58 protein-coding genes (2 of these 58 running past the window's edge) are annotated in these 57,671 nt (G+C 43.5%); 26 read left to right on the top strand and 32 right to left on the bottom strand.

The window, feature by feature from the left end:
• On the top strand, window positions 1-328 hold the end of the coding sequence (locus QJS82_RS13345; RefSeq protein ID WP_281490796.1) for a D-2-hydroxyacid dehydrogenase. It extends 608 nt beyond the left edge of the window; 328 of the gene's 936 nt are visible here — the last part of the coding sequence; its start codon lies off the left edge, out of view; its stop codon occupies window positions 326-328.
• A gap of 192 nt (window positions 329-520) precedes the next feature.
• Here the strand turns inward: QJS82_RS13345 and QJS82_RS13340 are convergent, their stop codons facing one another.
• Both QJS82_RS13340 and QJS82_RS13335 read right to left on the bottom strand, forming a co-directional pair.
• Complete coding sequence (locus tag QJS82_RS13340; RefSeq protein ID WP_438656736.1) at window positions 521-2,023, bottom strand: flavin-containing monooxygenase; 1,503 nt, start codon at window positions 2,021-2,023, stop codon at window positions 521-523.
• 207 nt (window positions 2,024-2,230) lie between these two features.
• On the bottom strand, window positions 2,231-2,944 hold the full coding sequence (locus QJS82_RS13335) for an RluA family pseudouridine synthase (RefSeq protein WP_281490794.1): 714 nt from the start codon (window positions 2,942-2,944) through the stop codon (window positions 2,231-2,233).
• Window positions 2,945-3,397: 453 nt separating this feature from the next.
• Between QJS82_RS13335 and trxA the strand changes: the two genes are divergently transcribed.
• The 3 genes from trxA (at window position 3,398) to QJS82_RS13320 (ending at window position 6,150) form a co-directional block, all read left to right on the top strand.
• On the top strand, window positions 3,398-3,724 hold the full coding sequence (gene trxA / locus QJS82_RS13330; RefSeq protein WP_149490841.1) for a thioredoxin: 327 nt from the start codon (window positions 3,398-3,400) through the stop codon (window positions 3,722-3,724).
• A gap of 527 nt (window positions 3,725-4,251) precedes the next feature.
• Window positions 4,252-5,520, top strand: a complete 1,269-nt coding sequence (rho, locus tag QJS82_RS13325; RefSeq protein ID WP_149490840.1) for a transcription termination factor Rho — start codon at window positions 4,252-4,254, stop codon at window positions 5,518-5,520.
• Window positions 5,521-5,913: 393 nt separating this feature from the next.
• Complete coding sequence (locus tag QJS82_RS13320) at window positions 5,914-6,150, top strand: YMGG-like glycine zipper-containing protein (protein WP_201563623.1); 237 nt, start codon at window positions 5,914-5,916, stop codon at window positions 6,148-6,150.
• Window positions 6,151-6,285: 135 nt separating this feature from the next.
• Here the strand turns inward: QJS82_RS13320 and ypfJ are convergent, their stop codons facing one another.
• Window positions 6,286-7,173, bottom strand: a complete 888-nt coding sequence (gene ypfJ / locus QJS82_RS13315; protein ID WP_281490793.1) for a KPN_02809 family neutral zinc metallopeptidase — start codon at window positions 7,171-7,173, stop codon at window positions 6,286-6,288.
• Between the two features lie 650 nt (window positions 7,174-7,823).
• Here ypfJ and QJS82_RS13310 point away from each other — a divergent pair.
• Window positions 7,824-8,180: a hypothetical protein gene (locus QJS82_RS13310; protein ID WP_201629323.1), complete on the top strand. Its 357-nt coding sequence runs from the start codon at window positions 7,824-7,826 to the stop codon at window positions 8,178-8,180.
• Between the two features lie 270 nt (window positions 8,181-8,450).
• On the opposite strand, the gene QJS82_RS13305 is transcribed toward QJS82_RS13310, so the two are convergent.
• From QJS82_RS13305 to rpmI, 5 genes are all read right to left on the bottom strand, one after another.
• Window positions 8,451-8,750, bottom strand: a complete 300-nt coding sequence (locus QJS82_RS13305; RefSeq protein ID WP_079692789.1) for an integration host factor subunit alpha — start codon at window positions 8,748-8,750, stop codon at window positions 8,451-8,453.
• 249 nt (window positions 8,751-8,999) lie between these two features.
• Window positions 9,000-11,405, bottom strand: coding sequence for a phenylalanine--tRNA ligase subunit beta (gene pheT, locus QJS82_RS13300; RefSeq protein WP_281490792.1), 2,406 nt, complete (start codon window positions 11,403-11,405; stop codon window positions 9,000-9,002).
• A gap of 104 nt (window positions 11,406-11,509) precedes the next feature.
• On the bottom strand, window positions 11,510-12,565 hold the full coding sequence (gene pheS / locus QJS82_RS13295; protein ID WP_201619623.1) for a phenylalanine--tRNA ligase subunit alpha: 1,056 nt from the start codon (window positions 12,563-12,565) through the stop codon (window positions 11,510-11,512).
• 342 nt (window positions 12,566-12,907) lie between these two features.
• Entirely contained in the window at window positions 12,908-13,264 is a 357-nt protein-coding gene (gene rplT / locus QJS82_RS13290) for a 50S ribosomal protein L20 (RefSeq protein WP_011281252.1), read from the bottom strand.
• 151 nt (window positions 13,265-13,415) lie between these two features.
• Entirely contained in the window at window positions 13,416-13,613 is a 198-nt protein-coding gene (gene rpmI / locus QJS82_RS13285; protein WP_011281253.1) for a 50S ribosomal protein L35, read from the bottom strand.
• Between the two features lie 558 nt (window positions 13,614-14,171).
• Between rpmI and hisIE the strand changes: the two genes are divergently transcribed.
• The 6 genes from hisIE to QJS82_RS13255 all read left to right on the top strand — a co-directional run bounded on the left by hisIE (window position 14,172) and on the right by QJS82_RS13255 (window position 19,969).
• Window positions 14,172-15,020 (top strand): bifunctional phosphoribosyl-AMP cyclohydrolase/phosphoribosyl-ATP diphosphatase HisIE, encoded by an 849-nt coding sequence (gene hisIE / locus QJS82_RS13280; protein WP_281490791.1) that lies wholly within the window; start codon window positions 14,172-14,174, stop codon window positions 15,018-15,020.
• 189 nt (window positions 15,021-15,209) lie between these two features.
• Window positions 15,210-15,452 (top strand): Sec-independent protein translocase subunit TatA, encoded by a 243-nt coding sequence (gene tatA, locus QJS82_RS13275; RefSeq protein WP_281490790.1) that lies wholly within the window; start codon window positions 15,210-15,212, stop codon window positions 15,450-15,452.
• 26 nt (window positions 15,453-15,478) lie between these two features.
• Entirely contained in the window at window positions 15,479-16,186 is a 708-nt protein-coding gene (gene tatB, locus QJS82_RS13270) for a Sec-independent protein translocase protein TatB (protein WP_281490789.1), read from the top strand.
• Window positions 16,186-17,145, top strand: coding sequence for a twin-arginine translocase subunit TatC (tatC, locus tag QJS82_RS13265; RefSeq protein WP_438656213.1), 960 nt, complete (start codon window positions 16,186-16,188; stop codon window positions 17,143-17,145). Before tatB ends, tatC begins: the two co-directional genes overlap by 1 nt.
• A 226-nt stretch (window positions 17,146-17,371) precedes the next feature.
• Entirely contained in the window at window positions 17,372-18,871 is a 1,500-nt protein-coding gene (locus QJS82_RS13260) for a UvrD-helicase domain-containing protein (protein WP_201619619.1), read from the top strand.
• Between the two features lie 66 nt (window positions 18,872-18,937).
• On the top strand, window positions 18,938-19,969 hold the full coding sequence (locus tag QJS82_RS13255; RefSeq protein ID WP_281490787.1) for a tRNA dihydrouridine synthase: 1,032 nt from the start codon (window positions 18,938-18,940) through the stop codon (window positions 19,967-19,969).
• 77 nt (window positions 19,970-20,046) lie between these two features.
• Here QJS82_RS13255 and QJS82_RS13250 read toward each other — a convergent pair whose 3' ends face one another.
• Together QJS82_RS13250 and QJS82_RS13245 are read right to left on the bottom strand one after the other, a co-directional pair.
• Complete coding sequence (locus QJS82_RS13250) at window positions 20,047-20,472, bottom strand: MAPEG family protein (protein WP_201619617.1); 426 nt, start codon at window positions 20,470-20,472, stop codon at window positions 20,047-20,049.
• Window positions 20,473-20,486: 14 nt separating this feature from the next.
• Entirely contained in the window at window positions 20,487-20,900 is a 414-nt protein-coding gene (locus QJS82_RS13245; RefSeq protein ID WP_055125345.1) for an OsmC family protein, read from the bottom strand.
• Window positions 20,901-21,449: 549 nt separating this feature from the next.
• On the opposite strand from QJS82_RS13245, the gene QJS82_RS13240 reads away from it, so the two are divergent.
• The gene (locus QJS82_RS13240; RefSeq protein WP_068403735.1) at window positions 21,450-21,971 is read left to right on the top strand and encodes an RNA pyrophosphohydrolase; all 522 of its coding nucleotides are present in this window, start codon (window positions 21,450-21,452) and stop codon (window positions 21,969-21,971) included.
• A gap of 85 nt (window positions 21,972-22,056) precedes the next feature.
• On the opposite strand, the gene QJS82_RS13235 is transcribed toward QJS82_RS13240, so the two are convergent.
• The 3 genes from QJS82_RS13235 to QJS82_RS13225 form a co-directional block, all read right to left on the bottom strand.
• A complete protein-coding gene (locus QJS82_RS13235; protein ID WP_281490786.1) occupies window positions 22,057-23,151 on the bottom strand; it encodes an NAD(P)-dependent alcohol dehydrogenase in 1,095 nt (364 codons plus the stop codon).
• 214 nt (window positions 23,152-23,365) lie between these two features.
• Window positions 23,366-24,178 carry an NRDE family protein gene (locus QJS82_RS13230; RefSeq protein WP_281490785.1) on the bottom strand — a complete coding sequence of 271 codons (813 nt, stop codon included), beginning with the start codon at window positions 24,176-24,178 and terminating at the stop codon, window positions 23,366-23,368.
• 198 nt (window positions 24,179-24,376) lie between these two features.
• On the bottom strand, window positions 24,377-25,981 hold the full coding sequence (locus QJS82_RS13225) for a DUF4139 domain-containing protein (RefSeq protein WP_281490784.1): 1,605 nt from the start codon (window positions 25,979-25,981) through the stop codon (window positions 24,377-24,379).
• A 155-nt stretch (window positions 25,982-26,136) separates the two neighbouring features.
• On the opposite strand from QJS82_RS13225, the gene lgt reads away from it, so the two are divergent.
• The 4 genes from lgt (at window position 26,137) to QJS82_RS13205 (ending at window position 29,031) form a co-directional block, all read left to right on the top strand.
• On the top strand, window positions 26,137-27,021 hold the full coding sequence (gene lgt, locus QJS82_RS13220) for a prolipoprotein diacylglyceryl transferase (RefSeq protein WP_201563655.1): 885 nt from the start codon (window positions 26,137-26,139) through the stop codon (window positions 27,019-27,021).
• A gap of 112 nt (window positions 27,022-27,133) precedes the next feature.
• A complete protein-coding gene (locus tag QJS82_RS13215; protein ID WP_281490783.1) occupies window positions 27,134-28,006 on the top strand; it encodes a thymidylate synthase in 873 nt (290 codons plus the stop codon).
• Window positions 28,007-28,050: 44 nt separating this feature from the next.
• The gene (locus QJS82_RS13210) at window positions 28,051-28,620 is read left to right on the top strand and encodes a dihydrofolate reductase (RefSeq protein WP_281490782.1); all 570 of its coding nucleotides are present in this window, start codon (window positions 28,051-28,053) and stop codon (window positions 28,618-28,620) included.
• 276 nt (window positions 28,621-28,896) lie between these two features.
• A complete protein-coding gene (locus tag QJS82_RS13205; RefSeq protein WP_281490781.1) occupies window positions 28,897-29,031 on the top strand; it encodes a hypothetical protein in 135 nt (44 codons plus the stop codon).
• Between the two features lie 86 nt (window positions 29,032-29,117).
• Here the strand turns inward: QJS82_RS13205 and uvrC are convergent, their stop codons facing one another.
• On the bottom strand, window positions 29,118-30,962 hold the full coding sequence (gene uvrC / locus QJS82_RS13200) for an excinuclease ABC subunit UvrC (protein WP_281490780.1): 1,845 nt from the start codon (window positions 30,960-30,962) through the stop codon (window positions 29,118-29,120).
• 149 nt (window positions 30,963-31,111) lie between these two features.
• Window positions 31,112-32,632, bottom strand: a complete 1,521-nt coding sequence (locus QJS82_RS13195) for a DUF3360 family protein (RefSeq protein WP_281490779.1) — start codon at window positions 32,630-32,632, stop codon at window positions 31,112-31,114.
• A gap of 444 nt (window positions 32,633-33,076) precedes the next feature.
• Between QJS82_RS13195 and QJS82_RS13190 the strand changes: the two genes are divergently transcribed.
• Window positions 33,077-33,634 (top strand): DUF4442 domain-containing protein, encoded by a 558-nt coding sequence (locus tag QJS82_RS13190; RefSeq protein WP_201619607.1) that lies wholly within the window; start codon window positions 33,077-33,079, stop codon window positions 33,632-33,634.
• A gap of 230 nt (window positions 33,635-33,864) precedes the next feature.
• Here the strand turns inward: QJS82_RS13190 and rplS are convergent, their stop codons facing one another.
• The 4 genes from rplS to rpsP all read right to left on the bottom strand — a co-directional run bounded on the left by rplS (window position 33,865) and on the right by rpsP (window position 36,358).
• Window positions 33,865-34,257: a 50S ribosomal protein L19 gene (gene rplS / locus QJS82_RS13185; RefSeq protein ID WP_191690714.1), complete on the bottom strand. Its 393-nt coding sequence runs from the start codon at window positions 34,255-34,257 to the stop codon at window positions 33,865-33,867.
• 199 nt (window positions 34,258-34,456) lie between these two features.
• Window positions 34,457-35,227, bottom strand: a complete 771-nt coding sequence (gene trmD / locus QJS82_RS13180; protein WP_201619606.1) for a tRNA (guanosine(37)-N1)-methyltransferase TrmD — start codon at window positions 35,225-35,227, stop codon at window positions 34,457-34,459.
• Between the two features lie 147 nt (window positions 35,228-35,374).
• On the bottom strand, window positions 35,375-35,908 hold the full coding sequence (rimM, locus tag QJS82_RS13175) for a ribosome maturation factor RimM (RefSeq protein ID WP_201563669.1): 534 nt from the start codon (window positions 35,906-35,908) through the stop codon (window positions 35,375-35,377).
• A gap of 180 nt (window positions 35,909-36,088) precedes the next feature.
• Window positions 36,089-36,358: a 30S ribosomal protein S16 gene (gene rpsP, locus QJS82_RS13170; protein WP_010197931.1), complete on the bottom strand. Its 270-nt coding sequence runs from the start codon at window positions 36,356-36,358 to the stop codon at window positions 36,089-36,091.
• A gap of 286 nt (window positions 36,359-36,644) precedes the next feature.
• On the opposite strand from rpsP, the gene QJS82_RS13165 reads away from it, so the two are divergent.
• Window positions 36,645-38,117 carry an ATP-binding protein gene (locus tag QJS82_RS13165; RefSeq protein WP_201619605.1) on the top strand — a complete coding sequence of 491 codons (1,473 nt, stop codon included), beginning with the start codon at window positions 36,645-36,647 and terminating at the stop codon, window positions 38,115-38,117.
• A gap of 97 nt (window positions 38,118-38,214) precedes the next feature.
• Here the strand turns inward: QJS82_RS13165 and QJS82_RS13160 are convergent, their stop codons facing one another.
• The 3 genes from QJS82_RS13160 to QJS82_RS13150 all read right to left on the bottom strand — a co-directional run bounded on the left by QJS82_RS13160 (window position 38,215) and on the right by QJS82_RS13150 (window position 41,202).
• Window positions 38,215-38,394, bottom strand: a complete 180-nt coding sequence (locus QJS82_RS13160) for a hypothetical protein (RefSeq protein WP_201619604.1) — start codon at window positions 38,392-38,394, stop codon at window positions 38,215-38,217.
• Between the two features lie 178 nt (window positions 38,395-38,572).
• Entirely contained in the window at window positions 38,573-40,258 is a 1,686-nt protein-coding gene (locus QJS82_RS13155; protein WP_201619603.1) for an ATP-binding protein, read from the bottom strand.
• A 227-nt stretch (window positions 40,259-40,485) separates the two neighbouring features.
• Window positions 40,486-41,202 (bottom strand): response regulator, encoded by a 717-nt coding sequence (locus tag QJS82_RS13150; protein ID WP_021812806.1) that lies wholly within the window; start codon window positions 41,200-41,202, stop codon window positions 40,486-40,488.
• Window positions 41,203-41,765: 563 nt separating this feature from the next.
• Between QJS82_RS13150 and QJS82_RS13145 the strand changes: the two genes are divergently transcribed.
• The gene (locus QJS82_RS13145; RefSeq protein WP_025651424.1) at window positions 41,766-42,086 is read left to right on the top strand and encodes an IS630 transposase-related protein; all 321 of its coding nucleotides are present in this window, start codon (window positions 41,766-41,768) and stop codon (window positions 42,084-42,086) included.
• A 13-nt stretch (window positions 42,087-42,099) separates the two neighbouring features.
• Window positions 42,100-42,603 carry an IS630 family transposase gene (locus tag QJS82_RS13140; RefSeq protein ID WP_068407314.1) on the top strand — a complete coding sequence of 168 codons (504 nt, stop codon included), beginning with the start codon at window positions 42,100-42,102 and terminating at the stop codon, window positions 42,601-42,603.
• Window positions 42,604-42,781: 178 nt separating this feature from the next.
• Here the strand turns inward: QJS82_RS13140 and QJS82_RS13135 are convergent, their stop codons facing one another.
• The 10 genes from QJS82_RS13135 to QJS82_RS13090 form a co-directional block, all read right to left on the bottom strand.
• Window positions 42,782-43,198, bottom strand: coding sequence for a F0F1 ATP synthase subunit epsilon (locus QJS82_RS13135; protein ID WP_201619602.1), 417 nt, complete (start codon window positions 43,196-43,198; stop codon window positions 42,782-42,784).
• A gap of 115 nt (window positions 43,199-43,313) precedes the next feature.
• Window positions 43,314-44,747 (bottom strand): F0F1 ATP synthase subunit beta, encoded by a 1,434-nt coding sequence (atpD, locus tag QJS82_RS13130; protein ID WP_201563677.1) that lies wholly within the window; start codon window positions 44,745-44,747, stop codon window positions 43,314-43,316.
• 50 nt (window positions 44,748-44,797) lie between these two features.
• Complete coding sequence (atpG, locus tag QJS82_RS13125) at window positions 44,798-45,679, bottom strand: F0F1 ATP synthase subunit gamma (protein ID WP_201563679.1); 882 nt, start codon at window positions 45,677-45,679, stop codon at window positions 44,798-44,800.
• A 243-nt stretch (window positions 45,680-45,922) separates the two neighbouring features.
• Window positions 45,923-47,467 carry a F0F1 ATP synthase subunit alpha gene (atpA, locus tag QJS82_RS13120; RefSeq protein WP_149490809.1) on the bottom strand — a complete coding sequence of 515 codons (1,545 nt, stop codon included), beginning with the start codon at window positions 47,465-47,467 and terminating at the stop codon, window positions 45,923-45,925.
• Window positions 47,468-47,558: 91 nt separating this feature from the next.
• A complete protein-coding gene (locus QJS82_RS13115) occupies window positions 47,559-48,182 on the bottom strand; it encodes a F0F1 ATP synthase subunit delta (protein WP_201619599.1) in 624 nt (207 codons plus the stop codon).
• Window positions 48,183-48,195: 13 nt separating this feature from the next.
• Window positions 48,196-48,666, bottom strand: coding sequence for a F0F1 ATP synthase subunit B (locus QJS82_RS13110; RefSeq protein WP_149490807.1), 471 nt, complete (start codon window positions 48,664-48,666; stop codon window positions 48,196-48,198).
• Between the two features lie 117 nt (window positions 48,667-48,783).
• On the bottom strand, window positions 48,784-49,032 hold the full coding sequence (gene atpE, locus QJS82_RS13105; protein ID WP_025651437.1) for a F0F1 ATP synthase subunit C: 249 nt from the start codon (window positions 49,030-49,032) through the stop codon (window positions 48,784-48,786).
• A 33-nt stretch (window positions 49,033-49,065) separates the two neighbouring features.
• Window positions 49,066-49,932: a F0F1 ATP synthase subunit A gene (gene atpB / locus QJS82_RS13100; RefSeq protein WP_149490806.1), complete on the bottom strand. Its 867-nt coding sequence runs from the start codon at window positions 49,930-49,932 to the stop codon at window positions 49,066-49,068.
• 734 nt (window positions 49,933-50,666) lie between these two features.
• Entirely contained in the window at window positions 50,667-51,074 is a 408-nt protein-coding gene (locus QJS82_RS13095) for an ATP synthase subunit I (protein ID WP_281490778.1), read from the bottom strand.
• A 378-nt stretch (window positions 51,075-51,452) separates the two neighbouring features.
• Window positions 51,453-52,301 carry a metal ABC transporter solute-binding protein, Zn/Mn family gene (locus QJS82_RS13090; protein WP_348651571.1) on the bottom strand — a complete coding sequence of 283 codons (849 nt, stop codon included), beginning with the start codon at window positions 52,299-52,301 and terminating at the stop codon, window positions 51,453-51,455.
• Window positions 52,302-52,574: 273 nt separating this feature from the next.
• On the opposite strand from QJS82_RS13090, the gene QJS82_RS13085 reads away from it, so the two are divergent.
• The 6 genes from QJS82_RS13085 to gluQRS form a co-directional block, all read left to right on the top strand.
• Complete coding sequence (locus QJS82_RS13085; RefSeq protein ID WP_201619596.1) at window positions 52,575-53,123, top strand: transcriptional repressor; 549 nt, start codon at window positions 52,575-52,577, stop codon at window positions 53,121-53,123.
• A 155-nt stretch (window positions 53,124-53,278) separates the two neighbouring features.
• On the top strand, window positions 53,279-54,031 hold the full coding sequence (locus QJS82_RS13080) for a metal ABC transporter ATP-binding protein (protein WP_438656734.1): 753 nt from the start codon (window positions 53,279-53,281) through the stop codon (window positions 54,029-54,031).
• A 69-nt stretch (window positions 54,032-54,100) separates the two neighbouring features.
• On the top strand, window positions 54,101-54,946 hold the full coding sequence (locus QJS82_RS13075) for a metal ABC transporter permease (RefSeq protein WP_201619595.1): 846 nt from the start codon (window positions 54,101-54,103) through the stop codon (window positions 54,944-54,946).
• A 275-nt stretch (window positions 54,947-55,221) separates the two neighbouring features.
• Window positions 55,222-56,061, top strand: coding sequence for a metallophosphoesterase (locus QJS82_RS13070; protein WP_281490776.1), 840 nt, complete (start codon window positions 55,222-55,224; stop codon window positions 56,059-56,061).
• Between the two features lie 409 nt (window positions 56,062-56,470).
• The gene (dksA, locus tag QJS82_RS13065; protein ID WP_201563693.1) at window positions 56,471-56,908 is read left to right on the top strand and encodes an RNA polymerase-binding protein DksA; all 438 of its coding nucleotides are present in this window, start codon (window positions 56,471-56,473) and stop codon (window positions 56,906-56,908) included.
• Between the two features lie 268 nt (window positions 56,909-57,176).
• Window positions 57,177-57,671: the 5' portion of a tRNA glutamyl-Q(34) synthetase GluQRS gene (gene gluQRS, locus QJS82_RS13060; protein ID WP_281490775.1), read on the top strand. Its footprint extends 480 nt past the window's final position; the window shows 495 of its 975 coding nt (coding positions 1-495); its start codon is at window positions 57,177-57,179; the stop codon falls past the right edge of the window.

Raw genomic sequence — 57,671 nt, 5'->3', positions numbered from 1 at the left:
TTGCCCATTAAACGAGCAAACCAAGCATCTTATTAATGCAGATACTTTAGCAAAAATGGCTAAACAGCCGCTGATTGTGAATGTCGCCCGTGGTGGTATTGTCGATAGCCAAGCGCTAACTAATGCGATTAACAACGAGCAAATTATCGGTTATGCCACCGATGTATTTGAGCAAGAGCCGATTGTCAAAGACGACCCTTTATTGACCCTTGCTGACCATCCGCGGGTGATATTTAGTCCACATAATGCGTGGGGCAGTAAAAGCGCGCAAGAAACCTTGTGGCAAATCTTAAGCAAGCAAGTGTCAGAATTTATCGATAAGCATTAAAAGACAATCACTAGGGCGCGTCCTCATTTTAAAAATGGTGATAAAAATGAGATAAATTGTAGCCAAACAAGGAAAATAGTGCAGTTAATATCGGGATATTACCAAGCTATTTGACGAAGTTTGGCAAAATTTAGCCATTTTTAGACCATTTAGATGTCCATCGATTGAATTGAGGACACCCCCTAATAAAGCTTAACGGCTAAAGCGCAACCAATCGTCTTTTATGTTACGGTATTTGAGCATCACACGGTCACTAAGATAATTGTTAGTGACCCGCCAAGGATAAATATCGCCTTGTTTTGGTAGCTCGTGTTGCGCGCGCTGGACATAGCCTGCCGATAGCGCACCCATGACCGTATCTGGCTGAGCATGTGCCTCGCTATGCGCAGTTTTTGCTTGCGGCACTGCCACTTGATAACGATGCTTATGCATATGGTTGAGCAGCCGCAGCACATATTGACAAGCCAAGTCGATTTTTAGTGTCCACGACGCATTGGTATAGCCAAATAGCGCCACCATATTTGGCACGCCTTCAATCATAACCGCCTTATAAGTCATGCGCGAGCCGATATCGATTGCTTGCCCATCGACATAGACTTTAGCGCCGCCAAGCATTTGTAGTTTTAGCCCCGTTGCGGTGACGATGATATCAGCCTCAAGGTGTTTGCCAGAGTCAAGCATGATGCCAGTCTTGGTAAAGTGGCTGATTTGATCGGTCACTACGGCAGCTCGTTTGCCATGTAGCGCCATAAATAAATCACTGTCTGGCACGGCACAAAGCCGCTCATCCCAAGGATTATAAGCGGGCATAAAATGCGCAATATCAACCCCGCTGCCTTTTAATTCGGTTTTAACGCCACGTTTTAATAATGCTTTCATCACCTTGGGCGCAAACACAGCCGCTCGATAAGTCCCTTGTTGCATCAACACATTGCGCGTGCGCAGTAGCTTATAAGCTTGCGTTTTCGAGAGTGGCGAAAACTTACCTGCCAGCCAATCAAGCGCATAATCATCACCCGGTACACTTGCCACATAGGTCGGCGACCGTTGTAGCATGGTAACGTGCTGCGCGCACTGCTCGCTTTCTTCATCGACCATAGCGGGCAGTAGCGTCATCGCTGTCGCACCACTACCAATTATGACCACTTTTTTGTCGTCATAATTCACATTTTGCCAATGCTGCGGATGAACAATAGCACCCTGAAAGTCCTCTTCTTTATCAAAATGAGGCCTGTAACCTTGCTCATAATCATAATAGCCTGTTGCACCGACGACAAACTTTGCCGTCAAGGCAAATACCTCACCGCTTGCATGATTTTTTACCGTTGCCGTCCACTGCTGACTATGGCTTGACCAAGACAGCTGCTGCACCTCATGCTGATAGCGGATATGTTCAGTGATACCAAACTCGCGCGCCGTATCAGCAATATAGTTTTTAATATCACCGCCTTTTGCCAATACCCGATGGTCCAACCACGGACGAAAGCTATAGCCAAAGGTCAAAGCATCAGAGTCGGAACGCACCCCAGGATAAGTAAATAAATCCCACGTACCGCCCAAATCTGCGCGTTTTTCTAATACCACAAAGCGCTGGGTAGTTTTTTGCGGCTTCCTTTTTGTTAGCTGTTTTAAGCGACTTCGGCTTCTATGACCAAACAGCCCTTTGTGCTTTTGCTGCTGCAATCGACTGGCCATGCCGATACCGGCAATCCCAGCGCCGATGATAAGCACCTCACAATCGACGGGCGTATTCAAGGCTGCTGGCGATGATTTAGATCTAAAGCGCTTTTTAATTGCCTGTTTGCCGGCAGTCATATCAAGCATAATACAATCCTTGTTTTTGCATGATGGCTTTTAATTTACATGGTGTATTTAAAATCAATCTATTTCAAAGAGACCTATTTAAAAAGGGCTTGGACTTTCCCAATCCATCCAAGCGCCAAGTGTGGGATGTTTTAGGCGTAACTGCTGGGCATGTAAATTCAGTCTTGGCGCAATCGTTAATGCCGTACCTTCTGCATAAATCGGGTCGCCAATCATCACATGCCCGACGTGCACCATATGTACACGCAGCTGATGACTGCGACCGGTAACAGGCTTTAATAGCACGCGCGTGACGGTTTGACCGTTGCACTCTTCATGGGCTAGCACCTCATACAGCGTTAATGCATGCTTTGGCCAATTGGGATCGACGATATGCCGCGGTTTGGTTGCAGGCTCATAACGTACTGGCACTGATATCTCACCTTTGGCACCGACGCTTTGCCATTGGCCAAAGACACGCGCTTGATAACTTTTTTGTGGCAGCCGCTCAATAAACTGCTTACTAATATGGGTTTGCGCGGCGGCATTTTTGGCAAAAATCAGCAGCCCTGAGGTATCCATATCTAAGCGATGAATCAACTTAACCGCTGGATTGGCGCGCTCAAGTCGTGCCAACAAACTCACCTTGAGCGTTTTACCATCGACGCTTAACAATCCTGCAGGCTTATCGACGACCCAAATATCATCATCTTCATAGACGGTAACGGCTTGCGCAAATTCTCGAAAAAACTCCGGTGGATACGCATTTTCTTCAGCATTCAGGGCGTCTATCTTTTCATCAGTGAAAGGCATAAAATTTAGCTACTTATAGTAATGGGTTCTATATTGATAAGGTTTCGATATTCATAAGCTTCGATGTCAAAGCCGTTGTTAATAAAACTATCCTTAATTTTGGATAAAGTTAACTTTGAGCAAAATGGGTGGTAAGTGCGCAGTTAAAAATAATAATAAATCGGTATTCGCCCAGTATTCAAAGCGACGACTGGATTTGCGTTAAAATGACGATAGCGATGGCAAGTGACAGATAAAACATAACCTGTGTCGTTATGTTTCGATTTATTGTGCTAATAGTAATTGTTAAACAATTTAACCGGCCTGCATCTGTCAACTTTGAGCAAACATGTTAATATAATGGCAGAATTTCACCCCTTCTTAACCATTCTTTAGCCATTCATCTGTTTAATATGACCCTCATATTTATATAGACGGCTGGTAATAGAAATAATAAAACAAGAGAGAAAAATTATGTCAGACCTTATTGTTAACACCACCGATGCAAACTTTGACCAAGATGTTCTACAATCAGACGTGCCAGTTCTAGTAGACTTTTGGGCAACTTGGTGTGGTCCTTGTAAAGCCATTGCACCTATTTTAGAAGATTTAGCGACTGAGTACCAAGGTAAAGTTAAAATCGTTAAAGTCGACGTCGATAGTAACCCACAAGCGGCGAGCCGTTTTGGTATTCGTAACATTCCTACCCTGTTTGTCTTTAAAGACGGCGAAAAAGTTGATTCAGTGATGGGTCTACAGCCAAAAGCCGCATTAGCAGCCGTACTAGATAAGCATCTATAATCGTTTTTAGTAATTGTTTACTAAAAGGTTTTTATATAAAAATCGACACCGAAAAAGCTATTGTCTACAGCAGATAATGGCTTTTTTGCTGCTTTTCTGAGCAAAAAACGAGATTATGCGAATTTTTTGGCAAAAATTATTGACAATGCCAGCTTGAAGCCCGTATAGTCTGCTGACAAGAGAAAACTAACCATTTTCCTAAGTGTCTTGTCGCTATTCTCCTCGTGTTTATCAACAAAAACACAATCGTCATTATAAAACACCACTACTGAACGCAATGACTAAACACAATTACTGATATTGAGTTTTTGACGCAGACTCTTATGTAGACTTCTTTATCTTTACCTCTTATGAGCGTGCCTGACTTTCTGGCAACGCATCCATAAGCTGGCACGTAAAATCCAACCTACATAAACCCCAATGCTGTGCATATACCCGCTATCGCCCTATACCCGTTGTTTTAATCAATGTCTTGATTTGTGCTGATAATGGCATCTCTCATCTGATCAACTGCTAATGACCTATCTATGAATCTTACTGAATTAAAGAAAAAAACAATCGCTGAGCTATTGGCCATCGCTAAAGAAATGGGTCTTGATAATATGGCGCGTAGCCGTAAACAAGACATTATCTTTGCGATTTTAAAAACCCATGCCCGTAACGGTGAAGCCATTTATGGTGACGGCGTGCTTGAGGTTCTTCCTGATGGCTTTGGCTTTTTGCGCTCATCTGAAGGCTCTTATTTAGCAGGTCCTGACGATATTTATGTCAGCCCCAGTCAAATCCGTCGCTTTAGCTTAAAGACTGGCGACAGTATCGCGGGCACCATTCGTCCGCCAAAAGACTCTGAGCGTTATTTTGCGCTATTAAAAGTCGGTGAGATTAACTTTGATACGCCAGATCGCTCGCGTCATAAGCTGATTTTTGAGAACTTAACGCCGTTATTCCCAACTGAGCAATTAAAGCTCGAGCTTGGTAATGGCACGACCGAAGATTTGACCGGTCGTATTATTGACCTGATTGCCCCAATTGGTAAAGGTCAGCGCTCGATTATCGTTGCACCGCCAAAAGCCGGTAAAACCATGCTGCTACAAACCATTGCGCAGTCGATTACTCGTAATAACCCTGAATGTTATTTAATCGTACTCTTGATTGATGAGCGTCCAGAAGAAGTCACCGAGATGGTGCGTACGGTACGCGGTGAAGTGGTTGCATCTACCTTTGATGAGCCGCCACAGCGTCACGTCCAAGTGGCTGAAATGGTCATCGAAAAAGCCAAGCGTTTGGTTGAGCATAAACAAGACGTGGTCATTTTACTGGACTCTATTACCCGTCTTGCTCGCGCCTATAACACCGTGATTCCATCATCAGGTAAAGTATTGACCGGTGGTCTAGACGCCAATGCTCTTGAGCGTCCAAAACGCTTCTTTGGTGCGGCGCGTAACGTTGAAGAAGGCGGCAGCTTGACCATTATTGCCAGTGCGCTTATTGATACCGGTAGTAAAATGGACAGCGTTATCTTTGAAGAGTTCAAAGGAACCGGTAACCAAGAGATTACCCTTGAGCGTGATTTAGCAGAAAAACGCGTCTTCCCAGCCATTAATATCAAAAAATCGGGCACACGTCGCGAAGAGCGCCTACTTGATGAAGATAAATTGCGTAAGGTTTGGATTTTACGTAAGCTGCTTCAACCAATGGATGGCGTCCAAGCCACTGAGTTCTTGCTAGACCGTCTAAAAGAAGCCAAGACCAACGACGAGTTCTTTGAACAAATGAAACGTAAATCACAAAACTAATTGATAGTTATTGTTTATCAAATTGATTAGATAGTGAACTATCCAAACATAAAGACTGCCTTAGGGTGGTCTTTTTTTGCTTTTTAAATACTCGTTTAAAGACTTTTTCGCTATATAGTCGATTCCACTTAAAAAGAATACAGGGCTGTGGGGATAATCCTTAGAAACAGTTAGCGGACTTTCATTATAAATACAATAACTCCAAGCAAAAGCCCTACCAACGATACAGTGAAGCAACATACTTTACAGGTTATTTGCAAAGCTTAGCGTTTCTACTACGCCGCGATAGACATAAACGGGCTACTATGCAAAGTAGTACTAACATCACTAGATACATATTGTATTTTAAACTGTATATTGTATTTTAAATTTGACTACTTAATAGGTGATAATATGAAATTTGCTAAAACTTTTGCAATGACAGCCATTACTAGCTCAGCATTAATCATGACTGGTTGTAATACAGGCCCATACGGTAACGCAAACAACACCGTAAGAGGTGCTACTGCAGGCGCTGCTGCTGGTGCTCTAATCAGAAGTAAAGGCGATAGTAAAGACATCGCACGTGGTGCATTAGCGGGTGCTGCTCTTGGTGGCGCTGGTGGTTATATCTACGACCAAACCAAATAATATATTTTAGATAGCTATCAACAGACGGTTATCAAAATAAAAGCCTGCAATTAAATTGCAGGCTTTTTTATGTTTATTTATTAAGCAATGAAGCAATACTTTTATAATGCCTCACTATTTATCATGCTCTCCTACTTATAGTGCCCCACTAAAAGTATCGCAAGATTGAATATTGCCACTCTCTAAACCACGGGTAAACCACTGAACGCGCTGTTGACTGGTACCATGAGTGAAATTATCAGGTACGACTGCCCCACCACTGGCACGCGCCAAGCGATCATCACCGATTTGACTGGCGGCATTGATGGCTTCATCGATATCACCGGCTTCTAAAAACTGCACGCGCTCTTGATTACGCTGTGCCCAAACGCCCGCAAAACAATCCGCCTGTAGTTCTTGTAATACCGACAGCTTATTGGCCTGTGCGCGCGTAACTTGACGACCCGCTTCGTTTACTTGTTGGGTAATACCGAGCAAGGTCTGTACATGATGACCAACCTCATGAGAGATCACATACGCTTGCGCAAAATCTCCGGCCTTCCCTTGGTTTTCGCTATCACCTGAGCCTTGCTCATCGCCTGTAATGCCTAAGTTTTGGCGCATCTCTACAAAAAACGACGTATCCAAATAAACCGTTTGATCACCCGGGCAATAAAAAGGTCCTGTTGCTGCACTGGCGCTGCCACAAGCGGAGCTGACTTGCCCATTAAATAAAATCAGGGACGGCTCTTTATAGATACTGCCGGCCTCATTGAATATCTGATGCCAAACTTCTTCCGTATCCGCCAAGACTACTTTGACAAACCTTGTATCACGGTCGTCACTGGTCGCAGGCTCAGTAGAGGTATTGCTGCCACCACCTGCCACCACCTGACCGGTCTGTAGTGCAGTCATTGGGTTGACCCCAAACACCAACCATAAGATACCGGCGATGATAATCCCGCCGATACCGCCACCGATCATCTTGCCGCCACCACTACTTGTGCGCACATTAGAGCTGCCGCGTCTGCCTTGCCATTTCATAAAATCTCTCCTAAAAAACACCATAGTCATCGCTATGCGTATCGTCGTTAGTCCTGCTATATAGTTATGGATATTTAATAATTTTAAGCGCAGTCCCTTAATTGCCTATTTTATTTAGCTATTTTTCATTTTTCATTCAGCCATTAACCGTAAAAAACGAGGTCAAACAACGCTTCTTATGCTGCTATTGTTTTGTTGCTAAGACTTCGTTTCTTACTACTTTTATAGACGGTTTTTATTGATAGCTTTTACGAATACTACCGCTATTTATACCCTGCTAATATTCATCATTCAATGGCTATATTTGATGATAATTGTACTGACAATAGGCCATAAATGGGTATAAACTAGCACCTTAGTCATGAGAGAAAACCTTTTATAGGGAAACCCTTAAATCGTACTGATGTCATTGATTATACGTCGATTAATTTGGCTTGTTGTATTAAAAGTTATATTAAGTAGACCATGTAAACCCCTATTTACAATTTTATTGTTACTTAATTGTACAAGCTCTTTCCATGCAGAAAGAAATCATATAGAATGCGTGGAAGCTGAGTAGCTGCGATTAATACTAGTTGAATTCTGAGACATCTCGGATATTCAACCTTTTTTGCTGCTACTGATCATTTCATTTTCCCGGAGAAAACCTTATGAACTTAAAATTACTTGCTCTAGCTGGTATCATGACTGCAACTATGGGCCTTACTGCCTGTGACAGCAACAAAGAAAACGCTGCTGAAGATTTATCTGACGCACAAGAAGAAGTGCAAGATGCTTCTGAACAGTTAGACGAAGCTGCTGCTGAAGGCGAAGCTGTTCCTGCTGATGCAGAAGCTGCTGTTGCTGACGCTGAAGCTGACATCGCTGATGCACAAGCTGCTACTGCTACTGACGAAATCGATGCTGAAGTACCTGTAGACGGTACTACTACTAGCGTTGACGTAGCTAGCGAAACTCCTGCAGTAGACGCAGCTGACGAAGTTGTAGTTGAAGAACCAGCTCAGTAATTTTTATTTTTCATAATAAAAATACTGTAGTAAAAAAAAGAGAGCTTATGCTCTCTTTTTTTATGTCTGTTATTTAGGATTTTATTAGCGCTTCAAAGGTTAGGCAGAAAATGCATTAGGCTATGGTGCTATATAACATTGACTACCCTATCTTGTAAATCATTTGCTTGATAAATCTAAAAAGCCAATAGAATGACTTTCATCATCGCTATTGGCTCAACAGAAATAACCTATTAAAAAAAACTTATAACAAAACCTATTAATAATAGTTTACTCATCAAATAAACGTTCATCGACCTGCTGACGAAATTTTTGACCAGTTTTAAAGGTAACCACACGGCGCGCAGACACTGCAACAGGCTCACCTGTCTTTGGGTTACGACCGGGACGGCTGTTTTTATCTTTCAGCTCGAAGTTGCCAAAGCCTGAAAGCTTGACCTCTTTGCCATCAATCAAACTTTCTGACAATTCATCGAAAAAGTTCTCCACCAAACAGCGGCCTTCTTGGCGTGTCAGGTTAAGATGACTCATCAAATGCTCAATCATGTCAGATTTGGTTAAGGTGCTCACAGTACGACTCCTATGCTATGTCGTGATGTCAAATATCATGGTTTAGCGGTATGAGGATTAATGTTAGCTATTATAAAGGTTTTTTGCCGTCATTTTAATAAAGTCTGCAATAAAATCCTTTATTAATAACCACTTAACTTACTTTATGTCTATAACTTTCTATCAGCTAATCTTTTTCATCAATAGCAAAGCGCCATAGCCTCGCTTATGAGGAGGCTATGGAGGATTTTATATTTTTAGGATTAGATATTAGCTGTCACGCAACTGAGCAGCGTGCTGTTCGGTTAGGGCTTGCACTACCTTATCGGTCGCTGTCTTTACCGCTTCATCAGAGAGTGTCTGTGTTCTGTCTTGCCATATCAGCGCAAAAGCTAATGAGCGTTGACCTGCTGGCACTTTATCACCTTGATACACATCAAATAGCCACATATCAGTCAATAACTCACCGGCTGCCGCGCGTATCGTCGCCTCTAACGTCTGCAAGCTAATATCGCTATTGACTAAGATAGCAATATCACGACGTACCTGCGGGAATTTGCTTGGAGTGGTGATGACATGCTGTTCACGTACAAGGGTTAATAATGGCGCAAGTGATAATTGGGCCACCCATGTAGCTGGCAAATCCAATTGTTTAGCGGTATTAGGATGCAATTGACCCAACCAACCGACATACTGATCATCGATATAGAGCTTGGCACTTTGACCCGGATGTAAGAAAGCTAGCTTACTACGCTCATAGCGGATACGCGCACTATCTACTTGCGCAGGTAATAACTGCTCAATATCATGCTTGAGATCATAGAAGTCTAATGCCCGGTTTTGATACGCTTGCTCGTCCCAAACATCGCCGACTGCTACTAATGCGATACTTGGTGTTTGCACCAACTCGCTAATACTTTGACCGACAAAACTCAGACCAGTTTCAAAGAAGCGCACGCGCGGCTGCTGACGATTGAGGTTATATTGTACACAAGGCAACAAGCTTGACAGCAAAGTACGGCGCATTACCGCTAAGTCGCTAGAGATAGGATTGGCCAGTGCCAACACTTCACCTAGCGCTTTATCATCAAGCAAGGCTTCTATTTTTGCATCACTAAAGCTAAAGCTAATCGCTTCCATATAGCTATTATCGACCAGTGCCAGCTTCATCTCATGCGTCAAGTCTGCGGTATCGTCATAATCCATACTGACTTGCAAATGTGGCAAGACGCTTGGAATATTGTCATAGCCATAGATACGCGCAATCTCTTCGATGAGGTCTTCTTTGATACTCATATCAAAGCGATACGATGGTGGCGTGCAAATCAGGCTATCTGCTTGCTGCTCTACCTCAAAGCCCAATTGGGTTAAGATACGTACCATCACTGCTGGTTCAATCTCAATACCAATGACCTCACGAACTTTAGTGATTGGCAACATAATAGGCGCACGTGCCGGTAGATGCTCACTGTTTTCTACCTTTACAATTTGCCCTGCTTGACCGCCAGTGACACTGGTAATTAAATCAGTAGCACGCGCCAACGCTAACTCTGGTAATTCAAAATCGACACCACGCTCAAAGCGTTGTGAGGCATCAGTATGCAGACCAAAACGGCGTGCACGTGCAGCAATAGCAAGCTGGTTAAAGAAGGCGCTCTCTAAGACGATATTGGTGGTGCCATCAGTAACGCTACTGCGTTGACCGCCCATGATACCCGCGAGCGCAAGTGCGCCTTTATCATCAGCAATGACCAATTCATCACCCGTTAGAGTAATGGTTTGCTCATTTAATAAGGTAATGGTCTCGCTAGGCTCTGCCAAACGAACCACGATATCACCAACAATGGTATCGGCATCAAACGCATGTAGCGGCTGACCCAATTCCATCAACACATAGTTTGTCACATCGACCAAAAAGTTATGCGAGCGTAATCCCGATTGGACTAGCGCATCTTGCACCCACTTTGGGGTGTCGATGCTACGATCAATATTACTGATTGATTGTAAAAGATAGCGTGGGCACGCCTCAACCGCACTTACTGTCACCGCTGGCGTTGCGCTGTTATCAGTAGCTGCTACATTGGCAGGAATCTCAGGCTGCTGCATCGGCAAATCGTTAATGACTGATATCTCGCGCGCAATACCACGTACGCTAAAGCAATCACCACGGTTTGGGGTGATAGAGATATCTAGTATCTGATTGTCTAAACCTAAATACTCACGGATATCCATACCAATCAGTGCATCAGCTGGCAATTCAAGCAGACCATCGATGCTATCGGTTAAATCAATTTCAGACGCGCCGCAAAGCATACCGTTAGAGTCGACACCGCGTAGGTTACCGTTTTTAATTTCAAAACCTGCACCATTATCAGAAGGCAAAATGGCACCAACGGTCGCAACTGGTGCTTTCATACCGACCGTTACATTGGGTGCACCGCAAACGATTTGTAACGGTTCAGATGCACCAATATTCACCTGCGTAACGCGTAGTTTATCGGCATCTGGATGCTGTTCAACGCTGATGACTTCACCGACAACCACACCACTAAAGGCACGGGCAACCGCAAAGCGATCATCAATCTCAAGCCCTGCCATGGTGAGTTGTTCGGCCAATTGCTCACTGCTATTGTTGGGATTTACCCATTGACGTAGCCACTGTTCGCTAATTTTCATAAATATCTCGGATCAGAATTTTATAATAAAGATTTTGAATTAAAGGTTGGACTATTAACCTGTCATATTAACAAGGAGCACTTTTTATATAAACAAAGAGCACTCTAGCCAAACTGTTTTAAGAAGCGTACGTCGTTTTGGAAAAACAGGCGCAAATCATCGATACCGTAATACAACATCGCAAAGCGCTCAATACCCATCCCAAAAGCAAAGCCGGTGTATTTATCGCTATCAATACCGCAGTTAGTTAGCACCTGTGGATGCACCATACCGCAGCCCATGACCTCAAGCCATTTACCATTATCATCGAGGATATCAACTTCAGCAGAAGGCTCCGTAAACGGGAAAAATGACGGACGGAAACGCACGGTCAATTCTTTGGCAAAAAACGCTTCTAAGAACTCACTAATCAAGCCTTTTAGCTCAGCAAAGGTACTCGACTCGGTAACCATTAAGCCTTCTAACTGATGGAACATCGGCGAATGGGTTTGATCCGAGTCATTACGATAGACGCGACCTGGGCAAATAATACGAATCGGCGGCTCATTTTTTTCCATGGTGCGAATTTGCACCGGACTGGTATGCGTACGTAGCAGATAATGCGCATCAAAATAAAAAGTATCGTGCATCGCGCGTGCTGGATGATGCGAGGGAATATTAAGGGCTTCAAAGTTATAGTAATCACTCTCAACTTCAGGGCCAGTAGCGACATTAAAACCCGCTTGAATGAAATACTGCTGCATACGCTGGGTAATCATCGTCACTGGATGCAAATGACCTTTTTGACCACCGCGCGCAGGCAAGGTGATATCAATGCTTTCGCTTGCAAGCTTAGCATTTAATGCCGCCACTTCTAGCTGCTGTTGCTGCGCCGTCAATGCATCTTGAATACGGCTACGGACTTGATGTAACCAGCCACCGTAAGTTTTTTTATCATCGCTGCTCAGTTTGCCCATCTGCTTTGACCAGCCAGTTAAGGGGCTCTTTTTACCCGTCAATTGCACGCGCAAATCTTGTAATAAGCGGACATCATTGACTTGTAGGATTAAGGCTTCAGCGGCACTGGTAAACTCAGTCAGCTGGGCTTCAGTTAGCTCGCTCAGTTCTGAGGATAAGGTCGGTAGCGCCGACAAATCGGTGGTAGCAGCAGGGGTAGTCATAAGACGCATTCTTCCTGATTTAAACGGACTATTAATTATAGTGATAGGTAATTGTAGGGATTTGACCAAATATTGCAAACCATTTACCCATTCATTTTAATATAAGGGCGTGTGATATGAATGGCTTGAATATTTAGACAATAAGAAATGCAAGTTCAGATAAAGCAGGTTACCGCTTAACGGTGATAAAACTTTAGCGGTGATAAACTGACCATAAAATAATTTAATATAAAAAAAGCCACCGACCAGCGGTAGCTTTTATTAATATCGTACTATTAATCAATATTAGTCCTATCCATTCAAGTAATCAAAAAAGCTGAATACCTAAAGGACGGTTAATATTTAGGCCAATTCCGCTTTTGCTTTTTCAACCAAGGCGGTGAAAGTCGCTGCATCATGCATAGCGATGTCAGCAAGTACGCGACGATCGATTGCAATGTTAGCTTTTTTCATACCATTGATAAAGCGGCTATAGCTTAAGCCGTTTAAGCGTGCACCAGCATTGATACGTGCAATCCAAAGACGACGGAAAGTACGTTTTTTGTTGCGACGGTCACGATAAGCATATTGACCAGCTTTGGTCACTGCCTGTACCGCTACGCGGTAAACACGTGAACGGGCACCGTAGTAGCCTTTTGCGCGCTTTAAGATTTTTTTGTGACGGCGATTTGCCTGTACACCACGTTTTACACGGGCCATAAATTACTCCAAGATATTTTTAATCATTATTAAACGAATCACGATGTCATTAATTAATAGACATCGTTATCAGATTGCAAAGTCAGATGTTTTTAATTCAGTCGCTATTTATTAAACAGCGCTTAATCAAAGATAAATGACGATAGCCTTATTAGATGTATGGGCACATACGACGAACTGCTGCTTCGTCAGACTTGTCCACCATCTTAAGACCGCGCAACTGGCGAATACGCTTAGCTGATTTCTTGGTCAAGATATGGCTTTTGAATGCTTGCTTACGCTTAAAGCCGTTCGCTGTTTTTTTGAAGCGTTTAGCTGCACCGCTTCTGGTTTTCATCTTAACTTTCATGATGATTTGCCTCTTTGTCTTTTATAGAACCTGGTCGTCAAATAGTCAATAACGAATAGTGGCTGTAAAAACAAGCACTAAACCTCTATTTGCCTCGAGGTGGGAGGCGTCATTTTAACAGATCATGCGCAGTTTTGCCAAGGAAAGTTTCAGCTCGGTTTAGCGTATGTTGTTCTTTCTAATCACAAATACTATGGGGCTTATTTTAAGCGGCTAAACATTGGTCATTAGCCACTTAAAATTCAAGCTTCGAAATAGAAACTAAGCTATATAAACTTAATAAAACTAAGGTTAGCTGAGCCTAATTTACAATTATTATTTTATCAAAATCCCGCTCAGGTATAATTGTGCTTTATTTAGTGCTTTAACATATTGAATGTCAGCCTAAGCTGTGTTTAAGTAGAGTGTGAACATTGATAAAGCGCTCTCATAAACGGTAGATAGGCTAAATGACTTCATAAGCTTCCTTTTATTGATGAGTGCTTTTTATTAAAACCTATTTTTTATTATTAATTAGTTTGTATGACTAATTACTTTCTACTTATAAGACGATAGACGATGACTTTACCTGCTTGGCTTGCTGCCGTAAATTTTAATGCTGATGGTTTGATTCCTGCAATTGCACAAGATTATGTGTCAGGGCGTATTTTGATGATGGCGTGGATGAACGCCGAATCTCTACAATTAACCGCGCAAACGCAGACGGCGGTGTACTTTTCGCGTTCGCGTGGCAAGTTATGGCATAAGGGCGAATCTTCTGGGCATACCCAGCGTGTGCATGATATTCGTCTAGATTGCGACGCCGATGTGATTGTCCTTAGCGTCACTCAGGCCGGTGGTATCGCTTGTCATACCGGCCGCGAGTCTTGTTTTTATCAGCGTTTGGATTTGTCAGGGCAAACACCTGAATGGCAAACAGTCGATAAAGTATTAAAAGATCCTGCAGAGATTTATCAGACAAACGCCGCTGCAAAAGCCACGCCTGAAATTAATGAAGCGGCGGCGGAAGATTTAGTGCATTCGAACACCAATCAAAATAACAGCCTTGCTACCACTCATTCTATTTTGCAGCAGCTTGATAAAGTATTGGCCGAGCGCAAACAAGCGGATGCTGATAGCTCATATGTAGCCAGCTTATACGCCAAAGGTCTCAATAAAATATTAGAAAAAGTCGGTGAAGAAAGTACCGAGAGCATCATCGCTGCTAAAGACTTTGCCAATTGCGATGAAAGCACTGATAAAACCCAATATGACGAAGCGCGTCATGAGCTTATCTATGAAGTCGCTGATGTCTGGTTCCATACCTTAGTCGGCTTGGCTTGGTTCGATATCGAGTCAGAGGCGGTATTAAATGAATTAGGTCGACGCTTTGGTCTCTCAGGTATTGATGAAAAAGCGGCGCGCTAGCGTTTTTTAAGCTTAGCCATTACCCTGTTTGATTATTGTTGCTTTCACCTTTTTGTCATAACGGCAGGTTATAATAGTGTGACGTGTTACTTCGCATAAGCTGTCGATAGATTTTGTGTACGACAGCAATATTCTATACACTCAACGTATTCCTATAAAGACTGAAAACCAAGACATAAGGATAGCATTATGGGCAGTTTTTCCATTACGCATTGGCTGATTTTATTGGTGGTAGTGGTTGTCGTATTTGGCACCTCCAAACTAAGAAATGCCGGTAAAGATTTGGGCGGCGCGGTCAAAGGTTTTAAAGAAGCCGTCAAAGACGAAAATACTGAACATGTCAAAAAGCAAGTGGTGCTCGACCATGATGGCAAAGCACACCCTGAAGAGCGCCCAACAACCACTAAGGTTGATGACAAGCATAATGTATAGCATTTAGACAGTGACATCGGAACATTATGTTTGATATTGGGTTTTCTGAATTATTGCTTTTTGGCGTTATTGCCTTAATCGTCTTGGGGCCAGAAAAGCTGCCCCAAGCGGCTCGTACCGCTGGACAATGGTATGCCAAAATTCGCCGCACGGTTTCTACCTTGCAGTCTGAAATCGAAGCGGAACTTGACTTAGCTGAGACGCGCCAGCAAATGCAAAAAGAGCTGGCCAAAATTCGCCAAACGGAAGCAGAAATGCGCCGTGAAATGGCAGAGATGCGCGGCAGTATGCAAGAGTTTGAATCCTCGCAGAATCAGCATTTAAAAGCAGCACATCAGCCTACAACCGATAAAGTGGATAATACCAATAATAAAAACGATTGTGAAAAAGGCGATAATTCATCCGCGGCGCCAAAAGAGTTTGACTATGCCTATGACAGTGATGGGTCAGATAAAAAGTTAAAAGAGCCTGAACTTTCAGAGAGTCAAGGTAATGATGATAGCGACACTCAACACATCACTACACAAACAACGCAAAGCAACATTCAAAACATCAGCACCAAACCGTGGGAAAATATGTGGTTCCGTCTGGGCGCTTATGATAAAGCAAGGCGTCTGCCGCAAGCGCCCTATTTACCCAATTATAAAGCCGACATTTTATTAAACAGCCCTGTCATCCATTTGGACAGTCCTTTACCCAAACAGGCTTCTGTTAATAAGCAGGAGAATGATTAGTGGGGTTATTTAAACGTAAAAAAAGCCGCCAAGAAAAAATAATGGATGCAGATATTAAGGCTGCAACAGAAACCCTTGATAGTAATACTGATAGTGAGAACGGCGATAACAGTAAGGTCGATAGTAGTACTGTCGATAACATTAATGTCGATAGTAATACTGTCGATAATAGCAATGAGGACTCTGGCGATATCTTAAGCTCACTGGGCGATATGCCGATTACCGAGCATTTGATTGAGTTACGTCGGCATCTGATTAAGATATGCGTCGCGGTATTAATCATATTTTTAGCCTTGGTCGGATTTTCACGCGAGCTGTATGATTTTTTATCTGACCCATTGGTTGCTCAGTTGCCCGCCAACTCGACGATGATTGCGACCGATATCACCTCTAACTTTATGGCACCGATACGCTTGACCATATTTGTCGCGGCATTTTTTGCGATGCCGTATATTTTGTATCAAATCTGGTCGTTTGTCGCACCCGGTTTATATAAAAAAGAGAAAAAAGTCGCCATTCCTGTACTGATGTCCTCGATATTTTTATTTTATGCGGGCGTGGCTTTCTCTTATTTTATTGTACTCAAAGGCGTACTTAAGTTTTTTATCATGTTTGCGCCGCAGAACGTTTTGCCGATGACAGATATCGACAGTTATTTAAGTTTTGCGCTCAAATTATTCATGGTATTTGGGCTGACGTTTGAGATTCCAGTGGTCACCTTACTATTGATATTGGCGGGTGTCGTCTCCATTCAGAGCTTAGAAGATAAACGCCGTTATATTATCGTCGGCTGTTTTGCCGTTGCGGCGGTCGTTACACCGCCTGATGGCGTATCGATGTTGATGCTCGCGATTCCGATGTGGTTATTGTTTGAGCTGGGATTATTTTTAGCGAAAATATTAATCAAAGAAGAGCGTAGCCTTGATGCAGCAGACGATATAGAATTGAAGAAAGAATAGCTCTACTTATCAGACACTTATTGCAAAACAGCCAACGCGCTAATCTGTTAATACAACCTGCTTATTTCCACCTTTATTTTCTACTAACTTTTTTATTTTGTCCTGTGCGCTTGCAAATATTTTGCAATCAATATCGTCATCATGACCAGTCGGCCATTGTCTATGCAGTGGCTTTTTTTACCCCCGTTATTTTTGCCCCCATTCTAGTTTTTTAGGTAGCTTTATTATGTCCGCATCTATGCCAGCTTATATGAGCGATCCCACTGATGAGCAGCTGAACGCGCTAAATATGGCGATGGATCACAAGTCATTTAAAGTGGTCGCTTATGCGGGTGCAGGGAAAACGACGACGCTCAAATTAATCGGTGAACGTCTACGTGGCCGCGGCTTATATTTAGCCTTTAACAAAGCCATTGCTAACGATGCACGGCAAAAATTCCCCGGTCACGTCGATTGTCGGACGTTTCACTCACTGGCCTACCGTCATGTACCACGTGATATCACCGCCAAATTGTCGTTGCCAAGATTTTCACCCAAACGTCTGGGTGATGATTTGGGTCTGCAACCGGTACAAGTCCGTCGGCAAATGGATGGGATGAACAAATATATTACCCTCACGCCAGCGCGCTTGTCGCGATTTGTCAGTGATGCGGTGAGCAATTTTTGTAGTACGCACGCCAGCTATCCTGCGCCAAGGCATATTGAATTTCCAAGCTGGCTCGATGATTCTGATGCTGAGCAGCTGCGTGAAATGCTCTATCCCGCCGTTGAGCAGCGTTGGCTACAGTCGATTGATGCGCGCCATCCTGCTGGTATCGGGCATGATATTTATCTTAAATTGTGGGCATTATCGAAGCCAAGTATTCCCGCAGATTTTATCTTATTTGATGAAGCGCAAGATGCCGATCCCTTGATGATGGGGATTTTGACCCAGCAGCCACGGCAAGTGATTTATGTAGGTGACGCCCATCAGCAGATTTATGAATGGCGCGGTGCGGTCAATGCGATGAAAAAACTGCCATTGCCGCAGACTTTATTAACGCAGTCATTTCGTTTTGGCGAACCGATTGCCGAGATTGCCAACACCTTGCTCAAAGCCTTACAAGAAGATGTGCCATTAAAAGGCAATCCTAATAAGCAGTCTTCTACCGAAAAAGGCATGGTACACAGTAAAAAAGACGCCATTCTTTGCCGCACCAATGCTGCTGCTATGTCGCAATTGCTAACAGGCTTAAAACTCGGTCACCGCGTGGCGTTGCAAGCAGATACCGATCGTATGCTTAAATTCTGTCAGGCAGCCGAAAATTTAAAGAATGGTAAATCGGCATATGGCGTGCCTGAACTGGCATATTTTTATAATTGGGGTGACGTTCAAGAATATTCTGAAACCAATGAAGGCAGCGACCTTAAAACCTTGGTCAAATTGGTCGATGATCATGGGACTAATGTGCTCAGCCAAGCGGTCAATAGTTTATCCAGTATTGAAAATGCCGATTATGTCATCTCAACCGCGCATAAAGCCAAAGGGCTTGAGTGGGGTAAAGTACAACTTGATGATGACTTTTATTATGATGTGACAACCAATGCAGTCAAAATCAGCCCAGAAGAGCTGCGTTTGCTCTACGTTGCTTGCACGCGGGCACAGAGCAATTTAGATATTCATAATATTAAAGACTTAATATCAGGATTACAGACGGGGAAAAAGGTGGTTTTTGGTAATTCTTAGTTTTCTCTTTTATCTCACAACTCATAGTCTTTGCCGACCTCAATTTACAATAATAGCTTACCAACCATGAATAACACTCCATCTTTATCTCAAGCACTACAAGAGCGCCAACACACTATTCAGCGCTTGTTTGCCAATCCCGTTCGTTTGCTTGCGCCTATGGAAGGCTTAACCGATCCATTAATGCGCCAAATCCTAACCCAAATTGCGTCAGACTTGGGGCGCCCTTATGATTGGTCGGTCAGTGAATTTATTCGCGTCACTCAGCATGTATTGCCAGCACACGTTTTTTATAAATACGTGCCAGAACTCCATCATGATGCCAAAACCGCATCCGGTACGCCGATTCATATACAGCTACTCGGTAGCGAAGCGCAACTGATGGCAGAAAATGCCGCTTACACTTGTGAGCTTGGTGCGCCGGCGATTGATATTAACTTTGGTTGTCCGGCTAAAACGGTCAATAGCCATCGCGGTGGTTCAGTACTACTTGATGAGCCTGAAGTGATGTATGAGATTATCAGCGCCGTACGCCAAGCGGTTCCTGCTCATCTTCCCGTATCAGCAAAAATTCGCTTGGGCTATACCGACACCAATCGCATGGATGATATCAAAGCTGCCATTGCTGCGAGCGGCGCCGATTGGCTAACCATTCACGCACGTACCAAGACCCAAGGCTATAAGCCGCCGGCTTATTGGGATAAAATTCAGAATTTTAATACCTTAGATATTCCAGTGATTGCCAATGGCGAGATTTGGAATAGTGAGCAGGCGCAAAACTGTATGGCGCAGTCTGGTACGACGCATCTGATGCTTGGTCGCGGAGCCGTTACCCGTCCCGACTTGATTGCCGAAATTGATGCCGATAATAACGATACAAAAACGCTGACAGCTTTAGCATGGCAAGATTTAATTACCCATCAGATTAAGTTTTTAGAGGGGGCGGCGAAAAGCGATGTGGTTTTAGTCGGTCGTTATAAACAGTGGTTAGCGATGCTGACCAAAGGCTATAGCGAGGCGAAAACAGTATGGGACGTTATCAAGCGAGAAAAAAATAAAGCAGTGATTATCAAGGCGCTACAAGCAAGCGTTGCTTAATGAATCACTACCTTATTGATAACATACTCTATTGCTAAAAGTGCGCGTTTTACAACAGCGCGCTCAGGCTAATCGGCTTACATACTAACCCGAATCGCTAAATAAAATAACATCAATGAGCAGGCCATCGATAGCGTCCAAAGAATAGAGCGAAAGGTAGCCAAATTGGTAATATAGGCCACGCAAAAACCAATACGAATCAGCACATAAAGCCAAGCGATGGTATTAATAATTAATTGCGGTACAAAAAACAGCATCGCAACCAATACTGCCGCCAAAAATATAGGCAAGGTCTCATAGCTGTTTTGCTGGGCGGCATTAGCCCGCGCCGCAGCTCCCGTCGTCCCTTGTAAGAAATCACGCGGATGGGCATTGTCAGCCAAATTAAAGCCGCCAATTGCTTTTGCCGTCAGCGCCATCACTAGGGGCAGCAAACTTGCCACCACCATTGCCCAAATACCTGACGCTGCGCTATCGGGAATCAACCCAAAGAATAGACTCATTAGTATAATCTTCCCTATCCTGCAATGACTTCAAAATCGTGAGTCACATTGACGCCGCCCTGTACTAGCATCCTACTGGCTGAGCAGTATTTTTCTGCAGACAGTTTGATTGCCTTTTCTACCTGGCTTTCTTTGACATCTTGTCCGGTCACCACAAAATGCATATGAATGTCAGTATAAACGGCTGGCACGGTTTCGGCACGCTGCGCGGTCAGCTCACAGCGTACGTCTGTCACTTCTTGGCGCGACTTTTGTAAAATTGCAACCACGTCATAGCTTGCACAGCCACCAAGCCCTAATAAAATCAGCTCCATTGGACTTGCGCCTTTTTCTTTATCGGCATCGATTTGGACGTTATGTCCTGATGGTGACACACCCATAAAGGCTTTATTTTCTTGCCACGTAACGCTTGCTTTTGACTCTGACATCTTAAATATTCCTTGTTTTAATTGCTACGATTTTGAATGCGCATGCTTCTTACTTCACATGATTTTTAATTTGACATGGTTTTTAATTTGAATAGTAGCGGTTTCTTATTTTTTGAAGAACAATGTCTTTTGGAAAAATAAGGTCTTTTACTAGTGTAGCATAAGCCAAAACCAGATTTATAAAGCCATATCCTTGTTTACCTTTTATAAACCGTTTCAGCGCATGTCTTTTAGAAATCACCATTTCACCCTGAATCTGATTGTTAAGTATTTATCACGATAATATTATTCAAACTTATTACTCTTATAAGATCCATCATAAAAAACTTACAAAAGTCTAATTATAACCCACTGATTTTAAAGCATTAATCTTGTGAAACATTTTATAGCAAAATACTGTTACACATTTGGGTTGTTTCTTGGTTTAATAACGGTAATGAATCTTATTTTGCCATGGTATCGATAACAGTCACCCTATAATAATTATGATTGCTGTCACTGTACCTTGTTGAAATAAGCTATTTTTAAACAATTTAAAAGGGTTTAGTCATGATAGATGCAGACGGCTTTCGCGCCAATGTCGGCATCATCTTGGCAAATACACAAGGGCAAGTTCTGTGGGCAAAACGTATTGGTCACAACGCTTGGCAGTTCCCTCAAGGCGGCATCGACCGCGGGGAGACGCCGATGGATGCGATGTATCGCGAGCTCTGGGAGGAGGTCGGCTTACATCCGCGTCACGTGGATTTACTGGCGGTCACGCAAGATTGGTTGCGCTACCGCCTGCCGAAACGCTATGTGCGTCATGGGCAGTATCCTTTGTGTATTGGGCAAAAACAAAAATGGTTTTTGCTGCGCTTAGATGAGCCGAATACTCAACATATCCGCTTTGATGAGGGTAAACCAGAATTTGACCATTGGCAATGGGTCAGCTACTGGTATCCACTCGGACAAGTGATTCATTTTAAACGTGGGGTATATCGTCGCGCCTTGCAAGAATTGGTGCGCGAACTACCGCTTAAACAAGAACTGATTATTCCAGAACAAAACAACCATTTGTTGGTAGAATAAATAGTTGGATTTATTGTTTTAGTAGTAAATACGAAAAAGCCTGTAACACTCGATACAGGCTTTTTCGTATTTATAATTGCTAAAATTATAGTTTGATAGCAATTTTTAAGACCCCATCACGCTGATGCATAAATAAATCATATGCTTCTACAATATCGTCTAGCGCATAAGTATGTGTCACCATCTCTGATAGATCCACACGACCTGACTCAATGACATTCAGCAAACGACGCATGCGTTCCTTACCACCTGGACAAAGTGCCGTACGAATCGTGTGATCGCCAAGACCAGCAGCGAAATTCGCTATTGGAATGACTAAATCCTCAGAATAAACGCCAAGACTTGAAAAAGTTCCACCCGGTTTTAATATCTTGATGCATTGATTAAAGGTAGCTTGCAAACCTAATGCTTCGATACTACTATCGACACCACGCCCACCAGTGATTTTCATGATTTCATCAACCACCTCAACTTCTGTGAAATTAAGCGTAATGTCCGCTCCTAATTTCTTCGCCATCGCTAGACGCTGATTGTTACCATCAACAGCGATAATCAGTGACGCACCTTTGAGCCTTGCCCCAGCAGTAGCACATAAGCCAATAGGCCCCTGTGCAAAGATAGCGACAACATCACCGATCTGAATATTAGCGTTTTCTGCCCCCTTGAAGCCTGTTGACATAATGTCAGGACACATCAGCACTTGCTCATCCGTCAATCCATCTGGCACTGGACATAGATTGGCCTGTGCATCGGGCACTAGCACATACTCTGCTTGCGTACCATCAATGTGATTACCAAAGCGCCAACCGCCGGTCGCTTTATAACCATGACAAGAGCATTTGCCATCGGCATCAAGATAGCCACCATCTTGTGAGGGGAAGCCATCTTGGCTAGCATAAGAGGTAAATGTTGGACAAATCGCGCCAGCGATGACTCGTTGCCCTTCTTTATAACCCATCACTGCACTACCTAGCTTTTCAATAATCCCTACCGGTTCATGCCCAATTGTCAATCCTTTTGCAACAGCATACTCACCTTTAAAAATATGAATATCGGTACCACAAATCGTCGTAGTGGTAATTTTTAATAAAGCATCGTTCGGGCCGACATCAGGAATTTTCTTATCAACAATTTCAATTTTACCTGGCTCAACGAATATTAATGATTTCATCATAGTCATATCGTACTCCTTGTTAAACTGACCTCTGATTAGAGGATGGTAGGCATTATTAATGGCGCTTAAATGACCTATATATCCAGTTTATGTCATCAGAGTCACTATTAACAGGTAAATCCCTAAATATATTGTGGATTTACAATTATCTCTGCAATAAGGCTTAAATAATAACTAGAAAAGCCTAGCCATAAGTCATAGTAAAATGACAATATATAAATTACTCATATTCTCGACTCTGTAGTTGAGCACGTAAGATAGGTTCGGCATCGATAGGACTTGGAGATTGATTTAAAGTCAGAATACTTTGGATTCGAGTACCGTATGTCGGGACGGTTACATCCATGCTAAACAAAGCAATGGGCTCGATATAAATAGAAGATAGTGCTCGCTCAATCTGCTTAGCGACACCTGTTTCGGGTAATTTATTTTCTGGCGCTGACGTTTTATCAGACATCACTGCAAACGCCGCTTCTTGCCAATATTCAGGAGCGCTATTTTCAGCAATCAAAGGCAATACTTCCTGTCTTAAACGGCCACGTAACCTCTCAGTCTTAAACCACTCTTCCTCAGGCTGACCGTTCGAGAATACATGCAGCCCCGAGTGTAAGGCGGTTGGCGCATGACCACGATTATTGACAATCACCGCTTGCGCCGCATCACCAATAATAAGATTGAAGCCTGCGTAATCTTGCAGGCTAATTTGCCGAGCAAAGTCCATCGGGCTTAGCGTACTGGTCAAGAAATCGGTGACCAATGCACCGCGTGAACGTTCGTCATTACTTGCTTGCACGCCATCTCGAAAGTTTAATACCGCCGCCCAGCGACCATTTTGCTCGTAAAAATTGCCATATGGCTCTTGATGTATGCCAAGCCACGTGCCGCCACTTTGCTTATCACGCCCTGCATAAACAGGCTTATCCGCCCACTGATGGAGCGGCTCTGTCGGACGCTGCAAAAACTCATCACGATTGGACAATAAGACCAAAGGCAGCTCATCAAATAACTGCCAAGCAATGGCGACAATACACATAGTTTTCCTTTTATAAGATTATTAGGTGGTGTTTCAATATAAAAGAGGGTCGTTCAAAATAGCGTTCTGCTGGGATAAAATTTTCTCGCTTGCTGTGTGCTTCGCACTCCAGAGGCTTCACAAAATTTATCCCAGCAGCACTCCCATTAGCACTGTATTCTTTTTAAATTGAGTCAATTATATGGTTCTGGTTTAACATTAATTCGTGCTTAATTTTTTATCGGCAGGGTAGCTGATTTGATACGTCGATTGCACGACTTGCGCTTGTTTACTTGGTAAATCAAACTCCCAAGCGACCATGCCTTTATTATCATTCCAGTCTTTTTGGCTAATAGCTGGCGTGTGCGCCGCAGTGACTTTAATGCTGTCATCACTGTTAACCGGCTCAGCGCTTAACACTTGCAAGCGCACGCTACGATTGTGCTGATTGGTAAACTGATAAGCTTGGGTGATGGTTTTGGTTTGTTGACGGTTAAATACGCCCTTATCGCCTTGTTTATTCTCATCGGTCAGCTGCTTCACCAGTAAACTTGGGTCAATACCAAAACCTATACCCTGCTCTTTTAGGTTTTGATAATTGTAGCGCGACTGTCCAACATAGTTATCGTCGCGGTATAACTGCAACGAGCCATCAGCCCAAGCAGGTGTCAAAAATGGCGCGGATGCATACCAATAAGCGGCGGTCTCGGCACTTGGCGTGCTACGTAGCCAAAGCTTACTGGTGCCAGATTGCTCATCAATGACCGTGCGTACGCGTCTGCCGTCACTAGGAATACTCACACGCTGCGGCAATCGATATTCGGTGATGCCATTTTTATTTTGACTGCTGACGCTAAAGCTCGGTAGCGGTGGCATGTCATCTGCACCGCCGCCATAATTGTCTCTTGCAGACACGACCACTGGCGCTGCTTCCATCATTGGTGGCGCATAACGGCTTAACTTAGCCTGCTCTTCCTCATATAACGACAAGCGCTCAACTCTTGGCAACTGGCTGATCGTCGTTTGATTGGGATTAACGGTGCTTAAAATAACGGGCACGTTGCTCCAGTTCTCGCCGGTTTGTTGGGCGATAATGGCAGAAGCGGTGATATTCAGCTGATTACTATCGGTATTTAAGCGCGCTTGATAAGTCGGCTCCCGACTGGCACCGCGCACTTGATAATGCAGTTTCACGGTGCTTGGCGTGCGACTGGCAGTGCGTACACTGACTTGGGTCACACTATTCTGTTTCGAGGTGGTACTGCCCGCTAGCAGCTGATTGAGCGCATCTTTCGCTTGCGCTTCTCGCTGTTGTAGCTCGACTATCCTTTTATTAATACTTGCCGCTTGCGTTTCTAAATCGCGGGCATTATTCGCAAGAGTACCAGCCGTATTGATTTGCGTCACTTTAGTAAGGTTTTGCAAATAGGCTTTGGTTAAACGTGCCGCTTCTAATTCAGCGCTGATATCGGTGAGATTGTTTTTTTGGCTCTGTATTTTAGTGTCGCCTTGATATTGGCCATATTGACATTGTGCCGCTTGCTCAGCGCTCAAGGTTTCGATACTGACTTCGCCAACATTGACATTGCCCAATGCTTGAACGCTGATACTCTCTGGATCAATAGTCGGCGATAAGCAAGAAAAAACCAGCGTCTGCTCGCCATTGCCATTGATTGGTAAGGAACGCGTCACGCTAGCTAAACCTTGATAAATGGTAATGTTATCAATATTGCTTATCGCTGCTTGTGCATTTACAGGAACCCACAGCGCTAGGCCTGATGCTACTACGCCTAGCAAGGATAGTTTCGATAAATATGGCTGCATAAGGGTTCCTTAGAAATTGAAGCGCTTTTTTCATCTTATCGGTTTTTGCAACGCTTTGCTATCCATTCAATTAACCATTCACTTATCACAGTATTCGCAACGGATGAATTTTGCTATTATGAGCTACATTCCATTATCAATAATATGATGCTCTTATGATGATTCACCCTCAGTATGATCCCGTAGCGCTATCTTTGGGACCAGTAGAAGTGCACTGGTATGGCTTAATGTATCTGTTGGCCTTTGCTGCCGCTTATGGTCTTGCTTGGTATCGCAGCACCAAACGTGACAATTGGACCACCGATATGGTCTCTGATTTGGTCTTTTATGGGGCGCTTGGCGTCATTTTAGGCGGTCGTATCGGCTATGTGCTGTTTTATCAGTTCGGCGAGCTTTTACAAAACCCTGCGTATTTGCTACGAGTTTGGGAAGGCGGTATGTCTTTCCACGGTGGTTTTATCGGCGTCATGCTAGGCATGTGGTTCTTTGCTCGTAAATATAAAAAGACTGCCTTTCAAGTGTTCGATTTTATCGTGCCTTGCGTGCCGACGGGCTTATTATTCGGTCGCATCGGTAACTATATCAATGGTGAGCTATGGGGGCGCGTCTCAGACGGTGGCTACAACTGGCTGACTTATTTCCCGCAAGCCGCTGCCTTTGATATGGAGCAATTACAGAGCAATCCTGAGCTACAAGAATTAATGCTTGAGGTAAATGGACAGTATTTACTTCCGCGTCATCCATCGCAGCTATACGAAGCCTTTGCCGAAGGTTTGCTACTATTTATCTTTTTATGGTGGTATTCATCAAAACCGCGCCCACGGATGGCAGCATCCGCGGTCTTCTTATTGGGCTACGGTATCAGCCGCTTTATCATTGAATTCTTCCGTCAGCCCGACGCTGACCAAGGCTTTATCTTATTAGGCTGGATGACCAAAGGGCAACTCTTAAGCGCACCGATGATTATCGCAGGCTTAATCATGTTGATTTACGCTTATAAACGCGGTATTTATGATTGGGGTAAGCAGTCAGCTTATTAAGGCCACTTAGCAACAACTACCCTATTAAAAGCTATATTAAGCATTATTTTAAGAACTATATTCTTGGGAACTAAATTAAAGAGACGTTTTCACAGCGTAAAAGAGCAATTTTATGAGCAGTCATTACCATAACAGTAAAAATGAGCAGGCCTATTTAGACTTGCTACAACACGTCCTTACTCATGGCACTGAAAAAGGCGATCGTACTGGCACCGGTACGCTGAGTCACTTTGGTGCGCAGCTACGTTTTGACTTAGCCGATGGATTTCCCTTATTAACCACCAAAAAAGTCCATTTTAAATCCATCGTTTATGAGCTATTTTGGTTTTTAAGTGGCAGCACCCACGTCGATTATTTACAAGAAAATAACGTGCGCATCTGGAACGAATGGGCGACCGCTGAGCAAACCGCGCGCTTTAACCGTCCAGCGGGCGACCTCGGTCCTATCTATGGTCATCAATGGCGCAATTATGGCGCGACCAAGCGGGAAGATGGCAGCTATGAGAACGATGGCGTCGATCAAATTACCCAAGTTATTGAGCAAATTAAGAACAACCCCAACTCGCGCCGTTTAATCGTTTCTGGTTGGAATCCCGCTGAAGCGGAGCAAGTTGCCTTGCCGCCTTGTCATACCTTATTTCAGTTTTTTGTGGCTGAAAATAAACTGTCATGCCAGCTTTATCAACGCTCAGCGGATTTATTCCTAGGTGTGCCATTTAATATCGCCAGCTACGCCTTGCTTACCCATATGGTGGCGCAAGTGTGTGGTTTAGAAGTTGGTGAATTTGTCTGGACGGGTGGCGATTGTCATATTTACCAAAACCATCGCGAGCAAGTTGAGCTGCAACTGACACGTGAGCTTTATAGCTTGCCAACTTTGACCCTGAATCCTGATGTGACCGATATTTTTGCCTTTAACTATGATGATATCAGCGTCGATGGTTATGAGTCGCATCCTGCCATTAAAGCCAAGGTTGCCGTCTAAGTTTTTATCGCTTGAATGTTAAAAAACAATAAAAAGGATATGTTATGAGTTATGCCAATACCGAAGTTGCCCAGATTGCGGCTATCAGTAGCAATCGCTGTATCGGCAAAGGAAATGAGCTGCCGTGGTATATCTCAGCTGACTTGCAGCATTTTAAAAGCATGACGACCAAGCAAAGCGATGGCGCAATACAAGGTATCGTCATCATGGGTCGTAAAACTTTTGAGTCGATGGGCAGCCGACCACTGCCAAAACGTATCAGTTTTATCATCACCAGCCAATTAGATTATGCTGAGCAAAGTGGCTTGGTCGGTAGCGAAAAAGCTTATGTGATGCATAATTTAGACGATGCACTCACCCAAGCAGCAAGTTTGGCTCATGGTGCGCACCTTGATACCATTTGGGTCATCGGCGGCGAGCGCGTGTTTAAAGAAGCGATGATGTATACCGACCGTGTCGAGCTGACGCATGTCGATACTGACATTACGGATGGCGATGCCTTTTATCCTGAGCTGCCAAATGAGTTTGTAGTCGCAGCAGAATCTGAGCAAGTTCACGATGAGAAAAGTGGGCTAGATTTTAAGTTTGTGACTTATAAAAGAGAAGAAGGCTAATGTCACTTAATATGACATTAATCAGTCATGAAATATTAATAAAAAGGAGAGACCAAATATGGAAAACTAAAAAAGCCCAGCAAAATTAATTGCTGAGCTTAAAAAACTTTTAGACAAGACAACTGTGGAGCTAGACTCCAATGTTAGCTTACTAATAAAGTTTATTTTACCTTGGACGGTTTATATATTTTATAGTAAATGCCATTAATAGCAAATGCTAATATTTGTCTACGTCTCCATAGTTGTGAAATTTTCATAACAAATATGGAGAAGTAAATGACGAAAGTATATTGTCGTTATCCTAAAGCTGTGCATGTTCGTTGGTATTTGCGCTATCGTTTTAATCGCTGGGAGCGCGTTTGCGAGCACTGTCGCAGCTACCCAAACCAACAGTTAAGTTTTGATTTCTAACGATTAGAAAATCTTAACTGTCCAATATTATTAATTTTAAAATGACAACAGTCTTAGGCTGTTGTCATTTTTTTATGAAAATCCACTTATTCATGCAGCACTTTATAAACAGTTTTCGCCAATATCGGACCAATTCCCTGCACGCCAGCCAGCTCTTGCTGTGACGCGCCAAGCAATTGCTGCATACCACCAAAGTGATTAAGCAAGTCACGACGACGCTTTTCACCCAGCCCCGGTATAACCTCTAGCACTGATGAAGAACGGCGCTTATCACGCTTTTTACGGTGCGCAGTAATGGCAAAACGATGCGCTTCATCGCGAATATGCATCAATAAATGCAGCGCCTTACTATCCATCGGTAAATCAAGCGGCTCGTGGTCAAGGAAATGCAATACCTCAAGCCCAGCCTTACGCCCCTCGCCCTTTGCCACACCGATAAGCAAGGTATCGCCTAAAACACCCAACTCTACCAGTACTTCTTTTGCCATACTGAGCTGACCTTTACCACCATCAATCAGCAATAAATCAGGCAATGGCTGCTTTTTATAACGCCGCGTTAGCACTTGCTTCATCGCCGCATAGTCATCACCGCCGACAATATCATGAATCGCATATTGGCGATAATCACGGCGGCGCGAGCCACCTTGGTCAAAGACCACGCAGCTACCGATGGTCGCCTCACCCATGGTATGCGAGATATCAAAACACTCGATACGGTCAATAGTTCGATCAGTAACCTCTGCTAGCACCTCTTTAAGCGCGCCAAAGCGGGCATGCAATTCTAAATAATCACCAAGTTTGGTTTTTAGTGCATTATTGGTATTAAGTTTTGCCAAGTCTAACCACTCAGCGCGGTGCTCACGGACGTTGGTTTTAATAACAACCTTGCTGCCAAAATGCGTTGCCAGTGCTTCACTAACTGCCGTCTGATCGGGTAGCTCATGACTGAGTATAATTTCTGCTGGCAAGTCATCGGTTACCTGAAAATAAAATGAGGTAATAAACGCAGATAAATTATCAGCAAGCGGCTCACTGCTATCAACATCAGGGAAATAGTTCTTACCACCGAGCACGCGCCCGCCACGCACCGTCAATACATTGACACAGGTCATGCCTGCTTGGCTGGCAATAGCTATTACATCTGCCTCACCTTGTACGGTATAAACAGCTTGCTTTGCTTGGACTTCGCGCAGCATAGACAGCTGATCACGATAAAAGACCGCCTTTTCAAAATCTAACACTTCAGCCGCGCCTTCCATTTTTTCAATCAGCGTATTATGGATATCGCTAGAATCGCCTTTTAGGAAACGAATGGTATTATTGACGTCCTCGCTATATTCTTCTGGCGACACCAAACCAACACAGGGCGCACGGCAACGCTTAATCTGATACTCAAGGCATGGGCGCTTACGTTGTTTAAAAAAGGTATTGGTACATTGGCGCATCTGAAACATTTTTTGCATGAGCACCAGCGTCTCTTTTGCTGCATGCGCCGATGGGAAAGGACCAAAAAACCGGCCTTTTTGGTGATTGCCTTTGCCGCGCCCATAAGCCAATCTTGGATAAGGTTTATCCGCTGAGATAAACACATAAAGGTAAGATTTATCATCACGTAGTAGCACGTTATAAGGCGGACGGTGTTCTTTAATCAGATTTTGCTCGAGCAGCAGCGCTTCGGTTTCACTACGGGTAATAATGGTTTCGATATTATGAATCCGCGCGACTAACGCTCGCGTCTTTGGGTGGTCAATAGTCTTAGCAAAGTAGCTGTTGACGCGACTTTTAAGCGATTTGGCTTTACCAACATAAAGAATATCGCCATTTTTACCGAGCATTTTATATACCCCTGGCAAATTTGGCAGGCGCTGAATCAAATGCTTAAGACGGGCTTTTTTATCGTCGACGGGACTCGATGCTGAGACATTAACCATAGAATTTACTGCTCTCAAGATACTGATATATAGCTATTTATGGGGCGATAGTAAGCGTTTTACAAGAACCTTTATCAGCTTAGCAACAACCATAAAAAAAGCCAGCACCAAGGCTGACTTTTTACAGAAAAAATATCTCTACAAGGCGACTAGTGACGGAAATTTGGTAATAGTGCTGGAATACCTGGCAACATACCGACGATTGCCATAACTCCAGTTAATATCACAAACGTGACCACAGGGATAATCCAGCGGCTCATTTTAGTCAGATTGGCACTGCGCTCTTTCGAGCCAATTAAGCCTAAATTATCCAGTACTAGGGTAATGGACCAACCAAAGGCTGGATTTACCAAGGCTGAGGCAAAGACAACAATAGCAGCAGACTGAGTGGTTTTACCCTCGCGTGTCATCTCCATCCCTGCTTCAAGCAATGGGATAAAGACACCAACAATCAGCGCCACACACATCACCGGTTCCCAAATGGCCAAATCCATTGGATAACCCCAAACGCCTGCAATAATACAAAACAGCGCCGTTAATACCGCACCGGCTGGAATAGGACGTTTGGCAATCGCCGCGGGTACAATATACGTGCCCCATGACGATGCAAAGTTCGCGCCGCCCAATAAAGAGCCTGCCACCTGACGAATAGATGCACTGGTCATGGTATCATCGATATCCATCAGCACGCGCTCAGTGCGTTTTGGATAGCTGATTTTTTGAAAAACTTGATGACCTAAAAAGTCTGGCGACCACATGGCGACGGCTAACACCGCAAAGGGTAACACCACAACGAAGCTTTCAATGGTTGGCAATCCGAGCATCCAACCGGTATCTTCACCCCACCAATACATAGGGTTCATGTGCGGTAAACCCGGTGCCGTTTCAAAGGCAAAGGGTGCACCCATCGCAAAGGCAACCCCGCCACCTAACAGACAGCTTAACGGCACCGCAAGCCAGCGCTTTTGGAAGTTTTCTAACACCGCATACAATATAATCGTCAGTAAAATGACCACAAAGGCAATATGCGCCATGCCGATACCTTCTGCCCAAGCAAATAGGTTTTTGACTTGCGAGATGGTACCAATAAAGCCCAGATACAGGAGCAAGCCACCGCACACGCCTTTACTGGTCAAGTTTGCCAGCAGACTACCTCCTTTACTGATGGCCAGTAACAAGCCAAAAGCACCGATAAGCAGACCAAAGGCCATCGGGTGTCCACCAGCGGCAACGACGATAGGAATCAGCGGAATCAGTGGACCATGCGTACCAGCAAGGTTGGCGGTCGGCAGCAAAAAGCCTGAGAATAAAATGACAAAAAACGCCACGATGAGCAGCTCATAGCGGACGTTTTCTAGGACAAAAGCATCACCTAAACCAAGAGGACCTGCAAAGGTTGCCGCAATAGCACCTACCATCACCACTTTACCAATGGTCGCCGCCATCGCTGGAATCGTATCTTCATACTCAAAACGATAATCACGGAACGGCAAGTTTGGACGCCAGCGTTTCGGCTGCATGATTTGCAATTCATGATTGAGATAGGCGTTACGATTTTTAAAACTAGAATTGGGCTTATGTAAGTCTACATAGCTGTCTTGCAAATCACTATCAGAAGGGATTGATTGCTGCGGGTTGGACCCTGAGGCGGGAAGCTGTGTACCACTCATCACATTTCCTTATGTCGACTGAGGTTTGAGCGGCGCTACTACCCTAAGAGCGGGTAAATATGACGCTGCCCAAAACAAAATTGCGGCTATTGTAAGGCATAGGCAAGGATAATGCGAGGCTTTATATATGAAAAGATACCATACGTATCGTTATGAAAAGTATTTATTATGGCTTAGCAGGTAACACTTATAAAAATGTAATGAATCCACGGAAACGATAAGCGGTATCATGGTCATTTTGCGCTTGTTACGCTTTAAAGCTGGTGAGCTTAGGTGTTTTTCACTATGATAAATATCTTTTTATCGCCCATTGCTTGATAGCTCGCATTTAAAAGCAGCAAGCACGGCGGTCAAGGTTGACTGCATACAATAAAAACAACCTATACGATAAAAAAATCCATACGATAAGATTAGCAAAACCGGAAAAGCCAATAGGAAATATTGATGAGTTTACTGCCTAAAAATCTTGAAACGCTGAAACGTAATGCCAAAAAAAACATCATGCCATTACTCACCCCTTATTTGCTTAAATTGCGTATCAACACTTATGCACCCTACATCGGTGCCGGTATCAAGATTGAGTATATCAACCTAGACCAAGGTTTATGCGTGGTCAACATGGGGCTAAATAGCTTAAATAAGAATATCGTCGGCACCCAGTTTGGTGGCAGTCTATATTCGATGGTTGATCCATTTTATATGCTGATGCTGATGCACCAACTCGGTAGCAGCTACGTGGTTTGGGATAAAAGCTCACATATTGAATTTATCGCCCCTGGCAATAGCAAAGTCACCGCGCGCATGAAAATCCCTAGCGCTGAGATTATTACTATTCAAGAATTGGCTAAAGAAGGTGAGCCGGTATTTCGTGAATATAAGGTCGATATCGTCGATGAACAACAAAAAGTCATCGCGACTGTGACTAAGACCCTTTATATTCGACTGCGTAAGTACAGCAAATCTAAAGACCAAACCAACCGTATAGACAACCTTGAAAGCTAACGTTAAGCTTAAAGCGTTCAATTAAAATAAAGCCCCACATACAAAAACCCCAATCTGGCATGCGCACAGATTGGGGTTTTGTCTTTTTTGGTATGGCCCGCTTATTTATAAATAAACCTATGAATAAGGGCTTGTATCTACTTTTACTTCATAATGCAGCTGTACAATAGACGGCTGAATCATATAAGTAATTTTAAGCGCGATGCTTAAAATCAGATACTCGGTACAGTCTAAGCGTCAGTTTTCTTCTGAGCCGCTTTAGGAGCACGAGCAACCAACTTTTCGCGGATACGTGCTGATTTACCAGAGCGCTCACGTAAGTAGTATAGTTTCGCACGGCGAACTGCGCCACGGCGTTTCACTTCAATGCTATCAATGATTGGTGAATGCAATTGGAATGCACGCTCAACACCAACACCGCTTGAAATTTTACGAACGGTAAATGCTGAGTTTAGACCGCGGTTACGCTTAGCAATTACAACGCCTTCAAAAGCCTGTAAACGCTCACGCTCACCTTCACGTACTTTTACTTGAACCACAACGGTATCGCCGGGTGCAAAGCTTGGGCGCTCAATCAATTGAGCATTTTCGATGACCTGAACCAATGGATGCTTGTTGCTCATGAGAGTTATCTCCTCACATTAGATAATAGAGGCTTGACGCATATCACCTGTTTGTAATAATTAATCATAGCTGTTATTAATATCTTGAATTAATAATAGCTACAACGTAAATGGGTTATGACAAACGGCCATTATGCTATGACTCGTTTTATTACTGCTCAAAATTTTATTGCTTAACTGTTTATGTTTTTAACCGCTATTAACGTGGCTTTTTATCTGCTTTAGCCAATGCTTTGAGCCACTTTGCTTGCTCTACCGTTGGGGTAAACGCTTGCCATAAATCGGGACGCCGCGCTTGCGTGCGACTGACCTGTTGGCTAAAGCGCCACTTAGCGATATTGGCATGATGTCCTGAAAGCAATACTTCAGGAACCGCCATACCAGCAAACTCATGCGGCTTAGTATAATGTGGACAATCAAGCAAGCCATCGACAAACGAGTCTTGCTCAGCTGACTTATCATCACCCATGATATCAGGCAGACGACGTATCACACTATCCATCAGTACCATGGCTGGTAGCTCGCCACCCGTTAAGACATAATCACCGAGCGATATCTCCATGTCGACATACTGCGACAGTAAGCGCTCATCAATACCTTCGTAACGACCGCATAATAAAATCATGCCGTCATACTCAGTCATACTGACCACACTACTCTCGCTGAGCGTTTTGCCTTGTGGTGACATATATATCACCGGACAATGCTCACTATCGACACGGCAGCCATGTTGACTGGCTCGTAGGCGGGCATCCTCAATCGCTTGGGATAATGGCTCAGCCATCATCACCATGCCAGGACCGCCGCCATACGGGCGCTCATCAATACGGCGATAATTATCAGTGGTATAATCACGCGGGTTGATGCATTCAATCGTGACTTGCTCCTGAGTGACTGCCCGTCCCGTGATTCCAAACTCACGAATCGTGGCAAACATTTCAGGGAAAATACTAATCACTGCAAAATACATCTGATGTCTACTTGCACAAGGGATAACAGTGGCTAAATAAATCGGTGCGACTATTAACAGTTTTTAATGATAAAGCCGAAACTTATCTCACTACAGCTTGTCTTAATAGGACCTTATTAACCATTACTGATTAATAATCACTTATTATTAATAATCACTTGGCCATGCCACAAGCACGGTTTTTTCAGTCATATTGACTTCAATCACTGTTTGCTTATGCCAAGGTATCAGGCGCTCTTCTTTATCTAAACTGTCTGAATTTGCCGTTACGCGCATGATGTCATGGGCACCGGTTTCAAACATTTCAGTGATATTGCCTAGATACTCATCTTGCTCGTTTATCACGCGCAAGCTGACCAAATCCGACCAATAATATTCGTCTTCCGCTGTTTCTGGCAAAACGTTTTGTTCGACCCAAAGGGTTACCCCATTCATGGTCTCAGCAAGGTTACGGTCAGGGATTTGCTCAAATTGAGCGACAATACCTGTCCCTTGCTCACGCCAAGCCTTTACGGTCAAAGGCTTCATGCCAGTAGCAGTTTTCATCCACCAAGGCTGCATGTCAAATATTGCCGTACGATCATCCGTATCGCTAAATACCCACAGCCAGCCTTTAATGCCATAAGGCTTTTTTAGCTGACCGATTTTCATAAGTGCACTAGCGTTTGGAACAGATGACATAACGGCTAACCTAACGATGATTAAAACAGCAATGCTGAATACAGTTCAATCAAAAGCGATAAACGCAATCAAAAGTAATAAACAGTTAATGGCGCACCCTGGTCAGACCAGTTACGCTATGTTTTCTAAAGCCGACTAATAAACGCAAACATCACGCTATCAGTACTTAGTAGCCAAAACTTAAGCAGTTGCTTCAGTTTGAGCTACAGACTTGTTATAAGCTTTTGCTAATGAAGCAACGCGATCTGAAGGTTGTGCACCTTTAGCGATCCACGCATTGTACGCTTCCATGTTTAGGCGTACTGCTTCTTCAGACTCTTTAGCGAGTGGGTTAAAAAAGCCGATGTTTTCAATGTAGCGACCGTCACGCGCGCGGCGTTGATCAGCAACAACTACTTGATAAAATGGGCGTTTCTTGGCACCGCCCCGTGCTAAACGAATAACAACCATGTGAATTCTCTCTTTCGCAGGTATACCAAAAAGGGCATAATTATAGCACAGTCTTGTTTTATTGAAAACATAAACTGTGCTTATTTAATTATTTATTAACAATAGCTTAAATAGCCATGCATGTAAAACATAATTCATAATTCGTGGTCTATTTATTGGGCTTGACCCTATTAAATTGGCTACTAATTCTATCGGTAAAGCCAACAACCGCATTATTTGATTATGCTATCCTACAAGCGAACGCTAAGACCAAACCCTACTATCAAACCGCACAACTTGGACTCTTATGACCACACCAAAATCGCAACCTCGGCGCAAAGGTCGGCTTGCCCGCTCATACTCCAACACTTGGCTGACCACCTTAATGGTGGCGTTTATTGTCATCATCAGTGTCGGGGTATCGATTTCGTTTTTTTGGCGTAGTCTGTATTTACCCGAGCTTAAAAACCATGCGCGCTATCTGACCAGCGAATTACGCTTAATGAACAGCGTTAACCAAGATTGGAAACATAACCCTGCCGTGCGGCAATGGATTTATCAGCACTCACACGTGGTGGTGGTCAATAATCCTAGCGACTTTCCGACGATAGAAGATAAAGCCTTTGTTGGCGTGTTTACCGATGTGCTGCAACGCGAAATTGGCGCGCAGTTAGGGCGTCCAGTTGAGGTGTATTTTAAGTTTAAACCAACGCCGCAGCTGTGGGTGCAAGACAGCCGTGATACCAGCTTTTGGATTCGCGAACCAGTGGTATATTACTCGCAATATAGCCCTGCGCTACTATGGTTATTCTTAGGAGGCCTGCCTGTTTTGACCTTGCTGACTATTATTTTATTGGCACGGCAATTAAATCGTCCGCTACGGTATTTACAGCGCGCAGCAACCAACTATATTCGCTTGGGTCATGCCACTACATTACCGACCCATAACGGACCGACTGAAATACGCCAAGTTAATATGGCCTTCAACCGTTTATTTACCACTCTGAATCAAGCGCAAAAAGAGCGGACGATTATGCTGGCCGGTATCTCGCACGATTTGCGCACACCGCTAACGCGTATGCGCTTGACCGCTGAGATGCTGCCTGATGATTTTTTCCGTGAAGGTTTGATTTACGATATTGAGGATATGGATGCGATTTTAGAGCAGTTTATTTCATTTATGAAAGACGGTTCTGATGAACCGGTACGCCTGACCAATTTAGATACCATCTTTAATGAAATCATGGTGCAATTTGCGCCGCTGGAATTCATTTACCAGTCTGAATGTCACAAAGTGGTTCCTATACGGCCGATGTCAATTAAACGTTTGGTTATCAATTTGGTCAATAATGCCAAGCGTTACGGCAAAGCACCGATTTATTTATCAGCGACCGTCGTACCGACCTTTATAGAGACGGCTGAGATAGAAGACAGCGATGTGGTGACTGAAAACGAGGTCAATAAAGAAGCAAAAGAGCAATTGGTGATATGTGTGCGCGACTGTGGCGATGGGGTCGCAGAAGACCAGTTAGAGCGTGTCATGCAACCGTTTGAGCGCGGCGAATCAGCGCGTACCACGCAAGGTAGCGGGCTTGGTCTGGCGATTGTCGACCGTATTGCGCGCTTGCATCATGGGACGGTTGAGGCGATTAATCATCCAGATGGCGGGCTACAAGTTTGTGTGCGTATCCCACTCATCTCTAAAGTGGCAGGTGAGCCGCCATTAGATGTTGAAAACGACAAATCATCGATCCCTGATGATAATATAAATGATTTGTAGATAAATGATTTGTAGATAAACAATAATGACATCACAGCCAAAGTTTGGTTAATAGCTATTCATTGTGAATTATTAGTTGTTAGCCAAACGAGCCGTACTACTCTCTAGTACCAATGATAGGCGGAATATACTCCGCACTATTGGTAAAGGCTAAAGGCTGGGTTATTTCATTCTGCGCAGCCTTTAGCGTCTCAGTGTTGGTTGGCTGTTGCAGGAATAAATAATAACCGAGCGCTGCTGCGTTCAATACCACTAAACCACCAAATAAATACGGCATCCTTTGCCCTCCTCTATTTTTAATCTGCTTTAAAAGCTGTCGTAAACCATCAGTTGTTAATCAATCATTAATCACGGCTGTTTTAGCCAATGATGTATCAGCTTCTACCAGTCACACTACCAAAACAAGTTTAAGCACTTTTAATGCCTAGTAATCATTGCCATTCAAATAGACTTAATTAAGCATCGAAATCGCGTTCACTTTTTTCTTGGGTAAGCTCATCGGCGGCAAGCACTTGGGTCAATGGTTTGATAGGCCAAGTCATGACAAAGCGGGCGCCGCCAAGCTCACGGCTCTCGCCGACTTTCATATTGCCATTAAACCAAAAGGCGATACGCGATACAATAGACAGACCTAAACCATAGCCACCTGAGGCTCGGGTACGGCTATCGTCCAAGCGTGAAAACGGAATGAAGACTTTTTCGCGATCTTCTTCTGGAATACCGTGACCGTCATCTTCCACACTGACAAAAGCATTGCCTTTTTTGACCCCAGCACTAATGATAATGGTCGTCTCTGCATAACGTAGCGCGTTACCGGCAAGATTTTGAATTACCCGATGTAGATAACGTCTATCGGCAACCGCCGTTACTTTAGCATTGGGCAGGTTGGTCACTATCTTGATAGGCTTACCTAAAGCATTGGTCTCACGCTCAATTTGCTCAAGCAATTCTCGCAGATTGACCGGCTCTAAATCTAATTTCGGTGAGCCCTCTTCAAGCTTGGCGTAAGTTAAAATCTCATCAATCAAGCCGTTAAGTGCTTCGATATCCTCATCAATAAAATCACGCTGCATAAAGCGTGAATCTTCATCATCGGTATCTGCCAGCATATCAACAGCAAAACGAATACGAGCAACGGGTGTACGCAGTTCATGCGATACCGCGCGCGTCAGCTCACGCTGCGATTCAATTAAGCGCTTAATATGCGCCGTCATCGCATTAAAGGTCGCGGATAAGCGCGCAATCTCATCTTGGCCGATGACCTGCACTTTAATATCCAGATTGCCTTTACTAACTTCGTTGACACCGACTTGAATCAATTGCAATTTGCGCTCGAGCGGGAAAATAAGCGCATATACGCCCAAGCTGATTAAAAACATACTGATCAAAATCATACTAACAATCAGATTGAGCGGGAACCAGTTAAATAACGGCACCGGACCAATTAAAATCGCCATATCATTGATTTCAGACGGTACAACGACTTTGATTGAGGAGTTACTTTTACTGGTATTGGTATCTTGTAATAAAATGACCACCTCATCACGGCGCAAACGTGCCATCTGGTCAGGATCTAAATTGAGCGTAGTGACCGCTTTAAATTCTAAGGGAAAAGCAAACTTTTTCTCTAGCTCAGCCAAGCGCGCCCGCTTATCAGACAAGGTAGCATGGTACGATAAGTCATCGAGCAAAAATACAGCGATGGCACGTACTTGTTGTTCAGTCACTTGCGATATGCGAGCCGTTAAAACATTTCGATTGTCTGGCAAACGATAATAGACATCGGCATAAACAGGCTGGCTGACATAGCGCACGACAGTATTGCCTTTCTCAAAGCGCCGCAGCTCACTGGCATTAAAATCGACCTCATTAATCGGCACAATACTAAATTCTGCGCCAAATAAGCTACTCGCATCAGACAACCAATATTCGCGCTGAGAGTCACTCTCTTGATGCGCAATGCCTTCACTGACAATATGAAAGGCACCCGTCGCCATGTTTTCACGGTAAGACTGCACGCGCTCTTTATTAATGGTGTCCATCAATAATTGGGCGAACAATGCCACACACAAGCAGACGATTAATAGTCCGGCATAGATACGAACAAAAATACTATGTTTAAGAGAAGAAACTAATGACATACGTGCCGTGACCAACCTAATGTAGAAAAATTATTAATAGATAATAAATGATTATGGCATTTCTTACCTGATACTAGATATCTAGCATCGATAATTATCGCTCAATTAAAGCACATAACACAGCATTTAAGTTTAAAAATTAAAATTTAGGCCATAAAAAACCAGCATGATGCTGGTTTTTTATTAAAAGGTGATACAGACTAAATACTTGTATCAAAGATAACGTATTAATTGCCTTCTTTAACGAACAAATAACCTTTACTACGGACGGTTTTGATACGTTTAGGATTTTCTGGATCGTCACCGATTTTTGGACGGATACGCGAGATACGCACGTCAATTGAGCGATCCTGACCGTCATATTCGATACCGCGTAGGCGCTCAAAGATATCTTCACGTGACAAGATACGACCGGCATTAGAAGCCAATAACCATAATAGATCATATTCTGCACTGGTGAAATCAACCAGCTCATCACCTAGATTCACTGAACGACCACCATTATCGATGACCAATTCACCAAACTCTAAACGCTGTGGCACATCTTCTGATGGCGCGTTTTCTGAGCGACGTAATAACGCACGAATACGCGCGAGCAATACACGTGGCTGCGCAGGTTTAGCAACATAGTCGTCAGCGCCCATTTCAAGACCCAATACCTGATCCATATCTTCTGTGCGCGCGGTCAGCATCAAAATTGGATTCTGATAGTGTGGACGTACCTCACGGCATACGGTCAAGCCATCACTACCAGGAAGCATGACATCAAGCACGACCAAATCTGGTTGTTCGTTGACAATACGACGAATGGCGCGATTACCATCAGTTTCAATTGCCACTTCTAAACCGTTTTTGACCAAATAATCTTGGGTCAACATGGCCAGACGCTCGTCATCCTCAACAATCAAGATTCGGGGGGTGTTGTCTTCTTCATTCGTTGTCATTGTTATATCCTCTAATACATCTAATTTAAAAGCAGTAAAAGTAAGAGCGGTAAATTAATAGCACCGTAACTTAATCGATCCGTAACCTGTTGCAATCGATGTCGTTATAGCGGTTACAAACTTGGTAGCACAGTATACTATTAAACACACAGCTTCCTATACTATAGCTTATAGTTGTTAACAAAACCTATAAACTACACCCATTAAAACTTTAGTTTGCGTCCAAAAATTATACCCTTTATCTTGATAAAAAGGCATATAGCATTATTTATATGAAATAAGCGTTTGCTGCTAATCAGCCAAACGTCCTGCCCTACTGAACCTCTCACTCACATAGATATAATTAGGACACTCTTTTAAAAATGCATTTTATAAGAATGCATGTAACGAAAATCTGTGTAAGCAACTTTTATCGTGAGCAAATTTTTATCTAACCCCTAATATAACCATATATTGTCATTGTCGCTAGTGACTTCTCATTCATTTACTAAAAATTGGTTGGTTATTAAGAATTCCTGCTTGATATATAGTAAAAGAAACAAAAACCCGCTACAGTATATAATATGGCATACTCAAAAGACTACCGACAACTGATCCTCAATAAGCTTGCAGAAGGCTATAGCATTCGACAACTTGCCGAGGAATATCAAATTAGCACCAACACTATTCAGCGTTGGAAAAAATTTCCTGAGCGTAAAAAACGTCAGTTTACCCCAACTAAAATAGACGATGCATTACTGAGAGCGGATGTAGAGGCTTATCCTGATGACTATCAGCACGAACGAGCTCGGCGTTTTAATTGTACTCAAAGAGCGATAGGCATTGCATTAAAACGAATCGGCATCACTCAAAAAAAAGAGCTTAACTCATCCAAAAGCAGATGATAAAAAACGTTTAATATTTCTTGAAAAGTTAGCGCAATTTGAGTTTGATGATAAGCCTATTATCTATCTTGATGAAAGTGGCTTTAAGTCTCATGAGAACAGGCCTTACGGTTACTCTAATAGAGGTAAAAAATGCTTTGGACAATACAACTGGCAGCTTAAAAACCAAACCAATGCGATAGGTGCTATTTACAATAATCAGCTGTTCGCTGTTGGACTTTATGATCGCAGTGTCAATAGTGATGTATTTCATAGCTGGGTTGAACAACTGCTGCTACCAAGCTTACCGAAAGACAGTGTAATCGTTATGGATAATGCAACCTTCCATAAGCGCAAAGACACAACTGAACTTATAGAAGATGCAGGGCACACTATTTTATGGCTGCCACCTTACAGTCCTGATTTGAATCCTATCGAGCAAATGTGGGCTTGGGTCAAACAAAAACGTAAAGAGTGGCGGCTAGATTGCGTTGACACACTGTTCTTTTATTTCTTATGGCTGTGTGGCGATTTATAAGTTCTTTGACTATAGCAACTTTCTATGTATGGCCTTTGCACACTAAAATTGATATATAAATAAGCAAAATACTAGCTATCAGAACAACAGGTATAAAAAAACAGCCCATGATGGACTGTTTTTTTATTATTGTAGAAAAATTAAAGAAAAACTCTAACCTTTGCTACAAACTATAAGACTAAGCGCGGTTTTTGTATTTACGGATAGTCTGTAGCTGGGCGACTGATTCAGCCAATGACGCTAATGCCGCATTGGTTTGTACAGTATCAGATTGGTTGACCAGCATTTGCTCAGCTTTGTTACGTGCTTCAACGATTTTACTTTCGTCAAGATTGTGTGCACGCATGGCAGTATCAGCAAGTACGGTGACCATTTTTGGCTGTACTTCTAACACGCCGCCTGAGACGTAAATCACTTCTTCTTCACCGTTAGGCGTTTGTACGCGCATTGCACCTGGCTTTAGCAAAGTAATAAGCGGAGTGTGACCTGGCAATATACCAATCTCGCCTTCGGTACCACTAGCTATTAACATGCTAATTTCGCCTGAATACAACTCTTCACGAGCACTTACGACGCGACATTGTAACGTTGCCATACTTAATTCCTTACCATCAAAGCGCGATCAAAAAACAGTAAAAACTGCGATGCGTTACTGAAGAGTAGATATAAGGTTTATATTATACCTACTCGTTAGTCAATACGAGTACAACTTACGCTGCAGAAGACTTCATTTTTTCAGCTTTAGCTACTACTTCGTCGATGCCGCCAGCCATATAGAAAGCTTGCTCTGGTAGGCTATCATACTCACCAGCGATGATTGCTTTAAAGCTTGCAATGGTATCGCGTAGTGGAACATATTTACCAGGTGCACCGGTAAATACTTCAGCGACGTGGAATGGCTGTGATAAGAAGCGCTGAATCTTACGAGCGCGATAAACAACTAGTTTATCTTCTTCTGATAACTCATCCATACCCAAGATGGCGATGATGTCTTTTAGCTCTTTATAGCGCTGTAGAACTTCCTGAACACCACGAGCAACGTTGTAATGCTCTTCACCGATAACCAATGGATCAAGCTGACGTGACGTTGAATCTAGTGGATCAACTGCAGGGTAGATACCTTGTGAAGCGATATCACGGCTTAGTACCACTGTCGCATCCAAGTGAGCAAACGTCGTTGCTGGTGATGGATCCGTCAAGTCATCCGCAGGTACATATACTGCTTGTACAGAAGTAATAGAACCTGATTGCGTTGACGTAATACGCTCTTGCAGCATACCCATCTCTTCAGCTAGTGTTGGCTGATAACCAACCGCTGATGGCATACGACCTAGTAGTGCTGATACTTCAGTACCGGCTAGTGTATAACGATAGATGTTATCAACGAATAGCAATACGTCACGACCTTTGCCAGTGGCAGGATCTTTGGTATCACGGAAGTACTCAGCCATGGTCAAACCAGACAGTGCAACACGTAGACGGTTACCCGGTGGCTCATTCATCTGACCGTATACCATCGCAACTTTAGATTTGCTAAAGTCTTCAGTGTTTACAACGCCAGCTTCTTGCATTTCGTGATAGAAGTCATTACCTTCACGCGTACGCTCACCGACGCCTGCAAATACTGACAACCCTTCATGTTTTAGAGCGATGTTGTTGATCAATTCCATCATGTTGACGGTTTTACCAACACCAGCACCACCAAACAGACCAACTTTACCACCTTTAGCAAACGGGCAAAGTAGATCGATAACTTTAATACCAGTCTCTAGTAGTTCAGTACTGTTTGACTGATCCGCGTAGCTTGGCGCTTCACGGTGAATAGACCAACGCTCATCTGCTGCGACCGGACCTTCTTCATCGATAGGACGACCAAGAACATCCATGATGCGACCTAGGGTACCCATACCTACTGGTACAGAAATAGGTGCGCCAGTGTTGGTCACTGGTAGGTTACGCTTTAGGCCTTCGGTTGAACCCATCGCAATAGTACGTACGATACCATCACCTAGTTGTTGCTGTACTTCTAGGGTGGTTTCAGTGCCGTCTACTTGCAAGGCATCAAAAATCTGAGGAACTTCGTTACGGTTAAACTCAACGTCAAGAACCGCGCCAATAATCTGTACAATACGACCGCTACTCATTGCGTTCTCCTTGAACTTCTGTATATAGTTGGTTTTATAAAGGGTTTCAGTTATGAAACAGCAGCAGCACCGCCAACGATTTCCGAGATTTCTCGGGTAATCGCCGCTTGACGCAGCTTGTTATAAACCAACTGTAAATCGTTAATTAGGTCACCAGCATTATCTGTCGCCGCTTTCATCGCAACCATACGTGAAGACTGCTCAGAGGCAATGTTTTCCATTACCGCTTGATAGACAATCGACTCGATATAGCGACCAAGTAATTGGTCAATCAAAGTTTTGATGTCAGGCTCGTAGATATAATCCCAGCTCAATTCTGTTTGAATACCGCTTTCTTCGTCACCAAATGAGCCCTCTGGTAGAGGCACCAATTGATTGACAATCGGCTTTTGGGTCATGGCGTTTACAAACTGGTTATAGACCACGTAGATACGGTCGATTTTACCGTTACTGTAGTCTTCTAACATTGCTTGGACCGGCGCGTTTAATTGCTCAAACGTGGGTTTATCACCATAATCAGTCACAGCTGAGGTGACTTTACCACCAAAGTTTTTGAAGAAGCTGACGCCTTTAGCGCCAATCACTGCAAACTCGGCTTGTACAGACTGGTCTTGATATTGCTGAATACTTTTAGATAGAGCTTTGAATAGGTTAATATTCAAACCACCCGCCAAACCACGGTCAGATGTGATGACAATATAGCCAACTTTATCAACTGGACGCGTTACCATGTACGGATGTTTGTAATCTGATGAGGCATGCACCAAATGCGAAATAACCCGGCGCATACTATCAGCATACGGGCGACCCACTTCCATGCGCTCTTGGGCACGGCGCATTTTACTGGCGGCTACCATTTGCATAGCGCGAGTAATTTTCTGGGTACTTTTAATACTGGTGACTTTGGCACGTATCTCTTTTAAGCTTGCCATAATGATTCCAATATAAGAGGGTTAAAAAGCATGGGCGTATGCAACAATCATTTAATATAAAACACTGAACTTATTGGATAATGTCTTTACATTTTGTGGCATGACGCAATCTTAGACCATTGCTGGTTAAAACAGTGGCGCTGCTATCTTAAAAGAGAATTCCTTAAAAGAAACCTTCAGATAATGCGCCACTTTTTGCACTCTAAACTAGAGTGCTAACCAACTCAGGCTTAACCCGTTAAATTAATAACTGTGATTTTGTTTAAAGGTCTCTAAAGATGACTTTAAACGACCTGCGATATCATCATTGTAATTCGCAGTGTCATCAATCTCACGCATCAATTCACTCTGCTCATCATGCATATAGCGTAAGTAAGCTTCTTCAAAAGAACCGATTTTTTCAACAGGAACGTCCGCTAAGAACCCTTCGTTCGACGCATAAATAACTGCGGCTTGCTCAGAGATAGACATTGGCTGATACTGTTTCTGTTTCATGAGTTCAGTCACGCGCTCACCATGATCAAGCTGTTCACGCGTTGCGTCATCAAGGTCTGATGCAAACTGAGCAAATGCAGCCAATTCACGATACTGAGCTAGAGCGGTACGGATACCACCAGACAGTTTCTTAATAATCTTAGTCTGAGCAGCACCACCAACACGTGATACCGAGATACCAGCGTTGACTGCTGGACGGATACCTGAGTTAAATAGGCTAGATTCTAAGAAGATCTGACCATCAGTGATTGAAATCACGTTGGTTGGTACGAATGCAGATACGTCACCAGCTTGGGTTTCAATGATAGGTAGCGCGGTTAAAGAACCGGTTTTACCAACCACTTCACCATTGGTGAATTTTTCTACGTACGCCGCGTTTACGCGTGATGCACGCTCAAGTAAACGTGAGTGTAAATAGAATACGTCACCAGGATAGGCTTCACGACCTGGTGGACGACGTAGCAATAGTGAAATCTGACGATAAGCAACGGCTTGTTTTGATAAATCATCAAAAACAATCAGTGCATCTTCGCCGCGGTCACGGAAGTATTCGCCCATCGTACAACCTGAGTACGGTGCGATATACTGCAGTGCTGCTGGCTCTGACGCTGAAGCGACAACTACAGTCGTATATTCAAGGGCACCAGTTTGCTCAAGCTTACGTACCACGTTGGCAATGGTAGAACGTTTCTGACCGATTGCGACGTATACACACTTAATACCAGATGATTTCTGCGCAATGATCGCATCGATAGCCATCGCGGTTTTACCCGTCTGGCGGTCACCAATGATAAGCTCACGCTGACCACGACCGATTGGAATCATGGTATCAACAGCTTTATAACCAGTCATTACTGGTTGATCTACTGATTGACGGTCGATAACGCCTGGGGCGATTTTTTCGACTTTATCAGTCATCTTGGCATCGATAGGACCTTTGCCATCAATAGGGTTACCTAAAGCATCAACAACACGGCCTAGCAACTCAGGACCTACGGGTACTTCCAAAATGCGACCAGTACAATAGGCTTTTTGACCTTCTTGTAGTTTTAGGAAGTCGCCTAATACTACCGCACCAACAGAATCACGCTCTAAGTTAAGCGCCATTCCGTAGATTTCACCTTCAAACTCAATCATTTCGCCGTACATGGCATCTTCAAGACCATGAATCTGCACGATACCGTCAGATACTTTGACAATCGTGCCTTCATTCTTTGCAGTTGCACCCGCATCAAGGTCTTGAATACGCTGCTTAATCAGATTACTGATTTCCGCTGGATTCAATTGTTGCATTGCCTTGTTTCCTTTAATTTATGATAACCCGCCACTGACTTAAATGCTCTTATATCACGCAAGCTTTATTAAGCTGCACTGATGATTGGCATTAGGCAGTTAGCTGTGTTTTTAACTGTTGTAACTTGCCACGCATCGAATCATCGATGATTTTGTCACCGACTTTAATCGTAGCGCCCGCCAAAAGACTAGGATCAACCGACTCATGAATCACCACGCTCGCATTGAGCGAAGCAGCAAGACGCGTTTGCAGCGTATCACGCTGGGCATCGGTTAATGGATAAGCAGAGGTCACATAAGCGTCAAGCTGCTTTAAGCTTATTGCCTTGTGACGGCGATAATGCTCATAAACTTCAGGAAGCAGCGCCAGACGCTCTTGTTCTGATAACTGTTTAACGAAGTTACTAAGTGCTACTGATACTTTTGGATAGCTGGCGTTGCTGTCATGACGAGTCCCTTGGGTCTCGACTAATAACTGCTTAAAAGCAGAATCATTCGCGCTAGCTACTTCTGTATCATAAAGATCGACCAAAGCAGCTGACTTATGCTCAGCAGAAACAGCTGGATTGTCTAGCCAAGTACTGAACGACTTGTCATTGACAACGGTGCTGGCAATAAATAAGAAGTTTTCCCACTCATTTACTACCCCGTTTTCATTGGCATAGTCAAACGCGGCTTTAGCGTACGGTCGTGCTAAGGTTGATAAGTCAGCCATGATATCCTCACAATTACAGCTTCGCCGCCAGTTGGTCTAACATACTGGCATGTTTTTGCACATCGACTTTGTCTTGCAAAATCTTCTCTGCACCAAGTACAGCCAGTTCAGCAACTTGGGCACGCAATGATTCGCGCGCTTGATTGATTTCTTGGTCGATAGAGGCTTGCGCTTGTTGACGAATGCGCTCGCCTTCCGCTTGGGCTTGCGATTTTGCATCTTCAACAAGCTGATTGGCGCTCTTGTTCGCTTGCTCAATTAGAGCAGCAGCTTTGGTCTTTGCAAGATTAAGCTCCTGCTGTACATCTTGCTCCGCGGTCGCTAAATCTGCTTTTGCTTTTTCTGCGGCGTTTAAGCCTTCAGCAATTTTACGCTGACGCTCATTAATGGCACCGATAAGTGGTGGCCACACGAATTTCATGCAAAAAATCACAAATATTGCAAAAGCAATGGCTTGACCGATGAGGGTAGAATTGATATTCACGTGATCACCTCTTTGTTAATGAAAAATCAGTTTCATTGATCATATTTGATAGCCAAACTTTGGCTATGTTTAATATACAAACTTTGACCACCAAACATTTACAACTGAGCTTTCTGATTAACCTGCTAGAGGGTTAGCGAACAACAATAGCATAGCAATACCAACACCAATCATCGGTACGGCATCAAGTAGACCTGCCACGATGAACATACGAGTTTGCAGCTGTGAACCAAGTTCTGGTTGACGTGCAACACCTTCTAAGAACTTGCCGCCTAGAATAGCAAAACCAATGCCTGTGCCAAGTGCGCCAAGACCGATAAGCAGTGCTACTGCGATAACTGTGTAACCACCTAATACTGGATCCATTGATGTATCCTCATTTACCTATTGAATGTATAATTAATGTTCAGTTGATGATGCAAGCGACATATAAACTATCGTCAACATCATGAATACGAACGCTTGAAGGGTAATAATTAAGATGTGGAAAATTGCCCACGGTACAGATAACGCCCATTGAATCCAAAACGGCATCAGGGCAATCAATACGAAGATCAGCTCCCCAGCATACATGTTACCGAATAGACGCAAACCTAATGAGATTGGTTTGGCAATCAGAGTAACAAACTCTAAGATAAAGTTGATGGGGATTAAAATAATTTGCATGATTGGGTTTTTGGCGCTAAACGGATGCAGTGTTAACTCACCAACAAAGCCGCCCAACCCTTTCTCTTTAATACTATAGTAGATAATCAACGCAAAGACAGAGAACGACATGCCAAGGGTGATATTAGGATCAGTCGTTGGAACAATCTTGAAGAACACATGATGTGGATCATGACCCATCGCAGCGCCAACTAGGCCTGCAAGACTTGGAATAAAGTCGATAGGTAATAGATCCATCAAGTTCATCAAGAAAATCCACACAAAAATGGTTAACGCCAAAGGCGCAATCAATTTTGAGGTACCACTGTAAGAATCACGAACGTTGTTATCAACAAACTCAACGATCATCTCAACCGCTGCTTGAGTCTTACTTGGTACGCCTGAAGTAACTTTTTTGGCAACCATCCAAAAGATGGCACAAAATAAAATACCCAGACCGATTGACCATAACATAGAGTCAAGGTGGATAGCTTTAAAACCCATTAAACCTGCTTCTTCAGCAGTATAGGCAACTTTCCATCCTTCGCCCGGCAGATAGCCGTACGTCCAATTCGTTAAGTGGTGAGAGATATATTCTGATGATGTTTGCTCGGATGCCATAATGTAAGCTTCTTATTAATCAACGATTTAATCAACTACCAAAAAATATGGTTGTCATCTGATGAGGTGTTGGCGGTTTTAGTGAATCTACTACTAAGCAAATCAATAAATCCTGCGACAGCACTCATGTAACCAATAACATCCAACCCATAACTATCTAATTAATCTGCTATTACTCATTAACCAAACTGAATAACCAATGTACGACTACTGCTCAATTCGATAACGCCCGATAAATTTTAGCTATCAAAAAAGGGCTTATGATGATTCAGTAATAGCCCTTGCATGTGTACGCAAAAATGTCATATATGTGTCTGCTTATATCGTTTTATCACGATAAACGCTCAATACAGCGCTTGTCAGCAAGATATTTAGCTGCCTATATTAATGCAGCGTGGTATTCGTGTAAAGTCAATTATGACTTTTTTATTTACTGTATGAATACGTTAATCGCTGTTAACGTTAGCTTACATAGCTTTGCGTCTATAATACATTATTGATAATTTAATTATATCTGATAACCCTGTTTAGATAAGGGGTTAGTAATCGCAATTATTTGACGCTTTACGCTGAGATAAGCGCTATATTCATACTTTTATTGTAAAAACGGTTCTGAGTCATTTTCTGATATATCAATGACGTTATAACAGCAATCGTAGAGAAGTTGGACCGCAGGATGACAAACTAACGTTATTTATAATATTGACCATTAAAACGATGATCGTCTATAAATACTAGCGTATATGCCACAACATCCAACTGTGACTAATCTGCATTACCATAAAACCGATGAATAGCGCAGGCGCTGATAGAGGTTGTATGGTAATAAAAATTAGTGCGAAACCGAACACGGTCAGTAGCCATTTGACCATCTGACCACGATATAGCTGGCTGACAATGTGTCTGCGCGCGCGATATCCGGTATACCAAAAGATAAATCCAGCAAACACGGCTTGGGTGGCAAAACTAAGTAGCGCACCAATGGCGTTACTCTTTGCAATAACCAGCGTGTTGTTATCACTACCTAGCCAGGCGACATCTATTATCCAGCCAAGCACAATAAGGATAAATAAAACCCATGCTTGGCGTTTTAGGTAAATACCAATTTTATCTTTTTGGGTGCGTTTGGCAGGCTTGGTCATCGATATTTCTATAGCTCTATAACGTGGGGATAATGTAGCACAGTTGCGACAAAGTTATCCGTGAATGCCTCACTCTACAGACGTTATCTTTTAACCAAATTAAAACGCCACTTATTATAGGGAGCAAGGCAATTTTAAGCAAGTAAAATATGCCTTTTATCAAGCATTTACTTATCTGGCAATAAAGAACGCTCTACAGAGTGGATAAAGTCTCGCGAATACATTAATAACAAGGCGTTTATATCGGCGCATTTGCTAATGATGATTAAGCAAATGCGCCTTATGTCATTTTTAATTACTTGTTTACCGAGTCTTTTAAATAGCTTTTTTGAATAGCTTTATAAATTACCATCTTGCAAGCCATTTATAGAGAAGTATTTATGCGATACATTGGCGAATTTGCTGCGTCATCGTTTGCCAACCGCTGACAAAGTCTTTACTGTTGCTCATATCTTCTGCTTGTACCGTACTTTTAACCGGTTGGAGTTTGGCGAGCAGACCTTTGGCAGGGCTGCTTGGACTGACCAAACACATTTGCTTGGCTGGGCGCTGCTCATGTAGCCAGCGTAGTTGACTGGCCTTTGGTGCTAAATGATGATCGGTACTTAAACTGCCAATCAACTGTAACTTAGCGCTGTCTTCCATATATTGATAAGCATCGTGATAGGCCCAATACGGCAAAGGTTTTTGCGCGTGGTTTGCCTTGGCTGCGGCCACTGCCCTATTCATGCGCTGGGCAAATTTTTGCGCATTGGCATGATAAAGCGCTTTATATTGCGGATTGGCATGACTGTGAATGACGGCAAGCGCACGGGTAATGGCTTTTGCGTTTTCAGGATCGAGCCAAATATGCGGGTCAAGCGTGCCAGCGAGTGGTTTACCTTTAATATCACGGAGCGGATGACGTTTAAAGGCATCAAACTTAAATAAGGCAATCGCATTGGGCGCGCTATTTAGAGTGCTGGCTAAGTTATTCTCTAAGGGTTCACCAAACCAGACCACAAACTTACTGTCCTGAATCGCTTTGATATCGCCCGGGCTGATACTACCGTGATGCCCCACCTCCCCTGCTTGCAATAACTGCTTGGCAGATGGCGCACCTTCTGTGACCGCTTGGCTTAATAAAAACAGGGGATAATTACTCACACTGACCGTTGCCGCTTGCGCGCTCATCATTAACGAGCCAAATATAATGACGCCTGTCGCTAATAAGCGCTGTAAGCTCATCGGTAAACGTATAAAACTTTTAAAAAATGAAATCATAATGGCTGCTTTTAAAGGTTAATAAATAATAGTGCGAATAATCGTTTTGAGACGTTATTTTGATTAAAATAGGCGTATGTACCGATACGTTCAAACGCGATATCCGCCTTTGCATATTATTATGTTATACTATAACAATATAAAAAACCATCATAAAATGCGCCTTATACTAAAGTGCCTTGTAGATATAAAGGTGATAATTATAAAAGCGCTGGGTCATTTTTAGGAGCTTGCTTCATGTCTAGTCACTCACCCGTTTGCGATCATGTACACGATGTGCAAGATTTTACGCCGTCCGATGTGAATGAGCGCCTTATGGACGCAAAAGAGCAATGTCGCGCAAGCGGTGCGCGCTTTACGCCGTTGCGCCAACAAATCTATCAGTTGGTGTTAGAAGCCAATAAGCCTGTGGGTGCGTATGATTTAATCACGCAGTTGCAACAAATGCGCCTGACCGAGCCTGAAGCTAAAACTTCTGCTTCAGCTAAGCAGACAAACAGTCAGACGCCAAAAAACGTCGCACCGCCAACTGTTTATCGCAGCTTGGAGTTCTTATTAAGCGAAGGTTTGATTCATCAGCTAACCTCTATCAATGCTTATGTGCCTTGCTGTCATCCACGCGCCCAGCATACGGCAGCATTTTTAATCTGTGCCCAGTGCCAGCGTGTACAAGAATGCAGCAGTTTACCGGTGCAAGAAATCATGAGCTTTGCGCAACAAGACGTCGGTTTTATGGTGGAGCGCAGTGTCATTGAGCTCAGTGGTCGTTGCCAAGCGTGTCAATAAAATAGTTGATGGGCAATATTTTAGGTTGACGCTTTTACCCTTAGCGATGCTTTTATCCTTATTATTGTGGTTCCATTACTCACTTATCACTAACATATCAGTACTGCCCTATGAGCCTAGCGACTTCCCCAACCAAGCCATCCTCTGCCATTAATATGAGTGATAAGACGATGAATAATGCCACCAAACTGCTGAGCTTAAGCGATATCAGCTACCATATCGGGCAGCAACGCATCCTCTCGCATATCGACATTGATATTGCTGTCAATGAAACGGTCAGCCTTATCGGTCCTAATGGCGCGGGTAAATCAACCTTGGTTAAGCTGGTTTTGGGCTTAATAGAGCCAACGAATGGACAGATAACACCGCACCAAACGTTACAGCTCGGTTATGTGCCGCAGCGCTTTACGGTCGCGCCCATTTTACCGTTACGCGTGTGCGATTTATTGGCTCAAGCAGACAAAAAGCGCCTAACACCTGAGCAGCGTCAATTTATATTTGAAAAATTATCTTTAACGCATCTGCTATCACGGCAAATGCTGCACCTGTCAGGCGGTGAAACCCAGCGGGTGTTGCTGGCGCGCGCCTTGCTAGACAAACCCAATTTATTAATTTTAGATGAGCCGATGCAAGGGCTTGACCCTGATACGGAAGTTTGGCTATATCAGTTTATTGATGAGCTGCCGGAGTTTTTACGCTGCGCCATGTTAGTCGTTTCGCATGATTTGCATTGGGTGATGAAAGGTAGCAGGCGTGTCATTTGTCTCAATAAACATATCTGCTGCGAAGGGCAACCAAGCGAGCTTGCCATTAGTTCAGAATTTCAAAAGCTCTTTGGACATCATTATGAGCAGCCGTATGTCCATCAGCCACACGCTTGCGAGCATCATGCGCCAAGCGAGATATAATTGACAACCAAGCTTATTTAGGCAACAACCGCCTTATTCCTTTTTATAAAAATGTTACGGATATCTATTATGACCGCTTGGTTAGCCATCATTGCCCCTGCCTGGATTGCTGGCAGCATTTTAGCCTTACTTTCTGCGCCCTTAGGTTGCTTGGTATTATGGCGCCGCATGGCGTTTTTTGCCGATGCACTGGCGCATGGGACATTGTTAGGGGTAGCGTTGGCAGTATTATGGCAATTACCCATGGGCATTGGTATTGGCATTGTCAGTGTGATGGTGGTGCTGGGACTGGTATTAATTGATGATGAGCGCTTGCCTGTCGATGCGGTGTTGGCCGTGGTTGCGGTATCGCTGCTGTGCTTAGGTTTATTAACGTTAACCCAGCTGACCGACCAGCAAGCCAATGTCTTAGGCTTTTTATTTGGCAATTTGCTTGAGCTTGATTGGGCGGATTTACCTTTAATTGCAACCAGTGTTTTGGTTGGCTTGGGGCTACTTATTTATATATGGCCGGCACAAATCAAACTGGCTACTCATGAGGCTTTGGCACGGATTCAGGGTATCAATCCGACTCGTCAGCGGCTGTTTTTTATGGGCGTATTGGCGGGGTTTTGTGCCATTGCCTTGCAAGCGGTTGGTAGCTTATTAATCAGTGGTTTATTGGTATTGCCCGCGCTGACCGCCCGTCTCTGGTCAACCTCACCAAAACAAATGGTCATTATCGCCTTAATTATCGCCCAGCTTGGCGTCACGCTTGGCGTTTGGGGCAGTATCTGGTTTGATATCCAGACTGGACTTGCTATTGTTTTAGTCCTCGCTATTTTATTTTTTATTGCGCTGATTATCTCAAAGCTAATAGGCATAAAATCAGGTACAAAATCCCTCATGGCAAAATTCTGGTCGCCACGCCACTAGTCGCCACGCCATTAAATATTCAAATATTCAAATATTCAAATATCCGGCAGCGCTTATGGCGGTCGCAGCACTTATTATCACCGTCGTAAGACAGCTATTTACTTCGCCTTTATCGAACTTTATTTCATCAATATTGCTAGAGCTTTACTCGTCATAATGTTATAAACTTTCTCTAATATTATCAAGAATATAGTTAACGACTTTATATAATAAAATAAATGCTTTCTACGGTGTTTTGCTTTAACGCGATTTTGATTGATAAGGGACTAAATCCAATGCTTAGCTATCCTGCCAGCGCCCTCAGCACGCCAGACGGACAGGTAAATATTCTGCAAATCACTGATTTGCACTTATCATCCCATGTGCCTGCGGCGGTTGACGAAACCAGTAGTGAAGTGGCGATTTGCCAGTACAGCTTTGAGGCAATTATCAAACAAGCATTAAGCGAAGATCGGCGCTGTGACTTAATCATTGTCACAGGCGATTTGGTCAATAAAGTACAAACTGAGATTTACGACCATATTTTTAAGGTGTTGCAGGCGACCGGCATTCCTTTCGCTTGTATCGCGGGCAACCATGATGTCACCGATGAAAATGACAGTGAGCTGCCATTTTTTCAGCGTGAACTGATTTCCAGACCTACCGATGAGCGCCTGCTAAGCCGACATATGATTGAGACGGAGCATTGGCAGATACTGTTATTAGATTCCTCCATTACTGGCAAGGTAGCAGGAGAGGTGACAGCGACCGACATTGATTGGCTATGTCAGCAGCTAGAGACTTGCACGAAGCCTGCGCTCATCGCCTTACACCATCACGTGATACCGGTCGACTCTGACTGGATCGATCAGCATATGGTAAAAAATGCCGATACTTTTTGGCAACGGATGGCGGCATTTGAGCATCTAAAAGTGATTATCAGCGGGCATACCCACCAAGAGCAAGTCCGTCAGCACCAAGGAGTGACGGTGTATAGCACGCCGTCTACTTGCTATCAATTTAAGCCTTTTGAAGACGATTTTGCTTATGATAAAAACGCCCTACCCGGATATCGTTGGTTGCAATTAGCCAACAATGGAGAGGTTGCAAGCTGGGTCGAAAGACTAGATACTTGACGACCAGTTTTATTGGCTAAAATTTGGCTAGAATAATATCGCCAGAGCCTGTATCTTATACTGTTAGCCAATGTAAGAAAAATAAGCATGGTCTAAGCTTTATTTAGACAAAATTATAATAGCTAGGATGGCTAACTTGACCACAAGCTAAGTTTTCACAGTCAGGGATTTGTCTATTTATTTAACCGTAAGCATTTAAATAAATAAATTCATGACAATATACCTGACCATTGATAGGTCGCCCGCGTCCTATCGAGATAACCGTATTATTAGATCAGCTGTGTTACTTGTGTTACTAAGTGGTAAAACGTTTTATAAAGGGACAATTTATAGCGTTTGATAAATTTATAACGTCTTGTCTTTTGATATGTCGTTTTATTGAATTAATTTGAAAAAGTAGGATACCCATATGAGCACCCTGACCACGAATCCGAGTGATGTAAAGTTCACCCCTTATGAACCTGCCAAAGACGAAGAGTATATGTCTGATGAGCAATTGGCGCATTTTAAGGCAATGTTATTAGATTGGAAGCACCAACTGATTGGCGAAGCGGATCGTACCAAGACTTATATCCAAGATGAGTCTAGCGCCATGCCAGATATCAATGACCGCGCCACGCAAGAAGAAGAGTTTGCTTTGACCTTGCGTACGCGTGACCGTGAACGTAAGCTGATTCGCAAAATCGATAAATCTCTCGCCGAAATTGAAAACGATGATTACGGATTTTGTGAAACTTGTGGCGTAGAGATTGGTCTGCGTCGCCTCGAAGCCCGTCCAACAGCAACTCAGTGCATTGACTGCAAAACTTTATCTGAGATTAAAGAGCGTCAAAACCAAGGTGCTTAAATAAGGTGCTTAAATCCAGCTAGTTTAACAGTCATTAATACTCTAATATAAAAACGAGCGACCATTTATTGGTCGCTCGTTGCGTTTTATGTTGTTGTTTTTTATTTTCATGCGTTTTATACATTGCCAGTTATAGATGAACTTGATGCTTATTGACACGCCACCAACAAAATAGGCATATTTGATAAATATCTTTTTGGCGCTATATTTATTATCCTATGTTTTTATTCTACTGATACTGCCTACTTTGAAAACCATCCATACTCCTATGCCAATTCAAATTTCAACTACAGCCGCAGCCGCATCGTCATCACAGCCTATCGGGCGTTTTGCCCCGTCACCCACTGGTGAGCTGCATCTTGGTTCATTAACGACGGCACTTGCCAGCTTTTGTCATATCAAATCTATCGGTGGCAAGTGGCTCTTACGTATCGAAGACACTGATACTGAACGCTGCGATAGCCAATTTACTGAGCAGATTTTGATTGATTTGGAGGTGCTCGGGCTACACTGGGATGGCGATGTCATTTACCAATCTGAACGCATTGATATTTATAATGATTACTTATCTTCAAGTCTCTATCCGCTGACCTACGGCTGTCAGTGCTCACGCAAAAGTCTTGAGCGTTATTGGGAGCGAACAGCGATAGGAGAAAGTATTGACCCGCAGCAGGCAAACCAAAAACTTCTAAACAGACAACGCTATCCGCGCTGCTGTCTAAATGCAGGTTTTGATAAAGCGCAAAATAAGCTACGTATACAG

The organism is Psychrobacter maritimus (assembly GCF_029953575.1).
Taxonomy (GTDB): Bacteria; Pseudomonadota; Gammaproteobacteria; order Pseudomonadales; family Moraxellaceae; genus Psychrobacter; species Psychrobacter maritimus.
The sequence above is the reverse complement of the archived record's forward strand: the minus strand, read 5'-3'. Positions and strand labels throughout refer to the sequence as shown.

What these genes read in the sequence shown, in the direction of transcription:
- QJS82_RS13340 (WP_438656736.1), bottom strand. Translation starts at nt 2,023, where the DNA reads ATGGCCAGTCGATTGCAGCAGCAAAAGCACAAAGGGCTGTTTGGTCAT.
- QJS82_RS13335 (WP_281490794.1), bottom strand. Translation starts at nt 2,944, where the DNA reads ATGCCTTTCACTGATGAAAAGATAGACGCCCTGAATGCTGAAGAAAAT.
- trxA (WP_149490841.1), top strand. Translation starts at nt 3,398, where the DNA reads ATGTCAGACCTTATTGTTAACACCACCGATGCAAACTTTGACCAAGAT.
- rho (WP_149490840.1), top strand. Translation starts at nt 4,252, where the DNA reads ATGAATCTTACTGAATTAAAGAAAAAAACAATCGCTGAGCTATTGGCC.
- QJS82_RS13320 (WP_201563623.1), top strand. Translation starts at nt 5,914, where the DNA reads ATGAAATTTGCTAAAACTTTTGCAATGACAGCCATTACTAGCTCAGCA.
- ypfJ (WP_281490793.1), bottom strand. Translation starts at nt 7,173, where the DNA reads ATGAAATGGCAAGGCAGACGCGGCAGCTCTAATGTGCGCACAAGTAGT.
- QJS82_RS13310 (WP_201629323.1), top strand. Translation starts at nt 7,824, where the DNA reads ATGAACTTAAAATTACTTGCTCTAGCTGGTATCATGACTGCAACTATG.
- pheT (WP_281490792.1), bottom strand. Translation starts at nt 11,405, where the DNA reads ATGAAAATTAGCGAACAGTGGCTACGTCAATGGGTAAATCCCAACAAT.
- pheS (WP_201619623.1), bottom strand. Translation starts at nt 12,565, where the DNA reads ATGACTACCCCTGCTGCTACCACCGATTTGTCGGCGCTACCGACCTTA.
- rplT (WP_011281252.1), bottom strand. Translation starts at nt 13,264, where the DNA reads ATGGCCCGTGTAAAACGTGGTGTACAGGCAAATCGCCGTCACAAAAAA.
- rpmI (WP_011281253.1), bottom strand. Translation starts at nt 13,613, where the DNA reads ATGAAAGTTAAGATGAAAACCAGAAGCGGTGCAGCTAAACGCTTCAAA.
- hisIE (WP_281490791.1), top strand. Translation starts at nt 14,172, where the DNA reads ATGACTTTACCTGCTTGGCTTGCTGCCGTAAATTTTAATGCTGATGGT.
- tatA (WP_281490790.1), top strand. Translation starts at nt 15,210, where the DNA reads ATGGGCAGTTTTTCCATTACGCATTGGCTGATTTTATTGGTGGTAGTG.
- tatB (WP_281490789.1), top strand. Translation starts at nt 15,479, where the DNA reads ATGTTTGATATTGGGTTTTCTGAATTATTGCTTTTTGGCGTTATTGCC.
- QJS82_RS13260 (WP_201619619.1), top strand. Translation starts at nt 17,372, where the DNA reads ATGTCCGCATCTATGCCAGCTTATATGAGCGATCCCACTGATGAGCAG.
- QJS82_RS13255 (WP_281490787.1), top strand. Translation starts at nt 18,938, where the DNA reads ATGAATAACACTCCATCTTTATCTCAAGCACTACAAGAGCGCCAACAC.
- QJS82_RS13250 (WP_201619617.1), bottom strand. Translation starts at nt 20,472, where the DNA reads ATGAGTCTATTCTTTGGGTTGATTCCCGATAGCGCAGCGTCAGGTATT.
- QJS82_RS13245 (WP_055125345.1), bottom strand. Translation starts at nt 20,900, where the DNA reads ATGTCAGAGTCAAAAGCAAGCGTTACGTGGCAAGAAAATAAAGCCTTT.
- QJS82_RS13240 (WP_068403735.1), top strand. Translation starts at nt 21,450, where the DNA reads ATGATAGATGCAGACGGCTTTCGCGCCAATGTCGGCATCATCTTGGCA.
- QJS82_RS13235 (WP_281490786.1), bottom strand. Translation starts at nt 23,151, where the DNA reads ATGACTATGATGAAATCATTAATATTCGTTGAGCCAGGTAAAATTGAA.
- QJS82_RS13230 (WP_281490785.1), bottom strand. Translation starts at nt 24,178, where the DNA reads ATGTGTATTGTCGCCATTGCTTGGCAGTTATTTGATGAGCTGCCTTTG.
- QJS82_RS13225 (WP_281490784.1), bottom strand. Translation starts at nt 25,981, where the DNA reads ATGCAGCCATATTTATCGAAACTATCCTTGCTAGGCGTAGTAGCATCA.
- lgt (WP_201563655.1), top strand. Translation starts at nt 26,137, where the DNA reads ATGATGATTCACCCTCAGTATGATCCCGTAGCGCTATCTTTGGGACCA.
- QJS82_RS13215 (WP_281490783.1), top strand. Translation starts at nt 27,134, where the DNA reads ATGAGCAGTCATTACCATAACAGTAAAAATGAGCAGGCCTATTTAGAC.
- QJS82_RS13210 (WP_281490782.1), top strand. Translation starts at nt 28,051, where the DNA reads ATGAGTTATGCCAATACCGAAGTTGCCCAGATTGCGGCTATCAGTAGC.
- QJS82_RS13205 (WP_281490781.1), top strand. Translation starts at nt 28,897, where the DNA reads ATGACGAAAGTATATTGTCGTTATCCTAAAGCTGTGCATGTTCGTTGG.
- uvrC (WP_281490780.1), bottom strand. Translation starts at nt 30,962, where the DNA reads ATGGTTAATGTCTCAGCATCGAGTCCCGTCGACGATAAAAAAGCCCGT.
- QJS82_RS13195 (WP_281490779.1), bottom strand. Translation starts at nt 32,632, where the DNA reads ATGAGTGGTACACAGCTTCCCGCCTCAGGGTCCAACCCGCAGCAATCA.
- QJS82_RS13190 (WP_201619607.1), top strand. Translation starts at nt 33,077, where the DNA reads ATGAGTTTACTGCCTAAAAATCTTGAAACGCTGAAACGTAATGCCAAA.
- rplS (WP_191690714.1), bottom strand. Translation starts at nt 34,257, where the DNA reads ATGAGCAACAAGCATCCATTGGTTCAGGTCATCGAAAATGCTCAATTG.
- trmD (WP_201619606.1), bottom strand. Translation starts at nt 35,227, where the DNA reads ATGTATTTTGCAGTGATTAGTATTTTCCCTGAAATGTTTGCCACGATT.
- rimM (WP_201563669.1), bottom strand. Translation starts at nt 35,908, where the DNA reads ATGTCATCTGTTCCAAACGCTAGTGCACTTATGAAAATCGGTCAGCTA.
- rpsP (WP_010197931.1), bottom strand. Translation starts at nt 36,358, where the DNA reads ATGGTTGTTATTCGTTTAGCACGGGGCGGTGCCAAGAAACGCCCATTT.
- QJS82_RS13165 (WP_201619605.1), top strand. Translation starts at nt 36,645, where the DNA reads ATGACCACACCAAAATCGCAACCTCGGCGCAAAGGTCGGCTTGCCCGC.
- QJS82_RS13160 (WP_201619604.1), bottom strand. Translation starts at nt 38,394, where the DNA reads ATGCCGTATTTATTTGGTGGTTTAGTGGTATTGAACGCAGCAGCGCTC.
- QJS82_RS13155 (WP_201619603.1), bottom strand. Translation starts at nt 40,258, where the DNA reads ATGTCATTAGTTTCTTCTCTTAAACATAGTATTTTTGTTCGTATCTAT.
- QJS82_RS13150 (WP_021812806.1), bottom strand. Translation starts at nt 41,202, where the DNA reads ATGACAACGAATGAAGAAGACAACACCCCCCGAATCTTGATTGTTGAG.
- QJS82_RS13145 (WP_025651424.1), top strand. Translation starts at nt 41,766, where the DNA reads ATGGCATACTCAAAAGACTACCGACAACTGATCCTCAATAAGCTTGCA.
- QJS82_RS13135 (WP_201619602.1), bottom strand. Translation starts at nt 43,198, where the DNA reads ATGGCAACGTTACAATGTCGCGTCGTAAGTGCTCGTGAAGAGTTGTAT.
- atpD (WP_201563677.1), bottom strand. Translation starts at nt 44,747, where the DNA reads ATGAGTAGCGGTCGTATTGTACAGATTATTGGCGCGGTTCTTGACGTT.
- atpG (WP_201563679.1), bottom strand. Translation starts at nt 45,679, where the DNA reads ATGGCAAGCTTAAAAGAGATACGTGCCAAAGTCACCAGTATTAAAAGT.
- atpA (WP_149490809.1), bottom strand. Translation starts at nt 47,467, where the DNA reads ATGCAACAATTGAATCCAGCGGAAATCAGTAATCTGATTAAGCAGCGT.
- QJS82_RS13115 (WP_201619599.1), bottom strand. Translation starts at nt 48,182, where the DNA reads ATGGCTGACTTATCAACCTTAGCACGACCGTACGCTAAAGCCGCGTTT.
- atpE (WP_025651437.1), bottom strand. Translation starts at nt 49,032, where the DNA reads ATGGATCCAGTATTAGGTGGTTACACAGTTATCGCAGTAGCACTGCTT.
- atpB (WP_149490806.1), bottom strand. Translation starts at nt 49,932, where the DNA reads ATGGCATCCGAGCAAACATCATCAGAATATATCTCTCACCACTTAACG.
- QJS82_RS13095 (WP_281490778.1), bottom strand. Translation starts at nt 51,074, where the DNA reads ATGACCAAGCCTGCCAAACGCACCCAAAAAGATAAAATTGGTATTTAC.
- QJS82_RS13090 (WP_348651571.1), bottom strand. Translation starts at nt 52,301, where the DNA reads ATGAGCTTACAGCGCTTATTAGCGACAGGCGTCATTATATTTGGCTCG.
- QJS82_RS13085 (WP_201619596.1), top strand. Translation starts at nt 52,575, where the DNA reads ATGTCTAGTCACTCACCCGTTTGCGATCATGTACACGATGTGCAAGAT.
- QJS82_RS13080 (WP_438656734.1), top strand. Translation starts at nt 53,279, where the DNA reads ATGAGTGATAAGACGATGAATAATGCCACCAAACTGCTGAGCTTAAGC.
- QJS82_RS13075 (WP_201619595.1), top strand. Translation starts at nt 54,101, where the DNA reads ATGACCGCTTGGTTAGCCATCATTGCCCCTGCCTGGATTGCTGGCAGC.
- QJS82_RS13070 (WP_281490776.1), top strand. Translation starts at nt 55,222, where the DNA reads ATGCTTAGCTATCCTGCCAGCGCCCTCAGCACGCCAGACGGACAGGTA.
- dksA (WP_201563693.1), top strand. Translation starts at nt 56,471, where the DNA reads ATGAGCACCCTGACCACGAATCCGAGTGATGTAAAGTTCACCCCTTAT.